This window comes from Methylobacterium sp. CM6257 (assembly GCF_054611515.1).
Genome location: NZ_CM137735.1, coordinates 4545001 through 4600234, shown reverse-complemented (window position 1 = coordinate 4600234; position 55234 = coordinate 4545001). Strand labels below are relative to the sequence as shown.

At 67.6% G+C, this 55234-nt stretch carries 55 protein-coding genes, 1 tRNA gene and 2 pseudogenes (1 of these 58 cut by a window edge); 31 read left to right on the top strand and 27 right to left on the bottom strand.

All coding sequences use genetic code 11. The features are described from left to right. Nucleotides 1-32: 32 nt before the first annotated feature. Nucleotides 33-248, bottom strand: a complete 216-nt coding sequence (locus ACYCO6_RS22360; protein WP_459773661.1) for a hypothetical protein — start codon at nt 246-248, stop codon at nt 33-35. Between the two features lie 273 nt (nt 249-521). Between ACYCO6_RS22360 and ACYCO6_RS22355 the strand changes: the two genes are divergently transcribed. Further along, nucleotides 522-674: a hypothetical protein gene (locus ACYCO6_RS22355; RefSeq protein WP_459763397.1), complete on the top strand. Its 153-nt coding sequence runs from the start codon at nt 522-524 to the stop codon at nt 672-674. Nucleotides 675-677: 3 nt separating this feature from the next. Here the strand turns inward: ACYCO6_RS22355 and ACYCO6_RS22350 are convergent, their stop codons facing one another. Further along, a complete protein-coding gene (locus tag ACYCO6_RS22350) occupies nt 678-1151 on the bottom strand; it encodes a hypothetical protein (RefSeq protein ID WP_459763395.1) in 474 nt (157 codons plus the stop codon). 147 nt (nt 1152-1298) lie between these two features. Further along, nucleotides 1299-2549, bottom strand: a complete 1251-nt coding sequence (gene serA / locus ACYCO6_RS22345) for a phosphoglycerate dehydrogenase (protein WP_459763393.1) — start codon at nt 2547-2549, stop codon at nt 1299-1301. Between the two features lie 326 nt (nt 2550-2875). Between serA and ACYCO6_RS22340 the strand changes: the two genes are divergently transcribed. Next, nucleotides 2876-3724, top strand: a complete 849-nt coding sequence (locus ACYCO6_RS22340; RefSeq protein WP_459763391.1) for a transglutaminase-like domain-containing protein — start codon at nt 2876-2878, stop codon at nt 3722-3724. Nucleotides 3725-3740: 16 nt separating this feature from the next. On the opposite strand, the gene ACYCO6_RS22335 is transcribed toward ACYCO6_RS22340, so the two are convergent. Beyond that, the gene (locus ACYCO6_RS22335; RefSeq protein ID WP_459763389.1) at nt 3741-4508 is read right to left on the bottom strand and encodes a Crp/Fnr family transcriptional regulator; all 768 of its coding nucleotides are present in this window, start codon (nt 4506-4508) and stop codon (nt 3741-3743) included. 556 nt (nt 4509-5064) lie between these two features. Here ACYCO6_RS22335 and rpsA point away from each other — a divergent pair. The 4 genes from rpsA (at nt 5065) to ACYCO6_RS22315 (ending at nt 8829) form a co-directional block, all read left to right on the top strand. Beyond that, the gene (gene rpsA, locus ACYCO6_RS22330) at nt 5065-6777 is read left to right on the top strand and encodes a 30S ribosomal protein S1 (RefSeq protein ID WP_459763387.1); all 1713 of its coding nucleotides are present in this window, start codon (nt 5065-5067) and stop codon (nt 6775-6777) included. Between the two features lie 340 nt (nt 6778-7117). Next, nucleotides 7118-8080 carry a signal peptide peptidase SppA gene (sppA, locus tag ACYCO6_RS22325; RefSeq protein ID WP_459763385.1) on the top strand — a complete coding sequence of 321 codons (963 nt, stop codon included), beginning with the start codon at nt 7118-7120 and terminating at the stop codon, nt 8078-8080. Nucleotides 8081-8129: 49 nt separating this feature from the next. After that, nucleotides 8130-8441: an integration host factor subunit beta gene (locus tag ACYCO6_RS22320; RefSeq protein WP_459763383.1), complete on the top strand. Its 312-nt coding sequence runs from the start codon at nt 8130-8132 to the stop codon at nt 8439-8441. Nucleotides 8442-8460: 19 nt separating this feature from the next. Further along, entirely contained in the window at nt 8461-8829 is a 369-nt protein-coding gene (locus tag ACYCO6_RS22315; protein ID WP_459773660.1) for a LapA family protein, read from the top strand. A 9-nt stretch (nt 8830-8838) separates the two neighbouring features. Here ACYCO6_RS22315 and ACYCO6_RS22310 read toward each other — a convergent pair whose 3' ends face one another. From ACYCO6_RS22310 to ACYCO6_RS22270, 9 genes are all read right to left on the bottom strand, one after another. Then, on the bottom strand, nt 8839-9498 hold the full coding sequence (locus ACYCO6_RS22310) for a phosphoribosylanthranilate isomerase (protein WP_459763381.1): 660 nt from the start codon (nt 9496-9498) through the stop codon (nt 8839-8841). A 53-nt stretch (nt 9499-9551) separates the two neighbouring features. After that, nucleotides 9552-10658 (bottom strand): DUF2125 domain-containing protein, encoded by a 1107-nt coding sequence (locus tag ACYCO6_RS22305; protein WP_459763379.1) that lies wholly within the window; start codon nt 10656-10658, stop codon nt 9552-9554. A gap of 142 nt (nt 10659-10800) precedes the next feature. Next, on the bottom strand, nt 10801-11247 hold the full coding sequence (locus ACYCO6_RS22300; protein WP_459763377.1) for a hypothetical protein: 447 nt from the start codon (nt 11245-11247) through the stop codon (nt 10801-10803). A 141-nt stretch (nt 11248-11388) separates the two neighbouring features. Beyond that, the gene (locus ACYCO6_RS22295; protein WP_459763375.1) at nt 11389-12168 is read right to left on the bottom strand and encodes a lysophospholipid acyltransferase family protein; all 780 of its coding nucleotides are present in this window, start codon (nt 12166-12168) and stop codon (nt 11389-11391) included. Between the two features lie 76 nt (nt 12169-12244). Then, a complete protein-coding gene (locus tag ACYCO6_RS22290; RefSeq protein ID WP_459763373.1) occupies nt 12245-12760 on the bottom strand; it encodes a hypothetical protein in 516 nt (171 codons plus the stop codon). 95 nt (nt 12761-12855) lie between these two features. Continuing rightward, a complete protein-coding gene (locus tag ACYCO6_RS22285; RefSeq protein WP_459763371.1) occupies nt 12856-16053 on the bottom strand; it encodes an efflux RND transporter permease subunit in 3198 nt (1065 codons plus the stop codon). Between the two features lie 107 nt (nt 16054-16160). Beyond that, nucleotides 16161-17315: an efflux RND transporter periplasmic adaptor subunit gene (locus ACYCO6_RS22280; RefSeq protein WP_459763369.1), complete on the bottom strand. Its 1155-nt coding sequence runs from the start codon at nt 17313-17315 to the stop codon at nt 16161-16163. Between the two features lie 145 nt (nt 17316-17460). Beyond that, nucleotides 17461-17781 (bottom strand): rhodanese-like domain-containing protein, encoded by a 321-nt coding sequence (locus ACYCO6_RS22275; protein ID WP_459763367.1) that lies wholly within the window; start codon nt 17779-17781, stop codon nt 17461-17463. Between the two features lie 118 nt (nt 17782-17899). Beyond that, entirely contained in the window at nt 17900-19183 is a 1284-nt protein-coding gene (locus tag ACYCO6_RS22270) for a glycosyltransferase family 4 protein (protein WP_459763364.1), read from the bottom strand. A gap of 141 nt (nt 19184-19324) precedes the next feature. On the opposite strand from ACYCO6_RS22270, the gene ACYCO6_RS22265 reads away from it, so the two are divergent. Continuing rightward, nucleotides 19325-19402: transfer RNA gene (locus ACYCO6_RS22265), tRNA-Pro, on the top strand. 288 nt (nt 19403-19690) lie between these two features. Here ACYCO6_RS22265 and ACYCO6_RS22260 read toward each other — a convergent pair. Both ACYCO6_RS22260 and ACYCO6_RS22255 read right to left on the bottom strand, forming a co-directional pair. Then, a complete protein-coding gene (locus tag ACYCO6_RS22260; protein ID WP_459763362.1) occupies nt 19691-19828 on the bottom strand; it encodes a hypothetical protein in 138 nt (45 codons plus the stop codon). A gap of 21 nt (nt 19829-19849) precedes the next feature. Continuing rightward, nucleotides 19850-20056: a DMT family transporter gene (locus ACYCO6_RS22255; RefSeq protein WP_459763360.1), complete on the bottom strand. Its 207-nt coding sequence runs from the start codon at nt 20054-20056 to the stop codon at nt 19850-19852. Between the two features lie 403 nt (nt 20057-20459). On the opposite strand from ACYCO6_RS22255, the gene ACYCO6_RS22250 reads away from it, so the two are divergent. The 4 genes and pseudogenes from ACYCO6_RS22250 to ACYCO6_RS22235 all read left to right on the top strand — a co-directional run. Next, complete coding sequence (locus tag ACYCO6_RS22250) at nt 20460-20660, top strand: Cache 3/Cache 2 fusion domain-containing protein (protein ID WP_459763358.1); 201 nt, start codon at nt 20460-20462, stop codon at nt 20658-20660. Between the two features lie 457 nt (nt 20661-21117). Continuing rightward, nucleotides 21118-21225: pseudogene (locus ACYCO6_RS22245) on the top strand (zinc-ribbon domain-containing protein); the annotation flags it as partial. Between the two features lie 98 nt (nt 21226-21323). Beyond that, nucleotides 21324-22384 (top strand): IS630 family transposase gene (locus ACYCO6_RS22240; RefSeq protein WP_459762340.1). Its coding sequence is split into 2 segments (ribosomal slippage): nt 21324-21825 and nt 21825-22384, totalling 1062 coding nucleotides; the frame shifts between segments, so codons are not numbered across the junction. Between the two features lie 24 nt (nt 22385-22408). Continuing rightward, nucleotides 22409-22600, top strand: a pseudogene (locus ACYCO6_RS22235) (IS110 family transposase); the annotation flags it as partial. A 188-nt stretch (nt 22601-22788) separates the two neighbouring features. Here ACYCO6_RS22235 and ACYCO6_RS22230 read toward each other — a convergent pair. Continuing rightward, on the bottom strand, nt 22789-22965 hold the full coding sequence (locus tag ACYCO6_RS22230) for a hypothetical protein (RefSeq protein ID WP_459763356.1): 177 nt from the start codon (nt 22963-22965) through the stop codon (nt 22789-22791). A 50-nt stretch (nt 22966-23015) separates the two neighbouring features. Between ACYCO6_RS22230 and ACYCO6_RS22225 the strand changes: the two genes are divergently transcribed. After that, a complete protein-coding gene (locus tag ACYCO6_RS22225; RefSeq protein WP_459763354.1) occupies nt 23016-23225 on the top strand; it encodes a phage major capsid family protein in 210 nt (69 codons plus the stop codon). A gap of 2074 nt (nt 23226-25299) precedes the next feature. On the opposite strand, the gene ACYCO6_RS22220 is transcribed toward ACYCO6_RS22225, so the two are convergent. Then, nucleotides 25300-25752, bottom strand: a complete 453-nt coding sequence (locus ACYCO6_RS22220; RefSeq protein ID WP_459763351.1) for a BLUF domain-containing protein — start codon at nt 25750-25752, stop codon at nt 25300-25302. A gap of 222 nt (nt 25753-25974) precedes the next feature. Here ACYCO6_RS22220 and ACYCO6_RS22215 point away from each other — a divergent pair, with 222 nt between their 5' ends. After that, entirely contained in the window at nt 25975-26448 is a 474-nt protein-coding gene (locus ACYCO6_RS22215; protein ID WP_459763349.1) for a PAS domain-containing protein, read from the top strand. A gap of 258 nt (nt 26449-26706) precedes the next feature. Here the strand turns inward: ACYCO6_RS22215 and ACYCO6_RS22210 are convergent, their stop codons facing one another. Next, nucleotides 26707-27414 (bottom strand): BA14K family protein, encoded by a 708-nt coding sequence (locus ACYCO6_RS22210; RefSeq protein ID WP_459763347.1) that lies wholly within the window; start codon nt 27412-27414, stop codon nt 26707-26709. A gap of 437 nt (nt 27415-27851) precedes the next feature. Between ACYCO6_RS22210 and ACYCO6_RS22205 the strand changes: the two genes are divergently transcribed. The 3 genes from ACYCO6_RS22205 to ACYCO6_RS22195 all read left to right on the top strand — a co-directional run bounded on the left by ACYCO6_RS22205 (nt 27852) and on the right by ACYCO6_RS22195 (nt 29418). Next, a complete protein-coding gene (locus ACYCO6_RS22205; protein ID WP_459763345.1) occupies nt 27852-28070 on the top strand; it encodes a hypothetical protein in 219 nt (72 codons plus the stop codon). A 4-nt stretch (nt 28071-28074) separates the two neighbouring features. After that, the gene (locus tag ACYCO6_RS22200; RefSeq protein WP_459763343.1) at nt 28075-28557 is read left to right on the top strand and encodes a hypothetical protein; all 483 of its coding nucleotides are present in this window, start codon (nt 28075-28077) and stop codon (nt 28555-28557) included. Nucleotides 28558-28899: 342 nt separating this feature from the next. Beyond that, nucleotides 28900-29418, top strand: a complete 519-nt coding sequence (locus ACYCO6_RS22195; RefSeq protein WP_459763341.1) for a Cache 3/Cache 2 fusion domain-containing protein — start codon at nt 28900-28902, stop codon at nt 29416-29418. A gap of 473 nt (nt 29419-29891) precedes the next feature. Here the strand turns inward: ACYCO6_RS22195 and ACYCO6_RS22190 are convergent, their stop codons facing one another. Next, nucleotides 29892-30806, bottom strand: a complete 915-nt coding sequence (locus tag ACYCO6_RS22190; protein WP_459763339.1) for an NAD(P)H-hydrate dehydratase — start codon at nt 30804-30806, stop codon at nt 29892-29894. Between the two features lie 145 nt (nt 30807-30951). Here ACYCO6_RS22190 and ACYCO6_RS22185 point away from each other — a divergent pair, with 145 nt between their 5' ends. Continuing rightward, a complete protein-coding gene (locus ACYCO6_RS22185; RefSeq protein ID WP_459763337.1) occupies nt 30952-31935 on the top strand; it encodes an NAD(P)/FAD-dependent oxidoreductase in 984 nt (327 codons plus the stop codon). 56 nt (nt 31936-31991) lie between these two features. Here the strand turns inward: ACYCO6_RS22185 and ACYCO6_RS22180 are convergent, their stop codons facing one another. Further along, nucleotides 31992-32453 (bottom strand): cupredoxin domain-containing protein, encoded by a 462-nt coding sequence (locus tag ACYCO6_RS22180; RefSeq protein ID WP_459763335.1) that lies wholly within the window; start codon nt 32451-32453, stop codon nt 31992-31994. Nucleotides 32454-33385: 932 nt separating this feature from the next. Here ACYCO6_RS22180 and ACYCO6_RS22175 point away from each other — a divergent pair. Then, nucleotides 33386-33610 carry a hypothetical protein gene (locus ACYCO6_RS22175; RefSeq protein ID WP_459763333.1) on the top strand — a complete coding sequence of 75 codons (225 nt, stop codon included), beginning with the start codon at nt 33386-33388 and terminating at the stop codon, nt 33608-33610. Nucleotides 33611-34031: 421 nt separating this feature from the next. Here the strand turns inward: ACYCO6_RS22175 and ACYCO6_RS22170 are convergent, their stop codons facing one another. Then, the gene (locus tag ACYCO6_RS22170; RefSeq protein ID WP_459763331.1) at nt 34032-34658 is read right to left on the bottom strand and encodes a hypothetical protein; all 627 of its coding nucleotides are present in this window, start codon (nt 34656-34658) and stop codon (nt 34032-34034) included. A 550-nt stretch (nt 34659-35208) separates the two neighbouring features. Between ACYCO6_RS22170 and ACYCO6_RS22165 the strand changes: the two genes are divergently transcribed. Continuing rightward, nucleotides 35209-36789 carry a putative bifunctional diguanylate cyclase/phosphodiesterase gene (locus tag ACYCO6_RS22165; RefSeq protein ID WP_459763329.1) on the top strand — a complete coding sequence of 527 codons (1581 nt, stop codon included), beginning with the start codon at nt 35209-35211 and terminating at the stop codon, nt 36787-36789. A 221-nt stretch (nt 36790-37010) separates the two neighbouring features. Here ACYCO6_RS22165 and ACYCO6_RS22160 read toward each other — a convergent pair whose 3' ends face one another. From ACYCO6_RS22160 to ACYCO6_RS22140, 5 genes are all read right to left on the bottom strand, one after another. Beyond that, nucleotides 37011-38294, bottom strand: a complete 1284-nt coding sequence (locus tag ACYCO6_RS22160) for a TRAP transporter large permease (RefSeq protein ID WP_459763326.1) — start codon at nt 38292-38294, stop codon at nt 37011-37013. After that, entirely contained in the window at nt 38291-38878 is a 588-nt protein-coding gene (locus ACYCO6_RS22155) for a TRAP transporter small permease (protein WP_459763324.1), read from the bottom strand. The genes ACYCO6_RS22160 and ACYCO6_RS22155 overlap by 4 nt, the downstream gene beginning before the upstream one ends. Before the next feature lie 31 nt (nt 38879-38909). After that, the gene (locus tag ACYCO6_RS22150; protein ID WP_459763322.1) at nt 38910-39911 is read right to left on the bottom strand and encodes a TRAP transporter substrate-binding protein; all 1002 of its coding nucleotides are present in this window, start codon (nt 39909-39911) and stop codon (nt 38910-38912) included. Between the two features lie 122 nt (nt 39912-40033). Next, nucleotides 40034-40840, bottom strand: coding sequence for an N-acyl homoserine lactonase family protein (locus ACYCO6_RS22145; RefSeq protein WP_459763320.1), 807 nt, complete (start codon nt 40838-40840; stop codon nt 40034-40036). Nucleotides 40841-40865: 25 nt separating this feature from the next. Continuing rightward, on the bottom strand, nt 40866-41582 hold the full coding sequence (locus ACYCO6_RS22140; protein ID WP_459763318.1) for a GntR family transcriptional regulator: 717 nt from the start codon (nt 41580-41582) through the stop codon (nt 40866-40868). 243 nt (nt 41583-41825) lie between these two features. On the opposite strand from ACYCO6_RS22140, the gene ACYCO6_RS22135 reads away from it, so the two are divergent. The 5 genes from ACYCO6_RS22135 to ACYCO6_RS22115 are packed head-to-tail and all read left to right on the top strand — an operon-like array spanning nt 41826 to nt 46416. Then, entirely contained in the window at nt 41826-43052 is a 1227-nt protein-coding gene (locus ACYCO6_RS22135) for an ABC transporter substrate-binding protein (protein WP_459763316.1), read from the top strand. Continuing rightward, nucleotides 43049-43918: a branched-chain amino acid ABC transporter permease gene (locus ACYCO6_RS22130; protein ID WP_459763314.1), complete on the top strand. Its 870-nt coding sequence runs from the start codon at nt 43049-43051 to the stop codon at nt 43916-43918. The genes ACYCO6_RS22135 and ACYCO6_RS22130 overlap by 4 nt, the downstream gene beginning before the upstream one ends. 17 nt (nt 43919-43935) lie before the next feature. After that, on the top strand, nt 43936-44934 hold the full coding sequence (locus ACYCO6_RS22125) for a branched-chain amino acid ABC transporter permease (protein WP_459763312.1): 999 nt from the start codon (nt 43936-43938) through the stop codon (nt 44932-44934). Continuing rightward, nucleotides 44931-45698 (top strand): ABC transporter ATP-binding protein, encoded by a 768-nt coding sequence (locus tag ACYCO6_RS22120; protein WP_459763310.1) that lies wholly within the window; start codon nt 44931-44933, stop codon nt 45696-45698. The genes ACYCO6_RS22125 and ACYCO6_RS22120 overlap by 4 nt, the downstream gene beginning before the upstream one ends. After that, nucleotides 45688-46416 carry an ABC transporter ATP-binding protein gene (locus tag ACYCO6_RS22115; protein ID WP_459763308.1) on the top strand — a complete coding sequence of 243 codons (729 nt, stop codon included), beginning with the start codon at nt 45688-45690 and terminating at the stop codon, nt 46414-46416. Before ACYCO6_RS22120 ends, ACYCO6_RS22115 begins: the two co-directional genes overlap by 11 nt. A 12-nt stretch (nt 46417-46428) precedes the next feature. Here the strand turns inward: ACYCO6_RS22115 and ACYCO6_RS22110 are convergent, their stop codons facing one another. Further along, on the bottom strand, nt 46429-46839 hold the full coding sequence (locus ACYCO6_RS22110; protein ID WP_459763306.1) for a carboxymuconolactone decarboxylase family protein: 411 nt from the start codon (nt 46837-46839) through the stop codon (nt 46429-46431). Nucleotides 46840-46937: 98 nt separating this feature from the next. Here ACYCO6_RS22110 and ACYCO6_RS22105 point away from each other — a divergent pair, with 98 nt between their 5' ends. The 7 genes from ACYCO6_RS22105 to ACYCO6_RS22075 form a co-directional block, all read left to right on the top strand. Beyond that, the gene (locus ACYCO6_RS22105) at nt 46938-48185 is read left to right on the top strand and encodes an alpha/beta fold hydrolase (RefSeq protein ID WP_459763304.1); all 1248 of its coding nucleotides are present in this window, start codon (nt 46938-46940) and stop codon (nt 48183-48185) included. 36 nt (nt 48186-48221) lie between these two features. After that, complete coding sequence (locus tag ACYCO6_RS22100) at nt 48222-49148, top strand: NAD(P)-dependent oxidoreductase (protein ID WP_459763302.1); 927 nt, start codon at nt 48222-48224, stop codon at nt 49146-49148. A 180-nt stretch (nt 49149-49328) separates the two neighbouring features. Then, on the top strand, nt 49329-50567 hold the full coding sequence (locus tag ACYCO6_RS22095) for an MFS transporter (RefSeq protein WP_459763300.1): 1239 nt from the start codon (nt 49329-49331) through the stop codon (nt 50565-50567). Between the two features lie 83 nt (nt 50568-50650). Continuing rightward, nucleotides 50651-51886: a CaiB/BaiF CoA transferase family protein gene (locus ACYCO6_RS22090; RefSeq protein ID WP_459763298.1), complete on the top strand. Its 1236-nt coding sequence runs from the start codon at nt 50651-50653 to the stop codon at nt 51884-51886. Continuing rightward, the gene (locus ACYCO6_RS22085; RefSeq protein WP_459763296.1) at nt 51883-52803 is read left to right on the top strand and encodes an HpcH/HpaI aldolase/citrate lyase family protein; all 921 of its coding nucleotides are present in this window, start codon (nt 51883-51885) and stop codon (nt 52801-52803) included. Before ACYCO6_RS22090 ends, ACYCO6_RS22085 begins: the two co-directional genes overlap by 4 nt. 617 nt (nt 52804-53420) lie before the next feature. Then, nucleotides 53421-54428 carry a transporter gene (locus ACYCO6_RS22080; RefSeq protein WP_459763294.1) on the top strand — a complete coding sequence of 336 codons (1008 nt, stop codon included), beginning with the start codon at nt 53421-53423 and terminating at the stop codon, nt 54426-54428. 161 nt (nt 54429-54589) lie between these two features. Further along, a protein-coding gene (locus ACYCO6_RS22075; RefSeq protein WP_459763292.1) for a phosphatidylserine decarboxylase crosses the window boundary here: on the top strand, nt 54590-55234 show its 5' portion. The gene runs 318 nt beyond the window's last position; the window shows 645 of its 963 coding nt (coding positions 1-645); it begins with the start codon at nt 54590-54592; the stop codon falls past the right edge of the window.

Here is a 55234-nt window from a genome sequence, read left to right as displayed (position 1 = left end):
GGCGGTTGCTGCACGCAATGCTGCCGGGACGTTCACTGCTTGGCGCGGTTGATGATCGTCCAGAGGACGCGGGCGACGGGTTCGGTGACGGTGCGGCGGTACTTGCGGTGGACGAGTTGGCCGTTGTGATAGACGTCCTGCTCGACGTAGAGCCTCTCGCCGTCCCAGCGGACGATATTGTCGGACTCGATGGTCTCCTCGACCCCGAGTTCCTCGCGAAGGATCGGGTTGCCGGTCTGGCTGAGCATACGCGCGTCCTCGTTCACGCCTTCGGTTCCGCAAAGGGGAGCGCCGTCGCGATCCGCGCAGCGCAGCCACCTCGCTGCTCCCCCTGCGCCCGGCAGCATAGGAGCGCATCGATCCACACGCCAGCGACGTGACGCACGCATTCGAGCGACCGCAACGTTACCGATGTGCGCTTCGGCACGTCGAGGCCAGCTGCAGCGTGCGATGCTTCACATGCACGCCAGGGCTGCACACAGGACGCCTCCTGTGCCCGCATCCCCGCGACGGAGGCGCCCATGCTCGCTCGCCCGTTCCGGCTCGTCGCCCCGGTGCTTGCAGCCCTCGGCTTGGTCGTGGTGCGGCTTGCGAGCCCCTTCATCGGGCCGGTCGCGCCCCCGCCGCCGGGGACCGCGGAAGACGGGGGCGTCGTTTTCCGGCACTATCTCTGACGGTCAGCCCCGACGGCTGAGGACGGCGCCCGGCACGGCACAGGCGGGCTGCACGCCCGGCCCCAGGATGATGTCGCCCTGATGCGGATTGTTCACCGTGAACGGGGCGGTTTCCTGCGTGCCGATGAAGCCGCGGCCGAGCTGCGCGACGAACAGGTCACCCCCGAACCGAATGAAACAGCGATCAAGAACGGCCTCGTAATCGAACGTCCTCTGCGTCACCGGAGCGGCCTCGGCACCGGGCAGGCCACAATAGGCCGACAGATCGATCTGGCCTGGCTGCGACAGCCGAACCGATAGCGACTGACCAGGCAGAAGCGTGGCGGGTGGCCCACCGTCCTGGCGCGCGACCAGGACCAGATTCGAGCGGTTGTAGATCCGGCGCAGGCAGCCCGCCGAGGCGTCGGAGACGCCTGCAGTCATCCCGGCCAGGGTGAGCCCGATGCCGGCCCATGCGCACCCAATACGCTTCGTCACCGCAGTTCCTCCACCGGCCGGCCGATCAATCAGTCAAGGCCGCGCGTGACTTGAACAGCGGCCAGCATGGCTGCGCAAGATGTACGCGGCAACAGCGGACGGTGTTCTCGCGCGCAACGTGATTATGCCGGCTCCGGGTACCGACGGTCAGCGCCGCTCGTAGAGCAGTCGAGCCCGGATGGTTCCCGGGATGGCCCGGATCTCGGTCAGCAGCACCTCCGCATCCGCATCGGTGGCGTCCGTCTCCAGCACCACGTAACCGACCTCGCCGTCGGTCTGATAGAACTGTGCCGCGATGTTGACCTGGCCGCGGGAAAACACGTCGTTGAGGCGGCCCAGCATGCCCGGCAGATTGCGCTGGACGTGGATGAACCGCGTCCCCGTCGGCCGGGCCGGAAGCTGCACCTGCGGGAAGTTCACCGCGCCCACCGTCGAGCCGATGTCGGAATAATCCACGAGCTTGCGTGCCACCTCGGAGCCGATGCGCTCCTGGGCCTCCTCAGTGGAGCCGCCGATATGCGGCGTCAGGATCACGTTCTCGAGACCCTGCAGCGGGCTGACGAACGGCTCGGCATTCGAGCCGGGCTCGACCGGGAACACGTCGACCGCCGCACCCTTGAGATGGCCGTCGCGGAGCGCCGCCGCGAGGGCATCGAGGTCGACGACCGTGCCCCGGGCGTTGTTGATCAGGAAGGCGCCGGGCTTCATCGCCCGGATCTCGGCCTTGCCGATCATGTTGGCGGTGGAATCGGTCTCCGGAACATGCAGCGAGACCACATCACTCTGGGCGAGCAGCTCGTGCAGCGTCTCGGTGGGCTCCGTGTTGCCGTGGCGCAGCTTGTCGGTGTGGTCGTAGAACAGCACCCGCATGCCCATGGCCTCGGCCAGCGTCGAGAGCTGCGTGCCGATATTACCGTAGCCGACGATGCCCAGGGTCTTGCCGCGCACTTCCAGCGAGCCTGCCGCCGACTTGTCCCAGCGGCCTGCGTGGGCGCCTACCGAGCGCGGAACGATCCGGCGCATCAGCATCACGATCTCGCCGATGGTCAGCTCGGCCACCGAGCGCGTGTTCGAGAAGGGCGCGTTGAAGACCGGGATGCCGCGATGGCGGGCCGCCTCCAGATCGACCTGGTTGGTGCCCACCGAGAAGCAGCCGACGGCCAGAAGCCGGTCTGCAGCCTCGAACACCGCCGCATCGAGCTGGGTGCGCGAACGGATGCCCAGCATGTGCACCCCCTGCAGGGCCTCGTGCAGGGCTTCCCGATCCAGCGCCTTCGGCAGCCGCGTGAGGTTTGTGTAGCCGGCCGCCTGCATCAGAGCGACGGCACTGTCGTTGATGCCCTCGAGCAGCAGGATCCGGATCTTGTCCTTGGGCAGGGAGAGCTTTTCGAGCGTCATCGGCATCGATCGTCTGAAAACGGGTCGTGGCAGCGTGCTGCCGGCGACCTGGGGCTTCGAACCGGAAGGGATACGAGGCTGCCCTGTGCGATGCAACATGGCGCCCGGCTGTGCAGGGCTGCATGGCGTGGATACAGGGCAGGCGCCGTCGAGCCAAGACATCGCGTAGGCGCCGGCAGATGCCTGCCAAACATTCGGGCAGACCTTGGCTGTGAAACTGCACTCTTCGCCGGAACCGGCCCGCAGCTGAAGACTTCTAAGGCCCTGTACTGCACGCACTCGCTCCCCGACGCGGCCCGGCGCCGTCTCCGCACACGGTCTCCACGATGCACGTTCGCACAGGCTTCACGATCGCTTTCGACACGTTCGGCCCGACCCCGATGAACCTGCTCCTGAACGTACGCCCGGAGCGCCGCGACGATCTCGTGACGCCCGAGGTGATCACGTTCGACCCGCCGGTTCCGGCGCGGCAGCACGTCGACCCCTTCGGCAACGTCTGCACGCGCATCGTCGCCCCCGGCGGCCGAATCACCATGACGGCCGATTTCACGGTCGCCGATAGCGGCCTGCCGGACACGACCGATCCGGACGCCGGCCAGATCCCGGTCCAAGACCTGCCCGACGCCGCGATGGTCTACCTGCTGGGCTCGCGCTATTGCGACACCGACAAGCTCTCGCCGATGGCCTGGTCGCTGTTTGGCGGCACGCCGGAGGGCTGGGCGCGGGTTCAGGCGATCGTCGACTACACGCACGAGCGGATCCGGTTCGACTACCAGCGGGCCGATGCCACCCGCACCGCGCACGACGCGTTCATGCAGCGCGAAGGCGTGTGCCGGGACTTTGCGCATCTGGCGATCACGTTCTGCCGCTGCATGAACATTCCGGCCCGCTACGCCACCGGTTATCTCGGCGATATCGGCGTGCCGAAAGACCCGGCGCCGATGGATTTTTCCGCGTGGTTCGAGGTCTATCTCGACGGGCCGGAGGGAGCGCGCTGGTACACGTTCGACGCTCGGCACAACCGGCCGCGCATCGGCCGCATCGTCATGGCCCGCGGCCGCGATGCAACCGACTGCGCGCTGACGACGAGCTTCGGCACGGCCCAGCTGGTACAGTTCGACGTTCACACGGACGCGCTGCCTGACGCGACGGGCTCGATGGCCCGGGCGGCCTGACGCTCACCATCACCAACTAAACGGGATCGACCACCGCCCGGACGGCCTGCTCGTTGATGTTCTGGTGAAGGAACGTCGGGTCGAACTCGGCCACCGCCACCAGGGCGTCCCAATCCTCGATCGTCAGGGTGCCGCCGCTCAGGGTCACGAGCTTGCGGGTCCTCAGGGTGCGCAGAACCCGATTGAGATGGACGCTCGTGAGCCCGAGGGCGTCGGCGAGTTCCGCCTGCTTCGGCGCCATCGGGCAAATCAGCCCGCCCGCCAGGCCGACGGCGCGCTGCCGCAGGTAAAGTTCGCAGAACAGGTGCGCGACGCGCCCGAGCGCCTGCCGCCGGCCCAGGCTGGTGATCCGCTCCCGGTAATGCGCGGCATCGATCAGCGTGTCGCGCCACAGGGCAGTCGCGAGATCCGGGTGACGCCGCAGCGCCGCGCGTAGTTCGTCGTGCGGGATAAATGCGATGGTGCAGGGCGTCAGGGTGGCGAGGTTGTGATCCATCCGGTGCAGATGCAGGCTCTGCAGATCCGGCATATCGCCCGCCACGTAGAACGATAGGATCTGCCGACCGCCCTCCGACAGAGCGGCGTAGCGGGCGGCCCAACCCTGGAGCACGAGGCAGCACTGCGTCGGGCGGTCTCCAAACTGGACGATATCCTGCCGGGCCGGCAGGTTGCGGATCGTGTGAGTGAGGTCGAGGAGCGCCGAGCGCTCTGCATCCCCGATCCGCGTGATGCTGTCGAGCTTGCGCGCCAGCATGTCCAGCGGGGTGTTGTACCCGGTCGGCATCGGACGGTCAGGTCCCGGAGCGCCCGATCAGATCGGTGCGACGGCTGCGAGCGATGAGGCACAGATCGGAACGCGGCACGTTCTTCCCCCAAACCCGCCCCGGATGGCTCAGCCGGCCGGCACCGGCAGAGATCCGGCCCCTGGGCGCCTCCATCGATTCGGCGAATACCCCGTCCATCTTAGCGGGAATACACCCCAAAGTCCGGAGGCCGGATCGTCTTCCGGCGGACGTTTAGCCGCGTCCCCGCCATGTCGGCCTGCGGCTCCGTCGCGGACCCGCCGCGCCGAAAAGCCCTTTCAGTTGAAGTCGCAGGCCCGATGCTGTATGGCACGCGAGTCCTCCTGGATCCGCTCTCGCGCGCTCGTTTCACTGGCGCCCGCCGAGCCGCCGGCTGGACCGCCCTCGTCATCCGTATCGACGCGTCGGCAAGCCGGATCCGTTGCGGACCGGTCGCCTCTCCCGAAAGACGACGGGATCGGCCGCGGCGAACGAGGGTGCCTGCAACGCGAGCCGCCGACGCAACGGGCCTCCGCCGGAGGCCGTTCAGGAGACAGAATGACCGCAGGTACCGCTCTGGGGCGTGGCCCGAGCCGCGAGGATTTCGCCGCCCTCCTCGAGGAGAGCTTCCTCGAACACGAGATCACCGAAGGGTCCGTCGTCAAGGGTCGCGTCGTCGCGATCGAGAAGGACGTGGCCGTCATCGACATCGGCGCCAAGACGGAAGGCCGTGTCGCACTCAAGGAATTCACCGGCCCCGGACGGGAAGGTGAGCTGAAGGTCGGCGACGAGGTCGAGGTCTATGTCGACCGGATCGAGAACGCGCTCGGCGAAGCCGTCATCTCGCGCGACAAGGCGCGCCGCGAGGAGAGCTGGGTCAAGCTCGAGAAGTCGTTCGAGAACAACGACCGCGTCATCGGCACCATCTTCAACCAGGTGAAGGGCGGCTACACGGTCGACCTCGACGGCGCCGTGGCGTTCCTGCCGCGCTCGCAGGTCGACATCCGCCCGGTCCGCGACGTGACCCCGCTGCTGGGCACCCCGCAGCCCTTCCAGATCCTCAAGATGGATCGTCGCCGCGGCAACATCGTCGTGTCGCGCCGGACCGTGCTCGAGGAGAGCCGCGCCGAGCAGCGCTCGGAGCTGGTGGCCAACCTTGAGGAAGGTCAGGTCATCGACGGCGTCGTCAAGAACATCACCGAGTACGGCGCCTTCGTCGATCTCGGCGGGATCGACGGCCTCCTGCACGTCACCGACATGGCGTGGCGCCGCGTGAACCACCCGTCGGAGGTCGTGACCATCGGCCAGACGGTCAAGGTCAAGATCATCAAGATCAACCACGAGACGCACCGCATCTCGCTTGGCATCAAGCAGCTGCTCGCCGATCCGTGGGAGGGAATCGCCGCCCGCTACCCGGAGGGTGCCAAGCTCAAGGGCCGCGTGACCAACATCACCGACTACGGCGCTTTCGTGGAGCTGGAGCCGGGGATCGAGGGCCTGATCCATGTCTCCGAGATGAGCTGGACCAAGAAGAACGTCCATCCGGGCAAGATCGTCTCCACCTCCCAGGAGGTCGAGGTTCAGATCCTGGAGGTCGATCCGGTCAAGCGCCGCATCTCGCTGGGCCTCAAGCAGACCCTGCAGAACCCCTGGGAGGCCTTCGCCGAGAAGCACCCGGTCGGTTCCGAGGTCGAGGGCGAGGTCAAGAACAAGACCGAGTTCGGCCTGTTCATCGGCCTCGAGGGCGACGTCGACGGCATGGTCCACCTGTCGGATCTCGACTGGAACCGTCCCGGCGAGCAGGTCATCGAGGAGTACAAGAAGGGCGACATGGTCCGCGCCCAGGTTCTCGACGTCGACGTCGAGAAGGAGCGGATCTCGCTGGGCGTGAAGCAGCTCGGCGGTGACCCCTTCGCCGAGACCGGCGAGATCAAGAAGGGTCAGATCGTCACCTGCGAGGTGATCGAGGTGAAGGATGCCGGCGTCGAGGTGAAGATCGTCGACACCGACATGCAGACGTTCATCCGTCGCGCCGAGCTCGCCCGCGACCGCGGCGACCAGCGTCCCGAGCGTTTCGCCGCCGGCGAGAAGTTCGACGCCCGCGTCGTCCAGTTCGACCGGAAGGCCCGCCGCGTGCAGGTCTCGATCAAGGCCCTCGAGGTCGCCGAAGAGAAGGAGGCCATGGCCCAGTTCGGCTCCGCCGATTCGGGCGCCTCGCTCGGCGACATCCTCGGCGCGGCCTTCAAGAAGGCCCGCACCGACGAGGAGTAATCCGTGGTCGCCGCCCGGCTTCTCCGGGCGGCGGATCCGTGGTTCCGGAACCCGCGCGGGATATGCGTCCCGCGCGGGTTCTGCTTTTCAGGGACCCGCAATCCAAGGTTGCCGATCGCCCCATGACGCGGCCTTGATCCCGGCCAAGCGCGACAGCGATGCGCAGGCTCCGCATTTTCTTGGCGCAGCCCATATCCACGGCCGCAGGAAATGCTTTAGAACACCGGCCTCGCGCGGTTTGAGCCGCGCGAGGCGAAGGAAACCAAGGACTTGCCCGGCGTGGGGCCTTCTTCCCGCACGCCGTTCCGGGTCGACCTGAGGGCTAAGGGGAAGCGTGCGCATGGCAGCCGACGCGGAACTGCTGATCGACCGGCGGCGCCTGCGCCGCAGGTTGTCGCTCTGGCGCGTGCTCGGGATCGGCGGTCTGATCGTGGCGGTCGGCGCCCTGGGTTATCGGATCCGGACCGGCGCCGACGGCGGCTTCACGGTGCGGCCGCAGATCGCCCGGATCTCCGTCTCGGGATTCATCGCCGGCAGTGAGTCGACCGCCAAGCTGATGAAGCGGGTCGGCGATTCGGATGCCGTGAAGGGCGTGATCGTCTCGATCAATTCGCCGGGCGGCACCACGACGGGCTCGGAAGAAATCTTCCGCAATCTGCGCGCGCTCGCCGCCAAGAAGCCGATCGTGGCCTTCGTGGACGGCACCGCCGCCTCTGGCGCCTACATCACCGCCATCGCGGCGGACCACATCGTCGCGCGCGAGACGAGCCTCGTCGGCTCGATCGGCGTCCTGTTCCAGTACCCGGATGTCTCCGGCCTGCTCGACAAGGTCGGGGTCAAGGTGGAGTCCGTGAAGTCCTCGCCGCTCAAGGCCGAGCCGTCCGGCTTCACGCCGACCTCGCCCGAAGCGCGCGCTGCCCTGGCCTCCGTGGTCGGCGATACCTATGCCTGGTTCAAGAGCCTCGTGGCCGAGCGCCGGGGCATGGACGCGGGCCAGCTCAACGCTGTCTCGGACGGACGGGTGTTCAGCGGTCGCCAGAGCGTTCCGCTCAAGCTCGTGGACGAGCTGGGCAGCGAGCGCCAGGCGGTGTCCTGGCTCGAGACGAACCGCGGCGTTCAGAAGGACCTCCCGATCAAGGATTGGAAGCCCTCGACGGAGAGCAACTTCTCGCTCTGGTCCGCGGCCGGGATCGGCGCCGATCTGCTGGGTCTCGAAGGTCTAGCGGCACGCCTGCGGACCGTCGGCGCGGAGGCGTCGGCCGCCCGCGGGGGGCTGCTCGCCCTGTGGCGCCCGGAACCCTGAGCACCGACTCCTCGAAGCCCGCCCCGATCCCGCGAGAAGACCAGACGCCATGATCAAGTCGGAGCTCGTCCTCAAGATCGCCGAGCAGAACCCGCATCTCTACCAGCGTGACGTGGAGATCCTGGTCAACGCGATCCTCGACACCATTTCCGACGCGCTAGCCCGGGGCGACCGGGTGGAATTGCGCGGCTTCGGCGCCTTCTCGGTGAAGCGCCGCGAGGCGCGCCGCGGACGCAACCCGCGCACCGGCGCGACCGTTGCCGTGTCCGAGAAGGCGATCCCGGTGTTCAAGACCGGCAAGGAGATGCGGCAGCGCCTCAACGCTGCCGGCATCGGCGAGAGCGCCTCGGCCGCCGAATAGGAAGAGACCCGTGAGCACGATGATCCGTTTCCTGAAGAGCCTCGTGCTTCTGCCGATCGCCGCTGTGGTGATCCTGCTGGCAGTCGCCAACCGCGCGCCGGTGCAGCTCTCCTTTGATCCGTTCAACGCTGACGCGCCCGTGTTCAGCGTCGACCTTCCGCTCTACGCGATTCTGTTCGGCGCGGTGGCGCTCGGGATCGTGGTCGGCGGCATCTTCACGTGGCTCGGCCAGGGCAAGACCCGCGCCCGGGCCCGCTACCATCGCCGCGAGGCCGTCCGCTACGAGCGCGAGGCGACGCGGCTGCGGGCCTACGCCCCGGAGAGCGAGACGCCGAGCGCCTATACGGTTCCGAACACCGGCCGGACGGCGCTGCCGGCCCCGCGCTGACTCTCCGGCTCAGCGTCCGGCGCGCGCGGCCGCCACGAAAGCCGCGATCCTGCCGGGATCCTTCAGTCCGGGTGCTGTTTCCACCCCCGACGAAACGTCGACGGCGCCCAGCCTCGTACGAGCGAGCGCCTCGGCGACGTTGGCAGCGTCGAGGCCGCCCGACAGCATCGTCCCGAGTGGAAGCTCCGCCCCTGCGAGGATCTCCCAGTCGAAGCAACGGCCATTACCGCCGGGAAGCGCGGCGTCCGGAGGCGCCTTCGCGTCCAGCAGGAGCCGATCCGCGGCGGCGTAGGCCGGAATGATCGCGAGATCCGCGCGGGTCGCGACGCCGAGCGCCTTCATGACCGGGCGGCCGGTCATGGCCCGGATGGCGGCCACCCTGTCAGGACTCTCCCGCCCGTGCAGTTGGATGAGGTCCGGGTCCACGGCTTCAACAGCCGCCCTGACCAGGGCATCGTCCGGATCGACCAGCAGGACGACCCGCTCGGCCCGTCCGCGCGCGAAGGCCGACAGGGCGGCGGCCCGCGGCAGGTCGACGTGCCGCGGGCTCCGAGGGAAGTGGACGAGGCCGATCCAGTCGGCACCGGCCTCCAGCGCCGCACCCAGGGTCTCTTCGGTACTGAGCCCGCAGATCTTCACGCGGGTCGGGAGAACGGTCTCGTAGGCCATATGCGCCTTATAGCCGATCGCGCACCGACGATCTGGTCGCCGGGCCTGGGGCGTCAATAGAGCGCCGGTAGGTAGACGTTCGGGATCGGAAACCCGCTGAAGACGAGCTTCCCGTCGACCAGTCGGAGCGGGGGGAGGGGCTTTAGCGGCACCGCATCGGCCTGCGCGTCCGGTTCAGGGCGGCGGCTCAGCCCCAGGAGCCCGCCGACGAGCTGGCCTACCAACGCGCCCCGATCCGAGCCGAAGTGCTGGCCGACGATGCTGCCGACCAGCGCGTCGACGCCGGCGGCCCGGAGATCGAGCTGGCCAGTGGGGCGGTGGAAGCTGTCGAGGGCGAGGGTGCCCTTGGCCTGAACGCGCTGCGCGCCCTTGGCGAGCGACAGCGCGGTCAGATCGAGCGCGCCGCCCGCCCGACGCCAGCGCTCCAGCTCCCGCGGGACCGGCCCGGTCCGCAGCACGGTCGCCTGCGTGAGCGTCGCGTCCAGAGCGAGGTCGGTCGGGTCTTGCGTCCCGGTGAACGCATCGAGCTGTGGCACCTCGGCCTGGGTCAGGCGAAGGCTCATGTCCACGGCGCCCTCGGATTCGAAGCGGCCGGGAGCCGGCCGGGCGTGCAGTTCCAAGTGACGACCGTCGACCGCGAACGGCCCGGAATCGGTGCCCGTGACTGCGACCTTCGGGCTATCGACCACCAGGGAGGCGCGGGTAAAGCCGTCCGAGGCTCCGTGGAAGCTGCCCTGGAGCCCGCCCCAAGAGGCGTCGCCCGTCAGTCCGCCCTGCTCGACATGAAACGGCCCCGTGCTCTCGAACACCACGAGGCGCGGCTGGTAGACCTGCGCCACAGCGGTGGTCGGTCCGAGCCGGAACCGACCGTCGGAGCGCTCCAGGGTGACCGCGCTGCAGCGTAGCTCGATCCGAAACGGGTACCCGGTGAGCGAGCGGTCGACGCACGTCCAGTTGCGACCGGCAGCCGCTTCGCGGGCCGTCCACCCGTCGATCTCCTGCGCTGCACGGTTACGAATCCAGAACCAGCCGGCGGACCACGCAACCGCCACGACGGCGAGGAGAATGTAGGGCAGGAACAGTCCGAGCCGCGCACGCCGCGCGCTCCGCTCCGGAGACCTCTGCGCGGCACCATCTGGCCGCGTCCGATCCTGCACCATTCGTTCCGCTCCCCGACCCGATCCCCCTCAGGGAGGAATCACCGCCTCGCCTTGAGGCCATGCTGGGGGCGAAACTGGGGCAGCGGCGGCCCAGGTCGACGGCGGCACAAACCGATCTGCACCTCAAGGCCCGTTTTCCGGTTCAGACCTGAGCGGGCTCGACCGAGTCGCGCTGAAGATCCTCGACGATTGCCGCGCGCTCCGCATCGCTCTCCGCGAGACGATGCACATGCATCTCGGTGGCCCCTCGGCGGCGGACGCGGTCCAGCCAGGTCCGCCGCAGATGATCGCGCGGGCTCTCGGTCGAGGTGGCCACCGAGACCATCTCGGCGATGCCGGCATTGTCGCGGCGCACGGCGATCACCACGGCCTCGGCCATCTCGTCGAGATCGAAGGCGCCGGCCGGATGAACCCCGACCACGTAGCGTCGGCCGGAGCGGCCGCGCCATGCCGAGAGCGGGAGCGCGGGGGAACCGCGCAGGCCTGCGGTCGTCTTGAGGCGTTCTTCACGCACATCCTGCCTCCGGGTGCGATCGTCCTTCAGGTCGCGGAGCGCGGCCGACCAGGACAGGGCTCTTCTGTTCGCCATTTGTTCTAACCTAGTGCGCGCTATCCACAGCCGTCAAGCACGATGTTCCTATGAGGAGATGTGGTGCTTGTGCCCGCTATCCACAAGCGCGACAGCGCGCACGATCGAGCCTGCTGCCGGGCGTACGACCAGCGGAACGGCTCAGCGGCGTGCCGCGGCCGCGGCGGGCGCCTCGGCCGGCGGGACCGGATGGCCGGAGGCGGCGAGCCCCTGAAGGCCCCCCTCCGCGAGAGCGTTCGATGCCGTCTCAAGACGCTCCTGGGTCAAAGCCTGGAACTCCTGGCGAGACAGGCCCGGGGAAATGGGCTTCAGGAACTCGATCACGGCGGTTCCGGGCCGACGGACGAGGCTGTTGCGCGACCAGAACAGGCCGGTATTCAGCGCCACGGGCAGACATGGCACCTTCAGTGCTACGTAGAGATGTGAGAGGCCCTGCTTGTAGGCGGGGGCCGCTCCGACCGGGCGCCGAGTTCCCTCCGGGAAGATGATGAGCTGGCGCCCGTCCCGGATCGCATCCAGGGCAGCGGCATTCATCAGACTCATTGCCCGCGTTCCCTTGGAGCGGTCGATGGCTACCATGCCGCCGCGCGACAAATACCAGCCGATCAGCGGGATGAGCAGCAATTCCCGCTTCAGGACGTAGGCGAAGTCCGGCAGCACCGTGCACAGGGCCAGGGTCTCGAGGGCTGACTGGTGCTTGGCCGCCACCAGCAGGGGTCCCTGCGGGATGTTCTCAAGGCCTCGGAACTCGACCTGTGTGCCGGCGATCACGCGCAGGAGCCACAGCGTCACCCGTCCCCACAACCGGGCCAGGCGCAGCACGGCACGGTGTGAGACCAGGGCAGGCAGGCCGGCGATGGCAAGGATCGCCGTGACGACGTAGAAGCAGATGTTGAAGGCGAGGGAGCGCAGGGCGATCATGGGAATCCGCGTCGTGGCGGCTCCCCTCTAGCGCGCCAGGGCGCCTGCGGCCAAGCACAGCCGTACCGATGGACGATCAGGCGCCTTCAAAGCGGCCGTCGCGCTGAAGCCCGGCACTCCGCCCGGCGACCAGCCAGTAGACGAGGCCGGCGCCGGCACCGACGACGAAGAGGATCAGCGTCAGGCGTGCCTCCGCGCCCAGAAGGCTGGGATCGCGTCCGCTGGCGCCGGACCGTACGGCGCCGCGAGTGAGCCAGGGGAGGGCGGCGGTCAGCAGGCCGCAGCCGGCGCCGTACCACAGGAGACCGCGGCGCCCGAGAATCTCGCCGCCGAGGCCGATGAGGGCTGGCGGCACGAACAGCAGAACGAACAGCGCCTTGGCAAGACCGGCAACCAGCAGGAGCAGCCCCTCCGGCGGCAGGCCTGCCGACAGGTCGGACAGCGCCATGTCGAGGCCGGCGAGCGCCCCACCGCTCAGCCACGCCTGCGCGGTCGGGTCGACGAGGAGCACCAGGACCAGGATGATGCAGCCCGCCGGGACGGCGAGCAGGAGGGCGAAGGCTGCGAGGAGCAGGCGGCCAAGGGCGTGCATGCCGAGGCTCTACACCCGGCACGGCCGCCCGTCGCGCGAAAGCCGCGCCCGATCCGCGAGGACCGGGCGCGGCTTCGAAGGTGCGGCGCGGTGCGTCAGCCGTGGGCGGGCGCGGCGCCGCCGTGATCGCCGTGCGTGTGCTTCTTCCGGAACCGGCCGAGCCAGTTCGAGAAGTGGCGGATCACCACGTAGAACACCGGCGTTAGGAACAGGCCGAAGAAGGTCGCGCCGATCATCCCGAAGAACACCGCTGTGCCCAGTGCCTGGCGCATCTCGGCGCCGGGACCGGTCGCCACCACCAGCGGCAGGGTGCCGAGGATGAACGCGAAGGCGGTCATCAGAATCGGGCGCAGGCGCAGGCGGCAGGCCTCCACCGCCGCCTCGACCGGGCCGCGGTGCTCGCGCTGCTCGATGTCGTGCGCGAACTCGACGATCAGGATTGCGTTCTTGGCCGCGAGGCCGATGAGCACGATCAGGCCGATCTGGGTCAGGATGTTGTTGTCCTGCCCCCGGAACTGCACGCCCGCCAGGGCGGCGAGCACGCCAGTCGGCACCACGAGCAGGATCGCGAGCGGCAGCGCCCAGGATTCGTACTGCGCGGCCAGGACCAGGAAGACCAGCAGCACGCCGAGGGCGAACACGTAGGCGCCCGTGCCGCTCGCCGCTTTCTGCTGATAGGCGATCTCGGTCCAGTCGTAGGAATAGCCCTCCGGCAGCGCCTTCTTGGCGATGGCCTCCATGGCGTCCAGCGCCTGTCCGGTGGAGATGCCGGGCTTGGCCACGCCCTGGACCGGCACCGAGTAGTACAGGTTGAACCGCTGCACGATCTGCGGGCCGGTGACGTCGCGCACGGAGGCGAGCGTGCCCATGGGCACCAGGGCGCCCGTGGAGGAGCGCACCTTGATCTGCGAGATGTCCTGCACAGAGGTCCGGAACGCCGCGTCGCCCTGCAGACGCACTTGGTAGATGCGGCCCAGCGTGTTGAAGTCGTTGACGTAGGTGCCGCCGAGATCCGCCTGGACCGAGGAGAACACGTTCGCCAGCGGGACGTTCAGCATCCGCGCGATGGTGCGGTCGATGTCGAGGAAGAGCTGCGGCGTCGAGTTGTCGAAGGTCGTGAAGACGCGCTGCACGTCCGCGCTCTGGTTCGCCTGGGCGATCACCTCGCCGGCCGCGGCCATGAGCGGGCCGATATCGGAGGATTGGCGGCTCTCGATCTGCATCTTGAAGCCACCGCCGCTTCCGAGGCCGCGCACGGGCGGTGGCGGGATCACGATCACCCGGGCTTCCTGGATGTCGGAGGTCGCCTTGAGAACGTCGCCCGTGATCACGGCCGCGCTTCGTCCCGCCTCGGCGCGCTCCTTCGCGCCCGTGAGCGTGAGGAACATCACGCCGGCATTGGTGGTGTTGGTGAAGGTCGCGCCGTCGAAGCCGGCGATGATCACCGCGTTGGCAACGCCGTTCACCGTGCGGGCCTGCTTGGCCGCGCGCAACATCACGTCTGTCGTCCGGTTGAGCGACGAGCCGGAGGGAAGCTGGACGACGCCGATCAAGTAGCCCTGATCCTGGTCGGGAATGAAGCCTGTCGGCGTCGTCTGCGCGAGGTGCAGCGTGCCGGCGATCACCCCGGCATAGATCAGCAGCATCACGGCGATCCCCACGAACCCGCCGGTCAGCACGCGGATCGTGCGGCCGTAGGCATTCGAGGTGGCGTCGAAGGCCCGGTTAAAGCCGTTGGCCAGCCAATTGATGAACCGCGTCAGGAAGAAGCGCGGCTCCTTCCGGGCATGGTGCGGCACCAGCAGCAGCTTACACAGCGCCGGCGACAGGGTCAGCGAGTTGAAGGCCGAGATCAGCGTCGAGGCCGCAATGGTCAGCGCGAACTGCTTGTAGAACTGGCCCGAGATGCCCGGGATGAAGGCCGTGGGCACGAACACCGCGGCGAGCACCAGCGCGATGGCGATGACCGCGCCGCCGACCTCATCCATGGTCTTGTGGGCGGCATCGCCCGGCGACAGGCCCTCGGCCATGTTGCGCTCGACGTTTTCCACCACCACGATGGCGTCGTCCACGACGATGCCGATGGCGAGCACCAGCCCGAACAGGGTCAGGTTGTTGAGCGAGAAGCCGAAGGCCGCCATCGCCGCGAAGGTGCCGATCAGCGACACGGGAATCGCGATGACCGGGATCAGCGCGGTGCGCCAGCTCTGCAGGAAGACCAGCACCACCACGACCACGAGGGCGATGGCCTCGAACAGCGTCTTGTAGACCTCGTGGATCGATTCCTCGATGAACTCGGTCGGGTTGTAGGCGATCCGGTACTCGACGTCCGGCGGGAAGTTCTTCTTGACCTGCTCCATCACCTTGCGGACGGAGGCCGCCGCGTCGAGGGCGTTGGTGCCCGGCCGCTGGAACGCGCCGATACCCACCGCGGGCGTGTCGTTGAGGAACGAGTTGGTCGTGTAGTCCTTCTGGCCCATCTCGACGCGAGCGATGTCCTTGACCCGCACGAGGCGCCCGTCCTGCGCCTTGATGATCACCTCGGCGAATTGCTCGGGCGTCTTGAACCGCGCCTGCGACTGCACGACGAGCTGGAACGCCTCGCCCCTGGCGGCGGGCGGGCCGTTCAGCTGGCCGGCCGCAACCTGGACGTTCTGCTCCTGGAGTGCCGTGGTGACGTCGGTGACCGAGAGGCCGTAGGCGGCGAGCTTGTTGGGATCGACCCAGATGCGCTCGGCGTACTCATTACCGCCGAAGATCGTGATGTCGCCCACTCCGTCGAGGCGCAGCAGCTCGTCGCGGATGTTCAGGTAGATGTAGTTGGCGAGGTAGTTCTGGTCGTAGGTCTTGTTGGGCGAGAGCAGGTGCACGACCAGCATCAGGTCGGGCGAGGCCTTGCGAACCGTGACGCCCAGGTTGCGCACGTCCGGCGGCAGGCGCGGCTGCGCCACCGAGAGCCGGTTCTGCACCAGCACGTTGGCGATATCGAGGTTGGTGCCGACCTTAAAGGTGACTGTCAGCAGCATGTTGCCGTCGTTGGTCGACAACGACGTCATGTAGAGCATGTTGTCGACGCCGTTGACCTCCTGCTCGATCGGCGTCGCGATCGTGGCGGCCACAGTCTCGGCGTTGGCGCCCGGATAGGAGGCGCGCACGGTCACGGTCGGCGGCACGATCTCGGGATACTGCGAGACCGGCAGGCTCTCGTAGGCCACGAAGCCGAGGATCAGGAACACGATCGACGTGACCGACGCGAAGATCGGCCTGTCGACGAAGAAATGGGCGAAACGCATCGGTCAAACCTCTGAGGCCCGCCGGTTTCCCGGCCGGGGCCCTGCGTCGTCGGTGCGGGGCGCGCCGCACGGCGCGCGCGAAGGCGGTCGTGGTGAGCCGCTCGGGCTCACGTCTTGCTCGGGGGCAACTCGATGGTGTCCGGGGCGACCTTGGCCCCCGGCCGGACCCGCGAGAGGCCGTTGACCACCACCGTCTCGTCGCCCTTCAGCCCCGATTGAATCACCCGGTAGCCGTCGACCTTCGGCCCCAGCACCACGTCCTTCTGCTGGATCACGTTGTCGGGACCGACCAAGTAGACGATGCGCTTGTCCTGGTTGGCGGCCACCGCCTCGTCGGGGAGCAGCACGCCCTGATACGGCTTGGTCGCCGGCATCGAGACGATGCCGAACAGACCGGGTTTGATGAACAGGTCGCCGTTCGGGACCGTGGCGCGCAGCAGGATCGTGCCGGTGGCGTTGTCGACGCGGTTGTCAACGAAGTCGAGGGTGCCCTTGCGGGTGGGCTTGGCCTCGCCGGAGAGCGCGATCAGGATCGGCACGCCCTTGCCCTGCTGGGTCTGGCCCATGCCGATGCCAAGGCTGTTCTGGTACTTGAGGAACGATTTCTCGTCGACCGTGAAGCTGAAATAGATCGGGTCGAGGGACACGATCGTGGTCAGCATCGTCTGGTCGGCGCTGACGATGTTGCCCTCGGTGACCAGCCGGCGGCTGATCCGGCCGTTGATCGGCGCCTTCACCTCGCTGAAGTCGTAGTTGAGCTGCGCGTTGTTCAGCGCGGCCTGCGCGCTGTCCACATCGGCCTGGGCGGTCAGTGAAGCCTGCCTGCGCTGGTCTGTGACCTGCTCAGAAATATTGCCGCTCCGCGACAATGTCTGCGCGCGCTCGAGATCCGTCTGCGAGAAGGTCTGGCGGGCCTTGGCGGAGGCCAAGGCCGCCTGGGCCTGTTCCAGCGCCGCCTTGTAGGGGCGCCGGTCGATCACGAACAGCACGTCGCCCTTCTTCACGGTCTGGCCGTCCATGAAGTTGATCTTCTCGAGGTACCCGGTGACCCGGGCGCGGACCTCCACGTACTCGATCGGGTCGAACCGACCGGTGTACTGGTCCTGCTCAACGATCTGGCGGACCACGGGCTTGGCCACGGTCACCTTGGGCGGCGGGCCGCCCGGCGCCTGAGCCAATGCGGGCGTCGCGAGCGGGCCGGCCGCGAGGCCGGCGACCAGTCCTGACAAGAGGGTGAGAAGGCTGGGTAGCCGGCTGCGCATCGAGTCCTGCTGTCCGTTGGCCGACCCGCCGGTCGCGCCGAGCTTGACGATTGTTCCGCCGCAGGTGCGCCGTAACCCGCGAGAAACGCTGTTGCTTGTGCGCGAGCGCACATCACGGCCGAGCTCGCCGGATGGATCCGGCGCGCTACTCGATGGCTTCGCCCGCGCCGTACCAGTCCTTGAAGCCGCCCTTGTAATGTTCGGCGATGTCCAGACCTGCATTCTGAACCGCCATGAGAGCGTGCACCGATCTTACGCCCGAGGCGCAGGAGAAGACGGGCCGGCGCCCATCCTCGGCGACAAGCGCTGCGACGGCCTGCGGGTCGAATGCGGACAGAGGATGTGAGACGGCGCCCGGGATATGCCCGGCCTCGTATTCATGCGGTTCGCGCACGTCGATGACTAGGATCGAGCCATCGCTGAGCCCGCGTTTGACCGTGTCGCGATCGAGGTCGACCACTCGCATCGGCAGGTTCTCCGTTCCGCCCGCTCTTGGCCCGTCTAATGGACTGACGCTTTCCCTTATTCGTCAGGGCGGAGCGGCGCAACTGACCGCCGCCGCACCGACGGAGCCGGGAGTCCGATCAGAGAGCCGCGAGCGTCGGGCCCACGGCCGCGAAGTGTCCCGGCCAGTCGGGCGGCTCGTAGCCCTGCAGGCGCTCGACCAGTTCGGCCCGCAGTGGCGAGTCCGGCTGCGCCAGCGCCTCGATCGCCTCCACCCAACCCATTCCGTCGAGCGGATCGCGGAACAGGGCAAAGTCGCCGGCGATCTCTCGATGGACCGGGATGTCCGAAGCTAACACCGGCAAACCCGAGGCCGCAGCCTCCACAACCGGTATCCCATAGCCTTCCGTGAATGAGGGCATCAGCAGGGCGGTGCTGCTGCGCATCAGCGCCGCGAGCCCGTGCGTGGACAGGCCGGTGGCCTCGATGACGTGGGCGCGCACACCGGGGCAGCGTTCCAGCATGTCGACGGCGCTCTCTGCCTCCCAGCCGCGCCGCCCGACCACGATCAGGCGCGGCGTGGCAGCGCCATAGCGCTCGGCCAGGAGCCGCCAGACTTGGAACAACAGGAGGTGGTTCTTGCGCGACTCGATGGTGCCGCAGACCAGGAAGGTTGGCCGGTCGGGCTGGAATAGGGCCCCCTCGCGCCCGAAGGCGGGTTCGACGCCGAGATGCCCGACCGCCACCGGCGGCCGCCCGAACCCTTCCGCGGCGAAATGGTCGAGGGTGCGCTGGCCAGTATCGGTCGAGTTCACCAAAATCGCGGCGGCGTGCCGCCCAATCGTGCGCATCCGCGCCCTGTGCCGGTCGGCCTCGCCCGGGCGCCCGTATTCGGGATGGGTAATCGGAATCAGATCGTGGACGAAGAAGGCCGCACGGACGTCGGGGCGCGCGTACAGCCAATCGAACCGGCGCGGATCGTCGAGGCGCAGATGAGAGGTGTGGAGGTAGAGCGCATCCCGGGGCAGGGCGGCGACGGGCCGGCCGCGCAGCGCGATATCGGCGGTCGTGCGTGCCTGGATCCGGCGCCGCTCGGCGGCGCCGATCGTTGGCTCAGCAGCCGAGCTTGCCGGCCTGGAAGCCGGATCGCCGCAGCGCGCCGCCAGCCCGCGATAGACCGGATCCGAAGCCGCGTCCCGATCCTCCACCCAGCCAGCCGCCACTGCCCCGACGATTGCGAGCGCGCGGTCGCGGTCGAGGATCCGCGGACCGAACGCCGTGGAGACGACGCCGACGCCCTGTCCTGACCGGCCGAGAAAGGCCCGGGCATAGGCAAGGTCGACGCGGTCGATCCCGGATGGACTCGCATGGCGCAGCCGTGTGACGAGGCGCGTGAGGTCGAAAGCGATCGGTCGGTCGGTCATGATCCTCGGGCGAAAGAGGGGGCGGATGGCTCCCGTAGCCGTCTGAGCCGGCGACGGCCAGCGCTTCCCGCCGCTGAGGTCCGGTTGAAGGGGTTGCGCAGCCGAGGCGCGAAGGCTAAGAGCGCCGAGCCCTCGCGGCGTCGGAGTGTAGCGCAGCCCGGTTAGCGCACTAGTCTGGGGGACTAGGGGTCGTGGGTTCGAATCCCGCCACTCCGACCATTATGCCGCAAGGACTTAGACCCGAGAACCGGCGGGTCTGGCTTCCTGAAAATCGTTGATCGGAAGCCAATCGGAAGCCACATCGCAGGATGCGTCGGCTATTCGCCATGCTGGCACCGGATTCCGCACGGGATGGCGACTGCAGCATTCTGACCGTCAGGTTCATCGCATCAGGTTGGCTACTCCCAGGAGCCTCCTGTCGCACCTCAGGCATGGGCGAACCCCGCATCGTGAGCCCGGCGTTTCAGCTGCTGCGCGAGAGCCTTCGTTAGCGCGTGCGACGTGGTTCTAGGTGTTTGGTCCCGCTGTGTGGTGGTCGAGGACGATCGAGGCAGTGACGCCCACCGACACGATGATGCCGAGGAACGACGCTTCCTCAGCGACTATTGAGGCGTAGAGTTGGGCGAGGACCAGCAAGACGCTCAACAGGCCTTCGAACTACGCACCTCAGGGTACTCGGGCTATCTGCTTTCCAGTCGGCAGCTCCAGCCTGCCGATCGCGCGACCACCGAGCAGCCGCGCGGCCGTGCTCACGAGCAACGTGATCAAGCCTGCCAATACGGGCAAACCGGAGGACTTGGATAAGGTCGCGTTCTGGCCGGGCTGGATCGCATTGGCGATGCCGGCGAGGATGGTGAGGCCGTAGAGCAGCAACTTGTCCGGCTACCGCCTGAACACGCGGCCAAGCTCCCCCATTAGGTTGGTGGGCGTGCTTCTGCCGCACCGATCCGCTGCGGGGCACATGATCGTGCCGGACCCGGCACAGTCGAATCCACCGAGTACAGGATCGGATAGCGGTATCGGCCTTGGGGGGAAGAGGTTGCCCTGCCAGCCCACTTGAAGGGACTGATTGCAGGCGGCGGGGCGGACCGGAAAACACCGATCGCCGCGAAAGCTACACGCTCTGCGGCTTGGCCGAACTCACCCAGATCAGCCTCTCCATAGCGGCCCTTCCAAGCGCCCGCTTCGGATCGTAAGCGGCCGTCACAACGACGTCTGCTTTTCCCGTTCCCAGTCCAGTCCAGAAGCGGACGGACCACAATCGGCCAGAACAAACGTGAATAAGGATGACGGATCGCGCGCGGTCGACATCATTCTGGATCCGGGAGGCAAGGCCGTCGCGACAATCACCAAGGCGGATGCTTATTTCGGCGAGGCCGATATCGTTGGTCACCCGTACACCGCCGGCTACGAGCCAATCCGCGCCTCGAGCAGCGGAGTGACCGGGATTTACTATGTCGGGTATCCGAAGAAGTAGGACCGAGCCTCGGCCGGCATCGTCTCAGCAGCCTCAGGAACGTAGGCGGCGGCGCCGATGGCCTGCGGATGACTCTGAGCAAATTCTTGTATAAAATAGCACAAATATAGCAAAGCTCAATCTTTGCTGGAGTTCGGCCATGTTCGATCCCTTCTCGGAATACCGGCATGTCGTAGCTGCTCCCTGCCCGACCGGGGATCCGAGCGATTGTCTCGCAGGAGCTTGGGCGTATGGAGTCTGTGGCGAGGATTGGGTTTGGAGCTGGTGCGATGCCGACAGGATCCGGATCGCATTCCGCCGCGAGAGCGACTGCGTCTCCTTTCTCGACCACGCGGGGTCGGCCTGTCCGATAGCGCCAGTAGGGCTGTACGACACTCCGCGAATGAGCCTCTGAGACCGGCTCTAATGCTCTGATCATCGGTACTCAGGCCGACAAGTTCGGGCCACGCCGGAGTGCAAGACATGCGGCGCCCAGATCGAAACCACGGCCCGGATCTGCCGGAACTGTGGTGCTGGCGTTGACCTGGTTAGTGGTGCAAAGCCTATGCAAGTTCTCGGGCTGTGACAGCTTATACCAACGGCGGCCGGGCGTGACTCCTTTTTGAATGACGGACTGGGTTTGGCGTGACTCTGTGCGTCCTGCTGAGTGGCGGGAGCGGTACGATGACACTTGCGATCACACGCCTGGATCTGACGGCCGAGGATCTTCGGCGTGCGGCGCGGTCGAGCCGGAGTGTTGCCCAAGCCCGTCGCTGTCTTGCGATTGCGTCCGTCCTGGATGGCCAATCGCGTACGGCGGCAGCGGAGAGCGCCGGGATGCAGAGACAAACCCTGCGGGACTGGGTGCACCGCTACAATGTGGACGGCGTTGCAGGGCTGATGGATCGGCCGCGTCCAGCACGTCCCGGCCTGCTGAGTGCGGCGCAACGGGCGGAGTTCGACCGGATCGTCGAGGCGGGTCCAGACGTGGCGGCGGACGGGGTGGTGCGCTGGCGCCGCCGCGATCTCAAGCGGGTGGTAGAGGCTCGCTTCGGCGTGGTCATGGCCGAGCGCACGATCGGGGATCTGCTGCACGCCCGCGGCTTCCGCCACGTTTCGGTGCGGCCGCGTCACCCGAACTGTGACGCGGCGGCCCAGGCGGATTTTAAAAAACCTTCGCCGCGCGGGTCGCGCAGGTGATCCCCGAGGAAGCCCGCGGCCAGCCGCTTGAGATCTGGTTCCAGGACGAGGCCCGGATCGGCCAGAAGGGCACGCTGGCCTACGTCTGGGCGCGCCGAGGCACGCGCCCGCGCGCCGTGCAGGACACGCGCTACGCCTCGGCCTACCTGTTCGGTGCCGTCTGTCCGCAGCGCGGCGTCGGCGCGGGCCTGGTGATGCCGCGCGCCGACACCGAAGGTCTCAACGCGCACTTGGCCGAACTCGCTCGAACCGTGGCGCCGGGGGCCCACGCCGTTCTCGTCCTGGACGGTGCTGGCTGGCACAAGAGCACTGATCTCGTCGTTCCCAGCAACATCTCGCTCCTGATGCTGCCGCCATACGCACCTGAACTCAATCCGGTCGAAAACATCTGGCAATACTTACGCCGCAACAAACTCGCCCATCGCCTCTACGACAGCTACGAGGCCATTGTCGAAGCGTGCTGCGACGCCTGGAACTGGCTCATTGCCGCGCCAGACACCATCACCGCCATCGCAAACCGGACATGGGCAAACGTGTCAGCATAACCCGCCGCTGGTATTAGTTGGCGAAGGCTCGGGGCGATCTCGAAGAGGGGCGAGCGCACGCTGCGGCGCCTGCTCATCATCGGCGGCAGCGCCGTGGTGCGGCAGGCATCCCGGACTGGGGTGGTCAAGGGATCGTGGCTGGACAAGATGCTGGCGCGCAAGTCACGCATGCTGGTGACGGTGGCGCTAACCAACAAAATGGCGCGCGTCGTTTGAGCCCTTCTGAAGGGCGGGAGCTACCGAGCTCCGGCGGTGGCCGCGGCGTAGAGCCGAGGCCGACGCCAGAGGCTGTCGGGGACGCCAGGTCGGTCGAAGGAGGGTATCGGATAACAAGCGCCTCATCCTCATCGTCCACGATTACGACAAGGCCGGCGTTCTCGGGGGCTCGATAGCGCAGTCTAATCTCAGCCACTGAAGGCGGCCTCGCTATTCCGGCGGTGCTCATCGAGCTTCGCAATCGCCGGTTCGGCAAGGCGCCGGGTCTGAGCCAGATGGCGGTTGAGGATCTTCTGAGCGTGCGCCTGGGAGTGCCCGATGATCGTCCCGATCTCCGAAACGGTGCAGGCCGCCTCGGCGAGCATGGTGACGGCCGTGCCTCGCAGATCGTGGAAGTGCAGGTCCTCACTTGGCGATGCCGCCCAACACCTTTCTCACCGGCGCGCTCGCCCACGCGGCACAGATCTTCGGTCGAGAGGATGCCAGCGTCCCGATCTCCGCCGAGGACCGGAACAACTTCGTGAAGAACAAGGTCCCAATCCTCGCGGAGGAGCGCCTGGCCCTGGTGGTCCGTCGGCCCCGGGCGCTGATCAAAGGCACCTTCGCTGTGCAAGGAAGCACGTGATCGCGCCCGTCCCCCGATACCGCCCGCACGGTCGAAAGCGACGCTTGGTACCGACACCCCGAGGTCCGCTCAGGCTGGCGGCCGAACCTTGGCTTATTCGCGAGCGGGCGTTCCGCCTGCGACTCCAAGCAGACCCTCACGACGTCCGCTGCGTGGCATTCCGACATACCGATCTGCTATGATTGGCTCCGTTGAGCAGGTTCGGTTTGGATGATCTCAATGGACATCCAAATCAGACCGATGGGCAAGGTTCGTCCGGACCATACCCAAATTGAGTAGCCGCGCTGCTCGGAACTCTGTAGCGAACCGCGCCGTATGAATTGGGCGGTCTATATGGGTTGAGTGGTCTGTGTCCGGACCGCGCGGATCTCAGGTGGGAGGGTCTATGCGTCTTCTCATCCGCATCATCATGGCAGCCAGCTTGATCATGGCTGACGCCGCTCAAGCCGCCTCCCTGACCGAGGCACAGGATGAAAGGCAGGCCGCAAACGAGCGGGCGGCGAGCTACCAGGCGCGCTTCAAGAACATCTTGGATCGCGACGAGAAAACCTGGAGGCGTCTCTCCGCCTCGATCTGCACTGGGTGTGGTTCGCCTCCGCCGCCTCTGGCGATCGACAAAACCAAGTCTTTGTACATGCCGCACCGTCGTGAGGCGGAAACACGGACACCGAACACCGATAAGACAGCCTCAACGTCAGCCACACAGTCGGCTTCGATCCAGAGTACTGCCCTGCACGAGCGTAGGAAGGGGCGCACCCGTGTGGTCCGGTCCACGCGTAGCTCTGTCCGCGTGGCGGCGCGAGTGCGGCGGCACGCTCGGTATGCGCGCCTGCGCATGGTCCGGCACCAGAGACACTTGGCTCTTCTCCAAATGCGGAAGCAACGGCAGGCTCATGCCCTGCTCACGTCTCGGGCGCGGCATCATACGCATCACGTGAAGCTGGCAGCTTGGTCGTTCAAGCCACCGTATAGGCCACTGTTCCCAGCTTGGGTCGTGATGTGGACGAGGTTCACGGCTGGCTTCGAGCGCCATCTGCGTCACGATCAGCAGGCGGGGAGGTGGCGCAGGCAGTGAACCGCTCTGGGTTTCCGGAAGTCGTTTCGTAGGTTCCGCTTCGGCGGCGCACGCAGAATAGCCGAAGCGGAGAACGGCCCGAGATCCTGTCCCCTGAGGTTTGCTTCGATCAGCGGACAGGCGTGTCGGCGGACGGGGTCTCAACGGGCTGTTTCGGCCTGCCGTCCAGAGTGCTTGGCGAGTTCAGCCCGGAGGCGCGCCACTTCGGCCTCGTGTCTCGCGGCAGAGGCTTCGATCCGCGAGCATAGATGGTCGTAGAACGAGTGTAGCGACTGCGTCAGGCGCATCATCGGTTCCTCCATCTGACAGTCGTTCACTTCCGCACGGTGGCTGACGCCCCGATCAAGCGGCTAGTGAACCACGAACCAAGACCTTGAGATTGGTTGCCCCTGGCCTGGCGCCAAGACCGGCTCGCGACGTGGCGCGCCAATCTATGCGCCAGCATCGGTGCACTTTGGGCATACGAAAACCGGACCAGCCGCTGCTGGCACGCAAGTCCGGTTCCGGCCGTAGCGCGCAAGGCCGCTCACCACCCTTCTCGGACATCGCCGTCGCCGAATCGATTCCGCTGACAGCCTGGAGCGCACTCCGCCGGAGCTGGCGCCGGTCCGGCGCAAGCGCGTTCGTGACACCAAGGGCTGAGAGCCGCACAGGCCGGACCGGCCGGCGGCCGAGATCCCCGATGACGCGTTCTTGCGGGTGCTGATGGAGGAGGCAGCTGGCGGGAAGAGCCTGAGGATCTGACCTCAAGCGCTCGAAGGCCGGCTCGGGAGTCGTGTCAAGCAGGCGGAGGCGGTGCAGGGCCGAGAGCCGTTCTGTATCCTTGTGTGCGGTGACGGGCATGGCCGTACCTTCCCGCAAATGAGGCTGCCGTCCAGCCAGCGATGCGGGAAACGCGAGCTATGGCGCAATGCCGAACCGACAGCGCCGGCCCTTAACCCATTAGCGGTCGTCAAGGGCCGTAAGGAGGGCCGGCCGTCGTGTACGCCCAGCAGCGTGTTAGCTCGCCAGGCGTTGATCCTGGCGCCGGTTGACCTCGAACTCCTGCAGATCAAGGGCAAGCCGAATGATCTGATCCGACTTGAGGCGAGCCGGTTCCAGCGGACCGCCAAGTCCGTGCCTCAGATAGACCTCCAGCACCTCCGGCGTGCGCATAGCGCCACCCATGGTCCAGTTCGGAAATAAACGACTTGGAACGTCGCGGACATTGACGATTGCGGCACCTGAGTGGCGCGCGTCACGAGCGATGCGCTTGTATGTCTCGCTGACCTGCGCGCGCTCACCCTCTAAGATCTGAACGAACCAAGTCTTGTCAAAGATCAAGAAGCCAGTAATGCCATCGCGACTGTTGTTGCGCTGAGAGATCGACAGGATCTCGCGCATGTTGGTCAGCATGGCACGGCTGTCGCCCGGCACAGTGTTGCGGCTGTAGTAGACGAGCTGGTGGATCATCGACCTCGTGCCTTGCTGCTTATGGCGGGTAGTGCGCCAGCGCTGAACCGCTCGCCCCGTCCGAAGGAAGGCTCGGTCTGCGCATCGCACGCGCAGAGTGTCCCTGATCCATTAAGATTTGCTGAGTTTGGCCCGGCTCTCCTATCGGAGGGCGAATGGCCACGTGGAGCGTTCGTTAACAGATCCTGATTTAGCTCCCGTTCTCGGAAGAGGGCTGTTGCTGTGACCATCGTGGAGCTTGTTCGACTGTTCGCGGAGCCGCTCGATACGGCGGTAGTCCTCACCGACGTTGACCTAGAGCGACCGGGCCCGACGGTCCTGTACGTCAACCCAGCCTTCGCCCGGATGAGCGGGTACTCCGAAACCGCAATCGTCGGTCACTCGCCGCGTTTGCTGCAAGGGCCCGGCACGCGACGGGAGATCACCCGGCAGGTCGCGCGCAAGGTTCGGGCAGAGGGCCGGTTCCACGCTGTTTTGGAGAACTATCGCAGCTCGGGTCAGGCCTACCTGTGTGAGCTCGATGCCCGTCCGCTGCTGGATCGCGATGGTCAGCCCCTTGCCTTCATCGCGTTTGAGCGGGAGGTGGTGCGCCGAAGGGGGCGTCCCTCACGTGATGTTGCGGGGCGATATACACCAGCTGCTCCGGCGCACCTCGACGTGAGCACGCTTCAGCTCCAGCCCACAATCTTCGGCTGATTCGCTCATCGGGCATGGAAGCCGATGCTGCTCCATGCGTCGTGTATGCTGGCGGCCGCATATGCCGCCGCCCTGCTGACACGCGGTCGGGAGCTCGGTTCTCCACCGGGCCGTCGACGCGGAGACCTGGACGGCGCAGCTCACCGCGGAGACCCGGTTCGCGCGCTGCGGCCTGCCGCCCTTGGGCAACGACGCGGATCATGCGCGACGTCGCGCGGACGCGCCTGCCCGCCGCGTCGCGCTCGATATGATCGCGACTCAGCGGCAGGGGTGACGCCGACCATCTCGGCCGAGATAGGTTCCGGTTCGCGGGTCGTACGACCGGAAGCGACGGGCGCAGTAGCGGTCGTCATCGGTGGCGCGGTATGGTTCGGTATCGGCGTCGCCGTAAGTGACCGGTGCGTAGCCGCCATAATATCCGGCGTCGTAGCCGTACTCGTATCCCGGATAACTGTAGTATCCCGGATAGCCGTAGCCCCCGTAGAGGCCTCCCGCGGCCAGTCCCAGGCCAAGCCCGCCGAGCGCATATCCACGCCGGCCGTAACCGTGACCATAGGAACGTCCATAGAATCCGCGGTTGAGGCCGTAATGTCGGTGAAGGCCATAGCCGCGGTTGACGGCGATTCCCTGTCCGAAGCTGCGGTTGGGGACGGCGCCGACAAGTGGAGTCCTGAAGTTGTGATTGCCGAAGCCGCGATTGGCGAAGCCGCCGCCTGCCACCGCGGCCCCGAGGTTGTGATTGCCGAAGCCACGATTGGCGAAGCCGCTGGCTGCCGGAGCTCCGAAGTTGTGGCCGCCGAAGCCGTGATTGGCGAACCCGCCGCCCGCTGCCGCAGCCCCGAAGTTGTAATTGCCGAAGCCGTGATTGGCGAAGCTGCCGCCTGCCTGCGCTCGGGACACTGTAGGAGCCGCCGCAAGGGCGCCCGCGATGATTGCCGATGCTATCGCCTTGGCCGTCTGGATCATGGTCGTCACTCCGGCTGTGTTGATTCTGTAATTATCAACGTCGCGCCAAAGCTGCCATTCCCGCTTCCTTTTGTCCTGCGACCGGATCGCTGCGCTGATCGGCGGCCGAATGGCTCCTCGTCTATCCGCAGAGTGGCGCTTCGAGCATGGGTTTCCGCGGTGTAGTGCTGCTCGTGACCGTGCTGACCAGACGGTTCACGGTGCGACCGCTCGGTCGCCCTATCGAAGCGACCGGTGACGTGCCGCAACTGCGCGAGCGCCACACGCTCGGCGTGGCCCCGCAGCAGCGGGAGCGGTAAGGCCGCATCGGCATTGCGGTTTTCCTCAACGATCCACAGCGCTCCACCGCGATCCCGGCGCTGGCCGACAGAACCATTGAACCCCGGCCTCGTCCGGCGCTTTGTTCTGCATCTGTTCTCGAAGGGATCCAGACCGCGATGCACGCTCAGCCGCACGAGCCGCCCGTGGAGCTCCGCCTCACCGAGGCCGAGGCGATCGCATTGCGCTACTACCGGGCCGCCCAGCGCGATGGCTGGACGGCTCTGGTGCAGGCCATCGCCGACGCGCTCGCCGACCTCGACGCGGCCGAGCAGCGGCTGGCCGGGCAGGGGCGGCTGGTCTCACACGGCTACGCGCGCGGCCGCCTGAACGGCTGAGGCGATGGTTCAGCGCTTAGGGGACATCGCCGGCGACCGGCTGGCCATCGACTGCGCGCCCTGCCGTCGCCACGGCAGCTACCGCCTCGACGGGTTGATGGCGCGCTTCGGGCCGGAGATCGCGACGCGCGACCTGCTGCGGGCGCTCACCGCCTCGTGCCGCCACCAGCGCGGACCGGGCGCCAAGGTCGCGCGCCCGTACGAGCACCAGTGCCTGGCGACGCTGCGTCTGCCCAAAGCCGTCAGCCTGGAGCCGCCGGTCCCGCCCGGCACGCCGTTTGCCATCGAGGTCTGGGACGAGCGCGGCCGTGTCGAGCTGCGGCTCGGGGTGATCTACCCGCTGGACGGCGCGCGCGCGGCGTTCGCGGCGGTCAAGGACGCCTATCCGAACAACGAGGTCACGTTGCGGCAGGCGGCTCGGGTGGTGTGCCGGCGCGAGCGGCCGGGCGCGCCGGCCCACGTCGATGCCGATCCGGGTGGCCGGTGAAGCCCACGCTCCACCACCTCCGGCAGTCGAGGCGCAGATCCCGACCGGCCCAACGTGTGCGACGGGTGGTGAGCGGACGTTCGACCGCCTGATCCCGCGGGCTTGCTTCCCTACCGAAAGCCGACCTTCGCCGATTGGGCGTTATGATGCGTCACAATCTGCCGCGATGACCAGGAACGCGAGGACACACAACCCTGTCAGCCATGCCTCACACGTCTAACTGATGGTGGTGTCCCGTCTTATCAAGCAGTGCGAACAGAAGTGATTAGAATCCGCGCTTCGGTTCACAGCGCAATCCGAATTGTCGTCACATCGATGTGGTGAAGGCGGAGGGAGACGATCATGAAGACACCTCTACTCACCCTGTCAATTTTGGCCGCCCTCGCCGGCGCGGCCCTTCCGATGTCCGCACGCGTCGCGGCCGCCGCCGAGGATGTCCAGACGGCCATGCAGCGCCTGAAGGCGAAGACTGCCGAACTCGGTGCTCCGAGCGTGAAGGGGGAGGATGCCGTCGCCGGAAAGACCGTCCCGGCCCTCTATTTCGGCCAGACCAAGATGAACAACAATTTCGCCGTGGTGGACGCCGTGCAGAAGGACGTGGGCGGGACCGCGACGCTGTTCGTCAAGAGCGGCGGCGAGTTCGTGCGCGTCGCCACCAACGTCAAGAAGGACGACGGCTCGCGCGCGATCGGCACCGTCCTCGACCCGAAGGGAAAAGCCTTCGCGGCGATCACGAAGGGCGAGGCCTATTTCGGTGACGCCGACATTCTGGGCAAGCCCTATACGACGGGCTACGAGCCGATCCGCGATGCCAGCAGCGGCGTCATCGGGGTCTACTATGTCGGATACCCGAAGAAGTAGGGCTTGGTGAGCTAGGCCGCGACGCAGCGAAGCGTTCCAAAAGGGCCTGTCCGTGTGGAATGCTCCAGACGACCACCAAGACCGTTCCAAACGGAGGGCGTAAGTTTCCGGAACGCCTCGGCCTCGAAGCCCTCGAACCCATCGAAACAGCCAAGTTCGCCTGTCGGCGCTGGGAGGGCTCCTCCAGAAGGTCCGCTACGCCATTGCAAGCGGTCCTTCGCTGGTTGCACCTAAATGACTGCGCAGGGTCGAAAGCGGCCTTTGAGCCACCCATCATACTGCCGCGATTGCCGGCCCACTATTCATAGCAGCCCGCGGTAACGCCAGCCTGCAGAATCAAGGACATCGCCCCGACGGTTAGCCTTGCGCAGGTTCGAGCCGCGGCGCGGTCAGGCCGAAACCGACCGCGCGGGTTCTGGGCCAAGAACAGGCCTGCAAGGCCGCGCCGCACTGAGGGCAGACCCTGTGCGATCCTAGTCCGCGTTTCGACTCACATCCGCGCCCGCGGCCGCGGTCTCCTGCAGGATGGTCGGCACTGCGTCGGCGATCTCGCGCGCGAGGAAGCCGACAGGACCGATCCGGTCCGCCAGCCGCCGACCGGCCTCGCCGTGCAGGAAGACGCCCCAGAGCGCGGCCGTGAGGACGTCTGTCCCTCGGGCCAGAAGCCCCGCCAGGACGCCCGCGAGGGCGTCGCCGGAGCCCGATGTTGCGAGACCCACGCCGCCCCCGCGGTAGTGCCACCGCTCTCCGGCCGCGCTGACCACCCAGGTCTCCGCGCCCTTCAAGATGACGGTGCAGGCGAGCCGCTCCGCTGCCCGCATGGCCGCTGCCAGCGGATCCGCCTCGACGGCCTCGCGCTCCATGTCGAGCAGTTGGGCCATCTCGCCCGCATGCGGGGTGATCAGAGCCCGACCGCCGCAGGATCGGACCGTATCGGAATGGGTGCCGAGACCGCAGACGGCGCCGGCATCGAGCACGAAGCTGGCCGGCGCCTCTCCCGGCAGCAGCGACCGGACGAGTTGCTCCGTCGCGTCGCCGGAGTTCAGGCCGGGCCCCACGAGGATCGCGTCGCAGCGTTGCGTCAGGGTGGGAAGCCGTTCCGAGAGCCGCGACGGATCGATCTCGCCTTCCGCCGTCCCGCCGAGCGCGATGACTCGCGCTTCGGGCACGGCGACACCGATGGCCGTCGCCGCACTCTCGACCGTCGCGATCCGCAGCCGGCCCGCCCCGGCCCGCAGCGCCGCGACTCCGGCCAGCAACGCGGCTCCCGGCAGCTCCGCCGAGCCGCCCAGGACGAGGACGGTGCCGCGCTCCTCCTTGCTGCCGGCCTCCGGGATCGGCAGGGGACGCCCGTGGAGACTCTCCGCATCGAGATTGTTCACACGCATCGGGACATGCTCGTTTGGACGCAGGGAGTGTCGCGGATCGAGCCGTCCGCGTCCGGGTCCGGACGAAACGCGGCGGCAGGATGTGGAACCCGCCGGCGCCGAAGCGGGTCCTTGCGTCAGATGCGTCATTACGATCGGGCCAGCCATGCCGCAGCACCGGCTTCGGGAGCAGCAGTTCCTCGATTGCCTCATCATCGGCGGCGGACCGGCCGGCCTGACGGCAGCGCTCTACCTCGCCCGTTTCGGGCGCGCCTTCGTCGTTGTGGATTCCGGCCGCTCCCGCACGGCCTGGATCCCGGTCAGCCACAACATGCCGGTCTTTGCCGAGGGGATTTCGGGGCAGGACATCCTCGACCGACAGCGCGCGCACGTCGCACGATACGGCGGGCAGATCCTCCCGGGGCTGGTGACGCACCTCGCGCGGGTGCGCGGCGGTTTCCGGGCCGCCATCCAGGCCCCCGGTGCGGACGGAACGCGGGAGATTGAGGCCCGGCGTGTTCTCCTCGCCACCGGGGCCGAGGATGTGGAGCCCGACCTCCCGGAACTCCCGGATGCGATCCGGCGTGGGCTGGTGCGCTACTGCCCGATCTGCGACGGCTACGAGGCCCGAGCCAAGCGCATCGCGGTGATCGGCTACGGGGACCGCGGCCTCGGGGAGGCGGTCTTCGTCGCGCGGACCTACTCGCAGGATGTGACGCTGATGACCCTCGGCCAGGGACTTGAGCTCGATGCGGCCCAGCGCGAGCGCGTGCGCGAACACGGCATCACGGTCATCCCGGAGCCGGTCGTGAGCCTCGACGTGGAGGACGGACGGATCACGCTGCTCCGCACGGCCGACGGGGAGCGGCACCGATTTGAGGTGCTCTATTCGGCACTCGGGCTAAAACTGCGCTCCGAACTCGCCCAAGCGCTCGGGGCCGACCATGACGAGACCGGAGCGATCAAGGTCGACGAGCACAACCGCACGAGCGTGCCAGGTCTCTACGCGGCCGGCGGCGTGGTGCGCGGTCTCGATCAGGTCGTGGTGGCGATGGCGCATGGGGCGGTCGCCGCCACGGACATTCACAACCGGTGCGAGTTGCCGACCGAGGAGGAGCTCGAGGGCTCAGAAAAGCCTGCCGGTTCCTGAGCCGGCAGGGATTCCCTTTGGGCGCGGCCAGGTTCGATGGACGCGGGAGACCGGCGCTATTGGGCGGCGGGGGCGAGCGTCAGGGTCCCCTTGAACGGTTGGGACCGGTCGTTCACGCTCGTGCAGCCGTACGGGTACTGGCCCGCCGCGATCGTCCGGACGCGAAGCTCCCCCTTGCCGTTCTGCTTGACCGTGTACCCCTCGTTGCTCGCGACATGCACGACGTCGCCGTCATGATGCAGGACGTTCTTGTTCTCGAAGATCTGGGGCGCCGTCAGCACGATCTGGCTGGAGGAACGGTTCTGGACGTGGATGCTGACATCCGTGTTGGCGGGCAGGCGCAGCTCGGCGGGCGCGCATTTCGCGGCGCCATCCTCCACCGTCATGGTCAATTCGACCGACGGCATGGTCTCGGCCGCGCCGGCGGGGCCAACCACGAGGAGCGCGGCGGCCAGCGCCGGAGCGAGACACGAGGCCGGAAACCCGTTGAGGCGAAGAAGACCGGATCCAGAGGTCATGCGCACTGCTCTCGCTATCTGATTGCAACTATCGGCATTGCCTCAACCGCGCGAGCGAAGGCGCAGTTCAAACCCCGATCGCGGGAGCAAACGCGTATCTTCAATCCTCGACAGGACGCCGGCTACGCCGCCGGTCCACCGACCCGCGACGCCGCCCCGGATTGCCGAGCGGACAATCGGAGCGATCACGACCAGGCTCCGAGAGGCCGCGTAAGACCCCGTGCCTGCAACGTCGCCCTGCTGGCTTCAGCGATTGGAGGACGTCGATCTGACGGGCGCGACCCTGCGCAGGATACTCCTAATGTGGGCACGAAGCGCCGCAATATCCCGCCCCGGCTTGACCGGTTCCGCCGCCGACACCGAGGTGACTCTCACGTCGTCGATCATTGGATCCTGCACTGCGAGATGGCGATGCACCCTAGCGCCTGAGCGGGCGGCCGAACACATCATTTCATATGCAAAAATAATCGGGGAGCGGCCCGTTCTACGTAGAGCGGCAGCGCGATGCCCTGCCAGGCATTGCTTATCGATCAACTTTGGCCGGGATGAGCGGTCCAGTCTGATCCGTCTACAGTTTTGGAGACAATTATTTCGCGCAATCGATGTTGAAAGTTTTTTGAGGGGGCTGACGCGATCCGTTGGATCGGGACCGCGCGCAAGATGTCTTTAGCAGTCCCGACCTCCGGACATGAGGATATCGTGATCGACGAGACAGTGAAGTCCCGGAAGCCGCATCGGACCCGGGACCTGTATCGGCGCTCCGACATCCACTCGGGTCGAAATCGAGGGGCGTCCCAGCCGATGCGGTCGGGAGATGATGGAGAGCATCAACCTGCGCCCGATTCAGGAGGCACGACCCAAAGCGAGGCTCCTGCCACTCGGACTTATGGCCAGACCTGCGCCAGACGCATCTTGGAGCCGCGCAACTGAAGGTGTCCATCGAGATCTTCTTCGGCGATCCGCAGGGAGGCGAACGCCGGGTGGATGGCGCCCCGGCATTCTTCGATGATCCGAAGGTGATTGAACTCGTCCTTGCCTTAACAAGCATCGCCGACGAGACGACGCGCAGCGGCATCCTGTCCATCATGAAGGACGCCGCGGCGCTCCATCACAGCCGTACGCTCGACGGGCCGCAGAAATGCGGCGTGGCGGATTGAGGGCACAGATTCTACGCAGAATCCGCATTTGATCGCGGCTACTTCAACTTATACGCGAGCTCGATCACAGCGCGAGGGCGCCATGGACGGGCGGGACGGTTCCATCGTCATCCTGATAGCGAGCGCCTATCTCGGCGGGGCGGTGGCGTTTGCTGCGTGCTGGCCGCACGGCCTCCTCCTTGCCATCGCGGCGGCCCCGATCGGCGGAAGCCTAGCGGCACTCGTCGTTGCCCTGCTGCTCTATCGACGTCGCGCCGCTCTCAGGAATCGACCGCTAACCGGAATACGTTCGGTCCCGCCGGGGGTAGCGGGTTCCGGCCGGCGAGCGCGTTGATCGGCGGGGTCGCGTCTGAAGGTTCGGCCCGAAGCGGGGAAGGCGTCACGGCCTCGGCCCCCAGCTGACTTATGGTGCGGGTGGGCCTCAGTGACGCCGTAGCACCTGCTTGAACCGGCTGCCCGCATGAGGATCGACGTAGTGAAGAAGTGCGGTGGCGCGGACCGCGTCGGCATCGCAGGGCTCATTCGTGTGCAATGAGCGGTAGCCCCAGAAGAAGTACAGGCTCCCAGGCTTGAGAGAGAGGCGGATCACGCGCTGGCTACCCCGGTGGTAGGCGGCCTGGAGGAGCGCCTGTGTGAGTGGGTTGTCGACCAGAACCTTGTCCACGAGGTTGGCGAGATAGCTCCGGCGCAGACTGCGGGTGTTCGGATGGATGATCAATCGGCCCGGGGCGCCGTGGTCCGGCATCGTGATGGGAATGAGCGCGGTCAGCACGTAGGAATCGAAGTGGAAGCGCATCGAGTGCTTCCTGGCCCCATTCCCGGAGAGGCAGCGCAAGATCTGGTAGAAGCCGACATCGGGAGCGGGACGGCCAGTCTCGCGCTCGTAGATGCCGCGGCACAAGGCCACGAAGCTCGGGTCGTCGGGCAGGTTCGCGAGAAACGTTCCGCCGAGATCCTCCGTCCCGGTGAAGCCGACATACTCCCCACCGTTGGCCGCGACGGCCTCGGCAACGAATGCCCGCGCGTCCCGCAACGCATCCGGACGCACGAAGTCCTCGACGACCGCGTAACCCCGACGGGTTATCTGATCCGCCAGGGCGTCGGCGCGCGCGCCAGATAGATCTCCACACAAAAAATGCACGTCAGCACCCCCCTTACGCGAAGATCGGCCTCTCTTGAATCAATCTAAACTGGTACATTGTTATTAACTTGCTGCCTTTCAGCAGTTCAGGTCAAGCGGAAGTTTTGAACGTACTGTGAAATCCTGACCGAGTTTGGGCCGCGACGCCCCGCATCAATCCATTGGGCGACGTCCCGGCGTGACCGGAGGTTCCGCGCGGCAAACGGCGGCTGTGGGATCCGGGCGGTCCGGCTTCGCCAGCTTGGAGCGTCCCCGTCCAACACGCAGCGGAAGCTGGCAGGGAGTCGTATCGCGACAATGTCCGTTCGCAACGGCCGATGGCGCTTAGCGTTAAGCCGGCTTGAACCACGTTCACCTGGCCCGCCGAATAAAAGCAGACAATGGCACCGACGATTGGATTTACAGCCTCTTAGCATTTGGCATGCTTTGGTCGCGCGCTGAAAACCGGACACAAAACATGCCGAGCGAAACGTCGACCGCGTGGGGCCGCGGCGAGCTGTACGAGACTCTGTGCCTGCTCACGATCGGCGTCGGGATCTGGTTCGTCGGCGTCACGCTCGGGACCTTCGACCTCCTGAACGGCGTCATTCGCATCTATGGCCTCAATGATCTCCTCATGCTGGCAGCCTGCATGGGGTTGGCCTTGTGCGGCGCCAGTGTCCGTAAATCGATCCTCCTCCGACGGCTGATGCTGGAGCGGGACGCGGCGGCCGCGCAGGCCGAGGCCATTGCCCGGCACGACGGCCTCACGGGCTTGGCCAACCGGCGCAGGTTCATCGACGCCGTGGAGCGGGCGCATGCCGCGGCGGCCGCTGAGCCGACCTCGGCGGTCCTGCTGATCGACCTCGACCGCTTCAAGCCGGTCAACGACCTCTACAGCCACGCGGCCGGCAATGCCGTCCTCTGCGCCGTGGCCGAGCGCCTCCAGCAGCTCCTGCCGCCCGGCGGCGTGGCGGCCCGGCTCGGTGGCGACGAATTCGCCATGCTGGTTCCGGTCGAGCACGGCAGCGAGGGGCTGACCCGCTTGGCCCAGGCGGTCATCGCCAGCATCTCCGAGCCGGTCTCCTGGAATCAGAACGACCTCAAGGTCGGCGCGACGGTCGGGGTCGCGGTCGTCGCCACCGACCACACGGATGCCGATGCGGTTCTGCACGCGGCGGACCTCGCCATGTACCAGGGCAAGAAGGAAGGGCGCGGCAACTACCGCTTCTTCCGAAGCACGATGGACGAGGAGTTGCGCGCCCGGGCCCGGATGGAGACGGAGTTGCGCACCGCCATCGAGACCGGCGCGATCGAACCCTACTACCAGCCGGTGGTCTCGCTGCCCGAGAAAGAGATCGTCGGCGTCGAAGTGCTTGCGCGCTGGCGCCACCCGACCCGGGGCCTCGTCGGCCCGACCGAGTTCATCCCGGTGGCGGAGGAGACCGGCATGATCGCCGATCTCAGCTACAACTTGATCCGCCGCGCCTGCATCGACGCACGGGCTTGGCCACCCCACCTGATCCTGGCGGTGAACATCGCGCCCCACCAGTTCCAGGATGCGTGGCTCGCGGAGCGCATCCTCGCGATCCTAACCGAGACCGGATTCCCGCCGGGGCGCCTCGAAGTGGAGATCACCGAGAGCGCTCTGATTCAGGATCTGGAGGCGACGCGCGCCACCCTGCTGTCGCTGCGGCAGCTCGGTGTGCGCATCGCGCTCGACGATTTCGGCACCGGCTATTCCAGCCTGTATCACCTGCGCGAGTTGAAGTTCGACAAGCTGAAGATCGACCGGAGCTACGTCGACGCGATCACGATGAGCGACGAGCGTGCCAAGCTGGTCGACGCCATCATCAAGCTCGGCACGAGTCTCGGCCTCTCCACCACCGCGGAGGGCATCGAGACGGATGCGAGCCTCGACTGGCTGTCGGACCAGGGCTGCCATTTCGGGCAGGGATACCTGTTCGGCCGGGCGATGCCGAAGACGGAGATCGACGACATCCTCGGCACGGATGGGAGCCGGCCGGTTCCGATCGACGCGCTCGCACAGGCTTCCTAGCATTACGGTGCTGCCGCGTCGCTTCGCATGCAGATAGCCGACCGGCAGCCACGTCAGGCTCGACCTCGAAGCGCGTCCGCGGTTTGATCGGCCGTCGAGATCTTCGCCGGATGGGATCGGCATCGGCGCGCCGTCGCGACGCCTGCCACTCTCTCACGGTCGGCCCGACGATCGTCCGATCCGAGAGCCTTGCCGGCCTCACACCGCTCGGTCAGCCCTTCTCACATCGCCCCGAGCACCCGCGGTAGCCAGAGGGACAGACCGGGCCAATAGGTCACCAGAATCAGGAAGGCCAGCATCGTCAGGAGCCAGGGCATCACCGCGATCGTCAGCTCGGAGATGCCCATATGGGCGATGCCGCTCGCGACGTAGAGGTTGAGCCCCACCGGCGGATGGCAGAGGCCGACCTCCATGTTGACCGCCATGATGATCCCGAAATGGATCGGGTCGATCCCGAGCTTGATGGCGATCGGGAAGAGGATGGGTGCCATGATCAGCAGGATCGAGGACGGCTCCATCACGTTGCCGGCGATCAGCAGGATGATGTTGACCACGAGCAGGAAGACCAGCGGGCTGAAGTTCATCGCGATCAGCCAGGCCGCCATCGCCTGCGGGATGTTCTCCGAGGTCATCAGGAAGGAGAACAGCACCGCGTTGGTGATGATGTAGAGGAGCATCGCGCTCATGTTGGCCGAGGCGAGGAGCACGCGGGGCACGTCCGAGAGCTTCAGGTCGCGGTAGACGAAGACCGCGATGACGAAGGCGTAGACGGCCGCAGTCGCTGCCGCCTCGGTCGGCGTGAAGATCCCCGCGTAGATGCCGCCGATCACCATCACCACGAGGAACAGGCCCCAGGCGCTCTCGCGGAAGGCGCGCAGGCGCTCCCCCCAGGAGGCTTTCCGCATGCGCGGGTAGCCGCGGCGCTTGGCGATGACGAAGGTGACGCTGGCCAGCATGGCCGAGAGGACGATGCCCGGCATCACGCCGGCCAGGAACAGGTTGCCGATAGAGGAATTCGTCGACACGCCGTAGAGCACGAGGATGATCGACGGCGGCACGAGGATGCCGAGCGCCCCGGAGGTGGTGATCACCCCGGCGCCGAAGCGCTTTGGATAGCCCTCGGCCACCATCGCCGGCAGGATGATCGAGCCGATGGCCACCACGGTCGCCACGCTCGATCCCGACACGGCGGCGAACAGCGCGCAGGCGACCACCCCGGCGAGCCCGAGGCCGCCGGGCCAGTGTCCGACGAGCGAGGTCGTGAACGCGATCATCCGCCGGGCGACGCCGCCATGGGCGAGGAAATTGCCGGCGAGGATGAAGAACGGGATCGCCATGATCGAGAAGTTCTCGATCCCGGTGAACAGCTTGAGCGCCACGCTCTCGATCGGCACGTGAGTGAGCGTGAACAGGAAGGTCAGCACCGTCAGACCGAGCGCGATCGAGATCGGCATGCCGGTGAGCATGAGGGCGATCAGGAGCCCGAAGATGATCAGGCCGCTCATGCCGGGCCTCCCTCGCGACCGAGCTGGATCGGGTCGATCCCCTCGACGGTCTCGACCCCGTCGACATGGGCGTGGTCACGGGCCGGAAGGTGCCCGGTTCTCAGGTAGCCCCACGCGACCTGCAGGAAGCGGAAGCACATCAGGTACGAGCCGAGCGGGATCGCGAGATAGACGATCCAGACTGGAATCTCCATGTCGGGCGTGGTCTGGTCGGTGTGGCCGATGCGCCAGACGAAACTCGCGCCGAGCGTGCCGACGATGCCGGTGAACAGCGCGCCCGCCGCGAGGCTGACGAGGACCAGGGCGCGGCGCGCGCCCGGCGGCAACCGGTTGACCAAGACGTCGACGCCGACATGGATGCCGGTGCGCACGCCGTAGGCCGCGCCGAATTTCGCGACCCAGATGAACATGTAGATGCACAGTTCCTGCGACCAGCCGAAATCGATCTGGTCGGTGTAGTCCTGCAGCGCAGGGATCCCCGACAGAAAGCGGTGGACCACCGTGGCGAAGGTGATGACGGTTGCGGCCGCCATCAGCGTTCCGATCAGCACCTCTTCGAGCCGATCGAGGATTTTCAGAAACATGGTCTGTCAACGTGGCGCGGCGGCGGCGGGATCAGTTGTTCGGCGCAGCCTCGGCCTCCTTGTTGAGCGCAGTGATCAGGTCCTTGCCGACGCGGGACGCCATCTCGCGCTGCACCGGCGCCAGGGCCTTGCGCCACGCCGCGTTCTCGGCATCGGTCGGCGTGTAGACCTCGGTCTTGCCGGTGGCGCGGATCTCGGCGAGCGCCTTCTCGTTCTGCTGGTCGGCGATCGCATGCTCGTAGGCGGTCGCGTCCTTCATCGCGCCTTCGAGCGTCGTGCGGATGTCGGCGGGCAATCCGTCCCAGAAGCCTTTGTTCACGATGACCGCGTAGCCGACATAGCCGTGATAGGTCAGCGTGGCGTGCTTCTGCACCTCGTTGATTTTCTGGGTGGTGATGTTCGACGGCGGGTTTTCCTGGCCGTCGACCACGCCGGTCTGAAGCGCCTGGTACAGTTCGGAGAAGGCTAGCACCTGCGGCAGCGCACCGAGCTGCTTGAATTGAGCCTCCAGCACCTTCGAGGATTGGATCCGGAACTTCAGACCCTTCACGTCCTCGGGGCCATGCATCGGTTTGTTCGAGGTGAGGATCTTGAAGCCATTGTCCCAGTAGCCGAGGCCCTTGATGCCCTTGGATTCGAGCTTCTTGAACAGGCCTTGCCCGATCGGCCCGTCCTGGACGCGCCGCAGCACCTGCTCGTTGGGGAAGATGTAGGGAAGATCGAAGGCCTCATATTCCTTCACGCCGAGAGGCCCGAACTTGCTCGTCGACGGCGCCAGCATCTGCACGGCGCCGAGCTGGAGCATCTCCACCTCTTCCTTATCCTTGTAGAGCGTGCTGTTCGGATAGATCTCGACCTTGACCGCCCCCTTTGTGCGCTCCTCGGCGAGCTGCTTGAACCGCTCGGCGCCCTGACCCTTGGGCGTGTCGGTGGTGACGACATGGCTGAACTTGATGACGATCGGCGCCTGCGCCGCAGCCGGCGAGGCAAGGGCCAGCGCACAGGCAAGGGTACCGAGAATCTGAGCCTTCATCGCGTCCTCCCAACTGATTCCGCATCTTTGCGCGGTTTGAATTTTGAATAGACTTGCAGGTGGCCGCCGAGCCGGCAAGCACCAAAATGTGACGCCGTTGACGGATCAGGCCGACTCTCCCATTACGGCGCCGACGGCGGCTGGTGGAGCGCGACAGCCTCGACGCCGACCTCGGAAACGCGCGGAAAGCGCGTCATCACAAGCGGATCGTGGCCCGGCACGATGTGGGCTTCACTGTCGGCGAGCCGACGCAGCCGCTCCCAACTCTCGAAAGTGGCGGCGATGTCGGTGACGATGGGATAGGGATTCCCGGTCCCGATATTAGCGTAGTAGTGGGTGGCATCGGAGGCCAGGACGACAGCGCCGCGGGCCGTCGCGACCCGCACGCATTGCAGCCCCCGCGAATGGCCCGGGACAAGATGGACCGACACGCCGGGAAACAAAGTTGCGTCGCCATCCGCGAAGCGGACGCGACCCGCATAGACCCTGCGTACCATCGCGACCACGTCCTCGACCGAGAAGGCACCGCGCAGCCGGTCGTGGCACATGCAGCGTCCCGTGGCGAAGGCCATCTCGGCGTCCTGAAGATGGAACGTTGCCGCCGGGAAGGCCGCGAGGTTGCCGGCGTGGTCGTAATGCAGGTGGGTGATGATCACGTCGCTCACCGCCTCCGGCGCGACGCCCATGGCGCGCACAGCATCGGCCGGATGCTGCAGGAGGATGCGCCCGCGGGCGCGGGCGGCCGGCGCGTCGAATCCCGTGTCGACCAGGATCGTCCGATCGCGGGCCCGCAGCAGCCAGACGAAATAGTCCATCGGCATGGGCCGGTCGTGCGGATCCTCGGTGGGGCCCGGCGGATAAACGAAGTTCTCCCGCGCGGACCGGTCGTGGGTGGCATAGCGGAGCGCGAACACCTCATAGATTGCCATGTTGGGCTCGGGCTTCCTGAATTCGTCAGCGCGGGGAGGGGGGGCGAGACCCTGGGCGGGATTGCGGGTCGTCCTGTGCCGATAGGACCGCGATGGCGACCGCCGAGGCACGCTCGATATGCGTGTGGCAGGCCGCTTCCGCGGCAGCCGGGTCGCCCGCCATGATCGCGTCGCGGATGGCGCGAATCTCGGCCACGCTCTCCCGCAGCCGTCCGGGCTGGGCCATCGAGGTCAGCCGCAGCAGCGTGATCCGGTTGTGCAGGGTCGTCAGCATCTGCGTGACGACGGCGTTGCCGCATCCCCGCATCAGGGTCGCGTAAAAGGCGGTCTTCGCCTCGATCAAGGCGCGACGGTCCTCGCCCGCCGCCGCCTCGGCGAAGCGCGACACGTCGCGTTCGAGCGCAACGATCTCTGCCTCGGGCCTACGCTTGGCGAACTCGCGGCCGGCATAGCCCTCGAGCAGGCCGCGCACGGCGTAGAGCTCGCGCGCCTCCTGCGGGCTGACGACGCTCACGGTCGGCCCCCGATGCGGCACGACCGTGATGAGGCCTTCCGCTTCGAGCTGCCGGATCGCCTCGCGGATGGACGTGCGCCCAACGCCCGTCAGCTCGCACAGCTCGCGCTCGATCAGGCGCTGGCCGGGCCTGAACAAGCCGCTCGCGATGGCGGCGCGCAGCTTCTCTTCGACGAGAAGCCGCAGCGTGGCCGGGTGTCGGGCAACGAGAAGATCGGAATCCTGCATGACATCAGCTCTCCGGGCCGGCGCCCGTCTGTCAATCCGCGATGGCAGAGCTCCGCCAAATCCTCCCGTTAGGGCCGGTTCGCCGCCCCAAAGTCAGCCGATCACATTTCGACCCGGAAATCTACTGTCATCAGACAATCTGTTTATCTGAATGTCGATTGACGTCCCAGCGGGCGGCTGACAGTTTGCCCTAACGAATGACGGACCCCGCTTCGCGAGGGGCCGCGCTGGAGGTCGAGATCCATGGCCGACACGCCAACCGCCGTCCTGGAATGCGGACTTGATCGCCGCCGCGCGGTCGGTCTGATCGGAGCGGCCATCGCCGCTCCCGCCCTGCTCGGCCGCGCTTACGCGGCGCCGGCGGTCACTGTCGGGGTCGTCCTGCCACTTTCGGGCGCGAACGCGCAGTTCGGGATCAACTCGCGCAACGGCATCACGCTGGTGGCCGACCAGATCAACGCGGCCGGCGGCATCAAAGCCCTGGGCGGTGCCCGGATCGAGCTGATCATCGCCGACGCCACATCGACCCCGACCCAGGCCGCCAGCGTAGCCCAGCGGATGATTACCCAGAACCGCGTCGTTGCGATCCTGGGGGCGTTCGCGTCCTCCCTCACGCTCGCGATCTCGGAGGTGACGGAGCGGCGGGATCTCCCACTGCTGACGATGTCGTTCTCGGATCAGATCACCGAGCGCGGCTTCAAGAACGTGTTCCAAGTCGTCGCGAAGGCCTCGGTCCTGGGCGCGGCCCAGTTCGACGGGACGCTTGCCATCGCCAAGACCGCGGGGAGCGCCCTGTCGCAGGTCGCCATCCTGTACGAGGACACGGCCTACGGCACCTCGCAGGCGACCGGCCTGCGCCAGGCGGCCAAGAAGGCCGGCGTGCAGGTCGTGATGGACGAGGCCTACCCGCTCGGCATCACCGACGTGACCCCGCTCATCAACAAGCTCCGCGCCTCCGGCGCCCAGGCGGTGTTCCCGGTCTCCTATCTCAACGACAGCCTGCAGATCATCCGCGTGATGCGCCAGCAGGGCCTGACCATGCCGGCGATCGGCGGCGCGGCCGGCTACGTGATCCCGGATTTCGAGAAGGGGCTCGGCGCCTACGCGGAGGGCATTCTCTCGATCAGCCCGTCGAATTACGATCAGGATCCCGGCCTCACCGAGGCGTTCCGCAAGCGCTTCGGCTACTTCATGGTGCACGAGGCGCTGGAGCACGCCGTGTGCCTCGACGTCCTGGCCCAGGCGCTGGAGAAGGCCGGCAAGGCCGATCCCGCGGCGGTGCGCGAGGCGCTGCACGGCACCCGGTTCGACGGGGGATGGACGAAGGCGATGACCGGCGGCGCGGTTCAGTTCGACGCGGCCGGGCTCAACGCGCTCGCAGAGCCGCTGATGGTGCAGTGGCGCGGCAAGGAACTCGTCACGGTCTGGCCGGAGCGCTTCGCCAAGGCTGAGCCGACCTGGAAGGCGTGAGCGCGGTGGCCTTCCTCCAAGCGATCCTCGACGGATTGCTGATCGGCGGCGTCTACGCGGTGATCTCGATCGGCCTGACCCTGGTCTTCGGGGTCATGGGCATCGTCAACTTCGCGCAGGCCGAGTTCCTGATGCTCGGCATGTTCATCGCCTGGTTCGCCTGGGCCAAGCTCGGCCTCGATCCGCTGATCGGCGCGTTCCTCGCCTTCGGGCTCGTCTTCCTCCTCGGTCTCGCGGTCCAGCACTGGCTGGTCCGGCGCGTGATGCGGGCGCCGGAGGTGGCGCAGATCTTCCTGACGGTCGGCCTGCTCATCGCCCTGGAGAACGCCGCGCTTCTGGCCTTCGGCTCGGATTTCCGCTCAGTGACCACCCCCTACCAGACCGCCGCGCTGCGCCTCGGTCCGTTCTTCGTGAGCGTGCCCTATCTCGCCGCCTTCGCGATGTCGGCGGCGAGCGGGCTCGGGCTCTGGTGGTTCCTGCGGGCGAGCTGGTTCGGACGCGCCATGCGGGCGACCGCCCAGGACCCGATGGCCGCCCGCCTCGCGGGCATCGACGTCGACCGCATGCGCTGTCTGGCCTTCGGCCTCGGCGTCGGCCTGTCCGCCTTCGGCGGCGCGGTGATCCTGCCCTACCTGACCGTCTACCCCACCGTCGGCAGCCAGTTCGTAGTGCTGATGTTCACGGTGGTGGTGCTGGGCGGCCTAGGGAGCGTGGCCGGCGCCGTCGTAGGCGGCGTCGCGGTCGGGGTCATCCAGTCGCTGTCGGGCCTCGTCTTCCCGATTCAGCTGCAGAACCTCGTGCTCTTCGTCGTCTTCATCGCTGTCCTGGCGTTCAGGCCCGAAGGTCTTCTGGGGAACGCGCGGTGAGAGCGGACGCGCCATCCGTGCCGGCCATTGGCGACGGCCTCCGCCCCGCCCTCGGCCCCCTGCTGCTGCCGGCCGCCGCGCTGGCGCTGGCCCTGCTTCTTCCGCTCGGCCTCGACGCTGAAGGCTACGCGGTCCGCGTCGTCGCCCTCGTCTACCTGTTCGGCGCGATGAGCCAGAGCTGGAACATTGTCGGCGGGCTGGCCAACCAGATCTCCCTCGGCCACGCGGCCTTCTTCGGCATCGGCGCCTACACGTCGACGTTGCTCCTGATCCACGCCGGCCTGTCGCCGTGGCTCGGGATGCTCGCCGGAGGAGCCCTCGGCGGGCTCGCGGCGGGCCTGATCAGCGTGCCGACCATGCGCCTGCGCGGCCACTACTTCGCGCTCGCGACATTGGCCTTCGGCGAGGTCATGCGCGTCGTGGCCAATGCGTGGTCGGGCCTGACCGGCGGACCGGTCGGCATCTCCGTGCCCTACGCGCCGCCGAGCCTCGCGATGCTGAGCTTCAAGACCACGCTGCCGTTCTACTATCTCAACCTCGCCGCCCTCACCGCGGTCACGGCGATCTTCATCGGGATCCGCCGCTCGGCCTTCGGCTACCGGCTCCGGGCGGTGCGCGAGAACGCCCAGGCCGCCGAGGTCGTCGGAGTCGACACGGCGCGGGTCAAGATCCAGGCCGCGATGGTGTCGGGTGCCCTGACGGCGATGCTCGGCACGCTCTACGCGCAGCTCAACTTCTTCTTCGATCCGGACGCGGTCTTCGGCGCCGCCCCGATCTCGATCCGCATCGCGCTGATCGCGATCGTCGGCGGAATCGGCACGGCTTCCGGTCCGATCCTCGGCGCCGTGCTCATCGTGGCGCTCGAGGAGGCCGCCAACGCGCTGCTGTCGGGGCAGGTCGCGGGCCTGTCGAACCTCGTCTACGGCCTGATCCTGATCGCCGTCATCCTGATCCAGCCGCACGGCCTGGTAGCCCTGCGCGGGATCGCCCGGCGGACCGGACGGGTACCGCGATGAGCGCGCCGCAAACGGAGGAATCGCACGCCGTCGCCGGGGACGGCGCGCCTCTCCTGGAGATCCGTGGCGTGGGCAAGCGCTTCGGCGGCCTCCAGGCGCTTCAAGACGTCAGCTTCACGGTGGGGCAGGGGGAAATCCTCGGCCTGATCGGGCCGAACGGCGCGGGCAAGACCACGCTGTTCTCGACCCTCGTCGGCCTGCACCGCGCCGACGCCGGCTCGATCCGTCTGCGCGGACGCGACCTTGTCGGGCTGAAGCCCCACCGGATCGCCCGCTTAGGCCTCACCAAGACGTTCCAGAACGTCGCGCTGTTCATGGATACCGACGTCCTCGACAACGTGGTCATCGGCGGGCTGCTGCACCGGCCGCTGCGCGCAGCCCGCGCCCAGGCCCTCGACTGCCTCGCCCGGGTCGGTCTTGCTGACATCGCGACCAAGCGGGCCGGCGACCTGTCCTTTCCGGAGCGGGCCCGCGTCGAGGTCGCGCGGGCACTCGCCACCGAGCCGACCCTGCTGCTCCTCGATGAGGTGATGGCGGCGCTCAACGCCGTTGAAATGGCCGAGATGATGGAGCTGATCCGGAGCTTGCGGGCGGATGGTCTGACCGTGATCGTGGTCGAACACCACATGAAGGCGATCATGGCCCTGTGCGACCGCATCGTCGCGCTCAGCTTCGGCCGCCTTCTCGCGGCGGGCACGCCCGCCGAGATCGTCCGGCATCCGGACGTCGTCACCGCCTATCTGGGGCGCCCCTATGCCGGCTGAGCCGCCCGACGGGCTCCTGGAGGTCCGTGACCTCCACGCCGGCTACGGCGAGGCCGACGTGCTGCACGGCGTCTCGCTCCGCGTCGACCGCGGCGAGTTCGTCTGCGTGATCGGCGCAAACACGGCGGGGAAGAGCACGCTGCTGCGCGCGATCTCGCGCCTCGTCCCCCGGACGCGCGGGACCATCACCTACCGCGGCGCGGATCTGATGACGCGGCCCGCCCATGCGGTGCCGGGTCTCGGTATCGCCCACGTGCCGGAGGGCCGTCACGTCTTCGGCGACATGAGCGTCGAGGAAAACCTCTGGCTCGGGGCGTTCAGCCGGCGAAAGGAGGCGGGCCTGCGCGCACGGGCGGAGGCAGTCTACGCGCTATTCCCGCGCCTCGCCGAGCGGCGCACGCAGCGCGCCGGCTCCATGTCGGGGGGCGAGCAGCAGATGGTGGCCCTCGGCCGCGCAATGATGCTGGATCCCGTCCTGCTGATCCTGGACGAGCCGAGCCACGGCCTCGCGCCGATCGTGGTCGAGGAACTCCACCGGGCGCTGACCGGCATCCACCGAGGCGGGACGGCGATCCTGCTCGTGGAGCAGAACACCGCCCTGGCGCTGGAGGTCGCGGGCCGGGGCTATGTGCTGGAGGCCGGTCGCGTCGTGCTCGATGGGACGGCAGAGGCCCTGCGCGGCGATCCGCAGGTGCGGACCGCTTATCTGGGGATCTGAGTGCGGCGCGCCCTAGCGCGCGGGGCCGACGGGCTCACCGCTCACGGCACCTTCGGCCTTGAGCACCTCGTGAGCAGCCTTGAACGCATCGAGGCCCGCAGGGATGCCGCAATAGACGGTGGCGTGGAGGAGAACCTCCTTGATCTCCTCGACGCTCACGCCGTTGGCGAGGGCGCCCTTCACGTGGAGCTTGAGTTCCGCGGGTTTCCCGAGGGCCGTGAGCATGGCGAGGTTGATGATGCTGCGCGTTTTCCGATCCAGCCCCTCGCGCGTCCACGCGTAGCCCCAGCACCACTCGGTGGTGATGCGTTGGAAGGCCATCATGAAGTCGTCGGCTTTGGCCAGGCCACCGTCGACATAGGCCTCGCCGAGCACGGCGCGCCGGACCGCCAAACCTTTCTCGAACTGCTCACTCTCCGCCATCACGACCTCCTGTCATCCGTCGCGGCGATCCTGGGAGCGCGCCTCTTGTCTGTCAATCAGACAATGTGCTTTGCTGAGCGCCTGACCGAGGAGCTGCAATGGGCGAGGGTTTCCGCTCCACGATGCAGGCGCGCCTGCCGCGAGCGCTGGACGACGCCGAGCTCCGCGCGGCTTCCCGCGGCCTCGACGCACGGGTACGCCTGATCTGCGGGGATGAAGCCGTCGATCTGCTGTTCGCGCAGGACGAATCGTGCCGGTGGGTGCTGGCCGATGCCTCCACCGCCGACGTCTCGGTCGCCGCTTCCCCGTCGGTGTGGACGCGGGTCCTCGCAGCAGTGCCTCCGCCACGGCATCAGTCGTTCACCGCCCTGCAGCTCGCCAATCCCGAGGCGGAAGTGTCGGGGGATCCGCTCTCGGTGGCACAGGCGCGTCCGGCCCTGGAGCGCCTGTTCGAAGTCCTGAGGCCGCCGGTCGTGCCGGAGGCAGCCGATCCGGTCCTTCGCGATCCCGGCCAGATCGTGGGTCGCTACGCTCGCCTTCGACTGGCGGGCGACACGGCGGGCGAGGTCTTCTTCGAAGCGGCGGGCGACGGGCCGCCTGTCGTGTTCCTCCACACCGCCGGCGCGGACGCGCGGCAATTCGGGGCGATCCTGTCCGACGTCGCCCTGGCGCAAAGCTGGCGGCTCCTCGCCTTCGATTGTCCGTTCCACGGCCGCTCGCTGCCGCCGCTCGATTGGGATGGGGGCGCCTACAGCCTCGATGGCCGCCGCTACGCGGACTGGGTCTCTTCCTTCCTCGAGACGGTCGTCGGCGAGCCCGCGATCCTCGTGGGCTGCTCGATGGGCGCCGCGATGGCGCTGACCGTCGCGGCCGAACGCCCGGACTTGCTGCGGGGCGTGATCGCCCTCGAGGCTCCGCTGCGTTCGCCCGGACGGAGCAACCCGTTTCTCGCCCACGCTGCGGTTTCGGGCGGCCTGCACAACAGCGCCTATGTCCGCGGGCTGATGAGCCCGACGAGCCCGGAGGGCTGGCGCCGACGCGCCGCCTGGATCTACGCCCAGGGCGGCCCGGGCATCTACGCGGGCGATCTCGCCTTCTACAGCGACGAGTTCGACGGCACGCAGGTCGCGCCGCGGATCGACGCGCGCCGCCTGCCGGTGCGCCTGCTGACGGGCACCTACGATTACTCGGCGACTGTGGCCGACGGCGCGGCTCTGGCGGCCCTGATGCCCGGCAGCGTCTTCGAGGAGATGCCGGGGCTCGGGCATTTCTCCATGAGCGAGAACCCGGACCTGTTCCGGCCGCACCTCGTCCGAGCCCTCGAGGCGATGCGCCCGGCGGCGTGACCGCCCGGCCGAATGCCAAGTCCAGGAGGAACGCCCGTGTCAGACCAAGCCTCGTCCCCGATCGCGCCCCCCGCGACCCTGGCCTTGATCGGCCTCGGCAAGATGGGGCTGCCGATGGCGGCCCGGCTGATCGGCGCCGGATACACGCTGCGCGGCTTCGATCCCGCCCCGGAGGCCGGCGCGCGGTTCGCGGAACTGGGCGGGGTGACCTGCGGGTCGGCCGCGGACGCGGCGACGGGCGCCGCCGCGGTGATCACGATGCTGCCGGATGGGACCATCGTCCGCCGGGTCATGCTCGACGGGCCCGACCCGGTGCGGGCGGCGATGGCACCGGGTTCGATCCTGATCGAGATGAGCTCGTCCGCACCGCTCGCGACGCGGGACCTAGGGGCGCATCTCGCGGCGACGGGGATCGCCGTCGTCGACGCGCCGGTCTCCGGGGGCGTCAAGAAGGCCGTCGCGGGCACCCTCGCGATCATGGTCGGCGGCGATCCGGACGTGATCGGGCGCGTGGAGGGCATCCTGGAGGCGATGGGATCCTCGGTCTTCAGGACCGGGGGTCTCGGTTCGGCGCACGCCATGAAGGCGCTCAACAACTACGTCTCGGCGGCCGGGCTGATCGCCGCCTGCGAGGCGGTGCAGATCGGCGCCACCTTCGGTCTCGATCCCGCGATGATGACCGACATCCTCAACGTCTCGACCGGGCGCAACAACACCACGGAGAACAAGCTCAAGCCGTTCATCCTGAGCGAGCGGTACGATTCCGGCTTCGGCCTCGCGCTCATGACGAAGGATATCGGCATCGCGACCGAACTGGCCGACGATCTCGGGCGACCCGCTCCCTTCGCGCATGCCGTCGTGGACTTGGCCCGGCGCGCCCTGGCGCAGCTCGGCCCTCAGGCTGACCACACCGAGGTCGATCGCTATCTCAAGCAGCTCGCCGCAGCCGCCCACGACGCGTGAGCTGGAGCCGGCCGCCGAGGACCCGCATGTTCGCCGCTGAACGCCCCCAACGCATCGGAGGCGCGCCGTTGATGCTAAGACGGCCCCGTGGCCGGACCGATCCACCGAAGCGGTTCTCGCGAGGACCGGGTCTTTGCCGCTGGCAGCCCCAAACCTGGAACAGGCGGAGATCCCCTCATCGTGTCCGGCGCCCCATCCGTGCGCAGAGCCGAGCCTTCCGAGAAGCCGCCGCACCCGACCCTCGCCGGCAACACGGCCCTCGGCGTGACCCAGATCATCCTGTGGGGTGGCACATTCTTCCTCGTCGCGGTCGTCTCCGGCCCGATCGTCGCGTCCACCGGTTGGCCGCAGGCGATGGTGGTGGGCGCGCTCTCGCTCGCCATCTTCGTGTCCGGGCTGCCGGCGCCTTTCGTGGGCCGCATGATCCGGCGTCACGGCGGGCGGCCGGTGCTGGTGGTCGGCTCCGTGATCGTCGCGGCGGGCCTGGCGCTGATGGCGGTCGCCCCGACCCTGTCGGTCTTCCTGCTCGCCTGGGTGATCGCCGGCCTCGGCATGTCGGCGAGCCTCTACGATCCCCTGTTCGCGGCGATCGGCCAAGCCTACGGGACGGCCGCGCGCGGGGCCATGACGCAGATCGCGATCTCCTCGGGCTTCGCCGTCTCGCTCTGCTGGCCGGCGACGAGCTTCCTGGTCGATCAGGTCGGATGGCGCGGGGCCTGCTTCACCTACGCGGTGCTGTGTGCGCTGGTGGTGGCGCCGCTCTACGCCTGGGCGCTCCCGTCCCTGCGCCGGACCCCGGACGAGCGCTCGGAGCCGGCCCGGCCGTACGAGCGCGCCGGGTCACAGGAGGCGGCCCGACTCCCGGCCGAGCGCCTCCTCGCCGTGACGTTCACGATGGCGGCGATGATCATGACGGCTGTCTCGGTCCAGCTGCTTCAGCTGCTCCAGACGATGGGCATCGCCAGCACGACCGCGGTGGCTTTGACGGGCCTGATCGGCCCGGCCCAGGTGGGCGTGCGCGTCGTCGAGCTCGCCTTCGGGCGTCGCGCCCATCCCGCTTGGTCCCTGCTCCTGTCGGGCGCCAGCGTCGGGCTCGGCCTGCTGCTGCTGGCGACGCTCCCGTCGCTGGCGTGGCTCGCCATGCTGCTCTACGGGGCCGGGAACGGCATGCGCACCGTGGTGCGGGGCACGCTGCCGCTGGCGCTCTACGGACAGCGCGAATATGCGGCGGTGATGGGCCGCCTCGCGCGGCTCCCGCTGCTCGGGCAGGCGATCACGCCCGTCGCCTGCGGCTACATCGCCGAACGGCTCGGGCTCGTGCCGCTCCTGTACGCGATGCTCGTCGTCGCAACGATCAATCTCGGTCTGTCCATCGTCGTCTTCGGCTATGCCTTGCGCCGTGCCGACGGAGTGGCTTGATCCACGGCGGCCGCGGCGCGCGGGACGCGTCCGCGCCTTCCCGCCGAGCCACACAACCCTGCCGATCACCCCGGAGGCTCGCCATGTCGTCTCGAACCGATCCGCCGGCGGCCGCGCCGCGCGCCTACGATTCCGCCGCCGCGCCGCCCCTGCGCGACCTCACGGTGATCGATCTCTCCCGGCTGGTCGCGGGCAACATGCTGAGCCTGATGCTCGCCGATTTCGGCGCCGAGGTCGTGAAGGTCGAGCAGCGCAAGCGCGGTGACACGCTCCGCGACTGGAAGGACGGCGGTCAGCCGCTCTACTGGAAGGTCTACGCGCGCAACAAGAAAAGCATCACGCTCGACTACAAGGTTCCGGCCGGCAGGGCAGTGCTGACCCGGCTCGCGGCGGAGGCCGACGTCCTGATCGAGAGCTTCCGTCCCGGCGTGATGGAGCGTCTCGGCCTCGGGCCGGACGAACTCCTGGCCGTCAATCCGCGCCTCGTCTACGTGCGCGTCTCGGGCTGGGGGCAGACCGGCCCCTACCGGCACCGGCCGGGCTTCGGCAGCCTGGTCGAGGCGATGTCGGGCTTCGCTGCCAAGACGGGCTTTGCCGACAAGCCGCCGATCATGCCCAACATGGCGCTCGCCGACATGGTGGCGGGCCTGCAGGGCGCCTACGCCGTGATGGTCGCGCTGCGGGTCGCGGCGGACACGGGCAAGGGCCAGGTCGTGGATGTCTCGCTACTCGAGCCGCTTTTCGCGACGCTTGGTCCGGACGTGGCCATCGCCCGCGTGACAGGCCGCGCGCCGTCACGCATCGGCAATCGCACCTCGATCTCGGCGCCGCGCAACATCTATCCGACGAAGGACGGGGCCTGGGTGGCGCTCTCGGCCTCGACGCAGGGCATGTGCGAGCGGCTGTTTCGCGCGATCGGTCGCGCCGACATGATCGACGATCCGCGCTTCCGCACCAACTCCGACCGCCTGGATCACGCCGAGGAGATCGACCGGGTGGTCGGGGGGGTGATCGCCACGATGGACCTGGGCGAGGCGCTCGGCTTCTTCGAGAAGGCCGAGGTGACCGTAGGCCCGGTCTACGACGCTGCGCAGATCGTCCACGATCCCCACGTCGTCGGGCGAGAGGTCGTCGTCGAAATGGAGGATCGCGACGTCGGCGTGTTGCCGATGCACGGCATCTCGCCGCGCCTGTCGCTGACACCGGGCGCGATCCGCACCCCAGCACCGGACCTGAGCCAGCACACCGACGAGATCCTGGCGCGCCTCGGCTACGATGCAGAGGCCCGGCGTCGGCTGGCTGAGGAGGATGTGACGTGAACTGGACCGAAGTCGGAACCTTTCTGTTCATCCCGGCCGATGCCGAGCGGATGGTGGCGGGCGCCCACAAGCGCGGCGCCGGCGCGATCATTCTCGATCTCGAGGACGCCATCGCGCCGTCCAACAAGGACGCGGCGCGGGACAAGCTTGCGGGCTCGGTCGCGGTCCTCGCCGCACACGACCTCACCGTCGTGGTGCGGGTGAACAACGAGCCCGATCGCCTCGTGGACGACATCCGCGCGGCGGCGATCGCCGGCGTCGGCGCCATCATTCTTCCCAAGGTCGAGAGCGCGAGCTTCTGCCAGTTCGCGGACGGAGCGCTCGCGGCCGCGGAGCGTGGGGCCGGCCTGCCGGAGCGCAGCATCGGAATCATCCCGGTCATTGAGCATCCGGCAGCGATGCGCGCGCTCGACGAGATCGCCGCCGCGACGCCGCGCGTGGTCGCCCTGGGCTTCGGCTCCGAGGATTACGCCTCGGCCATCGGCACCCGGGCGACATTCGAGTCCATGGCCATGCCCGCCCAGGCCGTGGCGATCGCGGCACGGGGGCGCGGGCTCGCCGCCTTCGGCATTCCCGGGTCGGTGGGGATCATCGACGACGAGGCCGCCTTCAAGGCTCTGGTGTGCGCTGCGAGCGCCTTCGGCTACACCGGCATTCTGTGCATCCACCCGCGCCAGGTTGCCATGGCGGACGAGGCACTGGCACCATTGGCCGAGGACGTGGCGCGAGCGCGGCGGATTGTGGAAGCCTTCGAGCGTTCGCTCGCGAGCGGCAGCGGCGCGGTCGCCGTCGATGGCCGGATGATCGATATCCCGGTGGCACTGCAGGCCAAGCGGGTTCTGGCGCTAGCGGATCTTCACCGCTCGCCGCATCGTCGAGCAGCTGGAGGGGGAGCTGGCAACAGTGACTCGCCGTGAGAAGACCGCCACCCGGTTCAACGGGGAGCTCTGCCTCGGTCTTCCTGCGATCACTTCGGATGACCCAAAACCTCAGGGGTGGCCGGCGCCAGCACGTCGAGCGAATACATTGATCGTCGTTGAGGCGTTGCATCCGGCCCCGGCGGATCGCCATGAGGCCTCGAAAGGTTGATGTCGAAACATCGCAGCGAACGCTGTCTTCCCGCCCGCTTCGGCCGTCGCGATCTCTCGGAAGATCTTGCCTGCCGGAAGTCTGGTCGGCCCCGAATGATCGAACTCAGCCGGAAGTGTGCCTCAAGGGGCCATCACGCCGTCAGGGTGTCGTGGCCCGTCAGGCGGATCTGCGCCCGGTCCGTGGGCGAGTAGGCCGGTTATGGGTTCATGACAGTGACCTATCCATGACGATCAGCTGAGCCTCGTTCTGCAAGTCGCGCGTCGAAAGGCGCTGCCACAACAGCAACGGAAGCCTGGCCGCAGGCGTTGAGAGAGCCCGATCGCTTGGAAGCGCTCGATGGTCCGGGTCGCTCTCCTTCTCACCGGCAACGTCGTCATCGCCAGTGCCTTCTCCCTGACAGCCTTGCTGCCGGACTGGGCGCCAATCCGACCTGAGCCAAACCATGACCGCCGCCTTTTCGGACCGCCCCCTTCCAGGCCTGCTTTGGGCCATGACCTTCGACGAAAAGGGATGCGGCCGCCAACTCGCGCGCGACGAGTCGCTTCCTGAGTTCGGCGCATTCGGCAGCGGCTTCATCTGGCTGCACTTCGACCTCAAGGTCGCCGACCTCGGCGCCCTGGCGGAGGCCGGACATATCGGCCCCCCCGCACTCGTCGAGGCGATCTTCCGGCCCGACGAGCATCAGCGCGTCACCGTCGAGGGCGAGCATGTCGGCGGCGTGGTAGCCGACCTCGCCCGCCCCGGGGCCAAGCCCGATGTCGCGGGCCGGCTGCATTTCGTCATGGGACCCCGCACGCTGGTGAGCGGACGCCGAGGGCCAGTCGAGAGCCCGGACGCGACCCGCACGACCGCCGAGAAGGGCCGTTCGATTCCCTCTCCGGTGCTGCTGCTGGAGACGATGGTCGGCTACGTGGTCGCGTCCATGGCCGCGACCGGGCAGCGCCTCGCGGACGAACTCGATGGCATCGAGGATCACGTCATCGACGGGCGCGTACGTGACGAGCGCCGTCGCCTCGGGCCGATCCGGAGAGCGGCGGTGCGGCTCCACCGGCAATTGCTTGGCCTCGCGGCGGTATTCCACCGGCTGGAGGACGACGACGCCCGCCACCTGCAAGGACCGACCGTCGCCCTTGCCGCGCGTCTGGCCCAGCGGCTCGACGGTCTCGATCGGGACGTGAACGCCTTGGCGGAACGGGCCCGGCTCCTGCAGGACGAGGTGGCCGCGCGTGTGGCGGAGGAGAGCAGCCGCCAGCTCTACGTGCTCTCGATCCTCTCCGCGCTGTTCCTGCCGCCAACCTTTCTCACCGGGCTTTTCGGGATGAACGTGAAAGGGCTCCCCTTCGCCGACAACCCGCACGGCTTCATCGTCGTGATCGGCCTGTCAATGACCTCGGCGGCGATGACCTATGGCATCATCTGGGCTCTTGGCATCCGGCCACCACGCGGCTGATCGCGGTGAGCGCGCGCCGAACGCCTGGCATCTCGGCCTCGAGCGTCAGCGGAACGCTCGCACGGGCGGGCCTGCCAGCCCGTGGCGGGGCTCGGGGCGAAGGAGAGATGATGGCTGCCGATCCGAAGCCCGTGAAGGTGTCGGACCGGGACAGGGGCCAGATGGTCGAGGAGTTCATGCCCGACCACCCCACAACCTACGAGACACGGCCGGAGCGCTCGCTCGTACAATGGCTACAATCCACTCCGGCCTATGACTGGTTCTACGCGCTCTACCAGGACGCACCCTGGACGTGGCTGCAGATCGAGCCGTTCGTGCGCGAGTACCACGTCGACCTGAGCGAATTTATGCCGCGCAAGTACCGCTCTTACGCCGACTTCTTCGTGCGCGCGTTCAAGCCGGGCATCCGGCACTTTCCCGACGACCCGGCGCAGATGGGAGCGCCCGCGGAGGCCCGCGACTTCGGTTGGGAGCGGTTCGGTCCCGAGCAGCGCTTCCTGGTAAACGGGCAGTCCCTCGCGGCCGCCGACATCCTCGGCAACGCCGAGCGCGCCGCACCCTTCCTGGGCGGACCCGTCCTGTTGATGCGGCTCTCGCCCGTAGACTACGACCATGTCCACTACCCGGACGACAGGCGCACCGTGGATCACCAGCAGCTTGGGCGAGGCATCTGGACGGTGACGCGGCCGGCTGTCCAGAACAAGCCGGACATCTACATCCGCAACGCGCGTCAGGTGAACATCTTGGAGACTGAACATTCTGGACGGCTCGACTTCGTCGAGTTTGGCGCGCTCACGGTCGGGCGC

Excerpts from the sequence above, each read along its gene's own strand:
- ACYCO6_RS22360 (WP_459773661.1), bottom strand. The coding sequence starts at position 248 with ATGCTCAGCCAGACCGGCAACCCGATCCTTCGCGAGGAACTCGGGGTC.
- ACYCO6_RS22355 (WP_459763397.1), top strand. The coding sequence starts at position 522 with ATGCTCGCTCGCCCGTTCCGGCTCGTCGCCCCGGTGCTTGCAGCCCTC.
- serA (WP_459763393.1), bottom strand. The coding sequence starts at position 2,549 with ATGACGCTCGAAAAGCTCTCCCTGCCCAAGGACAAGATCCGGATCCTG.
- ACYCO6_RS22340 (WP_459763391.1), top strand. The coding sequence starts at position 2,876 with ATGCACGTTCGCACAGGCTTCACGATCGCTTTCGACACGTTCGGCCCG.
- ACYCO6_RS22335 (WP_459763389.1), bottom strand. The coding sequence starts at position 4,508 with ATGCCGACCGGGTACAACACCCCGCTGGACATGCTGGCGCGCAAGCTC.
- rpsA (WP_459763387.1), top strand. The coding sequence starts at position 5,065 with ATGACCGCAGGTACCGCTCTGGGGCGTGGCCCGAGCCGCGAGGATTTC.
- sppA (WP_459763385.1), top strand. The coding sequence starts at position 7,118 with ATGGCAGCCGACGCGGAACTGCTGATCGACCGGCGGCGCCTGCGCCGC.
- ACYCO6_RS22320 (WP_459763383.1), top strand. The coding sequence starts at position 8,130 with ATGATCAAGTCGGAGCTCGTCCTCAAGATCGCCGAGCAGAACCCGCAT.
- ACYCO6_RS22315 (WP_459773660.1), top strand. The coding sequence starts at position 8,461 with ATGATCCGTTTCCTGAAGAGCCTCGTGCTTCTGCCGATCGCCGCTGTG.
- ACYCO6_RS22310 (WP_459763381.1), bottom strand. The coding sequence starts at position 9,498 with ATGGCCTACGAGACCGTTCTCCCGACCCGCGTGAAGATCTGCGGGCTC.
- ACYCO6_RS22305 (WP_459763379.1), bottom strand. The coding sequence starts at position 10,658 with ATGGTGCAGGATCGGACGCGGCCAGATGGTGCCGCGCAGAGGTCTCCG.
- ACYCO6_RS22300 (WP_459763377.1), bottom strand. The coding sequence starts at position 11,247 with ATGGCGAACAGAAGAGCCCTGTCCTGGTCGGCCGCGCTCCGCGACCTG.
- ACYCO6_RS22295 (WP_459763375.1), bottom strand. The coding sequence starts at position 12,168 with ATGATCGCCCTGCGCTCCCTCGCCTTCAACATCTGCTTCTACGTCGTC.
- ACYCO6_RS22290 (WP_459763373.1), bottom strand. The coding sequence starts at position 12,760 with ATGCACGCCCTTGGCCGCCTGCTCCTCGCAGCCTTCGCCCTCCTGCTC.
- ACYCO6_RS22285 (WP_459763371.1), bottom strand. The coding sequence starts at position 16,053 with ATGCGTTTCGCCCATTTCTTCGTCGACAGGCCGATCTTCGCGTCGGTC.
- ACYCO6_RS22280 (WP_459763369.1), bottom strand. The coding sequence starts at position 17,315 with ATGCGCAGCCGGCTACCCAGCCTTCTCACCCTCTTGTCAGGACTGGTC.
- ACYCO6_RS22275 (WP_459763367.1), bottom strand. The coding sequence starts at position 17,781 with ATGCGAGTGGTCGACCTCGATCGCGACACGGTCAAACGCGGGCTCAGC.
- ACYCO6_RS22270 (WP_459763364.1), bottom strand. The coding sequence starts at position 19,183 with ATGACCGACCGACCGATCGCTTTCGACCTCACGCGCCTCGTCACACGG.
- ACYCO6_RS22230 (WP_459763356.1), bottom strand. The coding sequence starts at position 22,965 with ATGCTCGCCGAGGCGGCCTGCACCGTTTCGGAGATCGGGACGATCATC.
- ACYCO6_RS22225 (WP_459763354.1), top strand. The coding sequence starts at position 23,016 with ATGCCGCCCAACACCTTTCTCACCGGCGCGCTCGCCCACGCGGCACAG.
- ACYCO6_RS22220 (WP_459763351.1), bottom strand. The coding sequence starts at position 25,752 with ATGATCCACCAGCTCGTCTACTACAGCCGCAACACTGTGCCGGGCGAC.
- ACYCO6_RS22210 (WP_459763347.1), bottom strand. The coding sequence starts at position 27,414 with ATGATCCAGACGGCCAAGGCGATAGCATCGGCAATCATCGCGGGCGCC.
- ACYCO6_RS22205 (WP_459763345.1), top strand. The coding sequence starts at position 27,852 with ATGCACGCTCAGCCGCACGAGCCGCCCGTGGAGCTCCGCCTCACCGAG.
- ACYCO6_RS22200 (WP_459763343.1), top strand. The coding sequence starts at position 28,075 with ATGGTTCAGCGCTTAGGGGACATCGCCGGCGACCGGCTGGCCATCGAC.
- ACYCO6_RS22195 (WP_459763341.1), top strand. The coding sequence starts at position 28,900 with ATGAAGACACCTCTACTCACCCTGTCAATTTTGGCCGCCCTCGCCGGC.
- ACYCO6_RS22190 (WP_459763339.1), bottom strand. The coding sequence starts at position 30,806 with ATGCGTGTGAACAATCTCGATGCGGAGAGTCTCCACGGGCGTCCCCTG.
- ACYCO6_RS22185 (WP_459763337.1), top strand. The coding sequence starts at position 30,952 with ATGCCGCAGCACCGGCTTCGGGAGCAGCAGTTCCTCGATTGCCTCATC.
- ACYCO6_RS22180 (WP_459763335.1), bottom strand. The coding sequence starts at position 32,453 with ATGACCTCTGGATCCGGTCTTCTTCGCCTCAACGGGTTTCCGGCCTCG.
- ACYCO6_RS22165 (WP_459763329.1), top strand. The coding sequence starts at position 35,209 with ATGCCGAGCGAAACGTCGACCGCGTGGGGCCGCGGCGAGCTGTACGAG.
- ACYCO6_RS22160 (WP_459763326.1), bottom strand. The coding sequence starts at position 38,294 with ATGAGCGGCCTGATCATCTTCGGGCTCCTGATCGCCCTCATGCTCACC.
- ACYCO6_RS22155 (WP_459763324.1), bottom strand. The coding sequence starts at position 38,878 with ATGTTTCTGAAAATCCTCGATCGGCTCGAAGAGGTGCTGATCGGAACG.
- ACYCO6_RS22150 (WP_459763322.1), bottom strand. The coding sequence starts at position 39,911 with ATGAAGGCTCAGATTCTCGGTACCCTTGCCTGTGCGCTGGCCCTTGCC.
- ACYCO6_RS22145 (WP_459763320.1), bottom strand. The coding sequence starts at position 40,840 with ATGGCAATCTATGAGGTGTTCGCGCTCCGCTATGCCACCCACGACCGG.
- ACYCO6_RS22140 (WP_459763318.1), bottom strand. The coding sequence starts at position 41,582 with ATGCAGGATTCCGATCTTCTCGTTGCCCGACACCCGGCCACGCTGCGG.
- ACYCO6_RS22135 (WP_459763316.1), top strand. The coding sequence starts at position 41,826 with ATGGCCGACACGCCAACCGCCGTCCTGGAATGCGGACTTGATCGCCGC.
- ACYCO6_RS22120 (WP_459763310.1), top strand. The coding sequence starts at position 44,931 with ATGAGCGCGCCGCAAACGGAGGAATCGCACGCCGTCGCCGGGGACGGC.
- ACYCO6_RS22115 (WP_459763308.1), top strand. The coding sequence starts at position 45,688 with ATGCCGGCTGAGCCGCCCGACGGGCTCCTGGAGGTCCGTGACCTCCAC.
- ACYCO6_RS22110 (WP_459763306.1), bottom strand. The coding sequence starts at position 46,839 with ATGGCGGAGAGTGAGCAGTTCGAGAAAGGTTTGGCGGTCCGGCGCGCC.
- ACYCO6_RS22105 (WP_459763304.1), top strand. The coding sequence starts at position 46,938 with ATGGGCGAGGGTTTCCGCTCCACGATGCAGGCGCGCCTGCCGCGAGCG.
- ACYCO6_RS22090 (WP_459763298.1), top strand. The coding sequence starts at position 50,651 with ATGTCGTCTCGAACCGATCCGCCGGCGGCCGCGCCGCGCGCCTACGAT.
- ACYCO6_RS22080 (WP_459763294.1), top strand. The coding sequence starts at position 53,421 with ATGACCGCCGCCTTTTCGGACCGCCCCCTTCCAGGCCTGCTTTGGGCC.